Source organism: Amycolatopsis sp. lyj-109 (genome assembly GCF_046548995.1).
Lineage (GTDB): Bacteria > Actinomycetota > Actinomycetes > Mycobacteriales > Pseudonocardiaceae > Amycolatopsis.
In genome coordinates this window covers 1-57671 of record NZ_JAJPWR010000033.1, presented here as the reverse complement: position 1 = coordinate 57671, position 57671 = coordinate 1, and the positions used below count along the sequence as shown (strand labels likewise).

Annotated in this window: 43 protein-coding genes; 16 read left to right on the top strand and 27 right to left on the bottom strand. The window is 71.9% G+C overall.

Annotated features, from left to right (window positions below; translation table 11 throughout):
- Positions 1-15: 15 nt before the first annotated feature.
- Entirely contained in the window at positions 16-426 is a 411-nt protein-coding gene (locus tag ACLJQF_RS43350; RefSeq protein ID WP_410616141.1) for a histone-like nucleoid-structuring protein Lsr2, read from the bottom strand.
- 785 nt (positions 427-1211) lie between these two features.
- Positions 1212-2402 (bottom strand): DNA polymerase IV, encoded by a 1191-nt coding sequence (gene dinB / locus ACLJQF_RS43345; protein WP_410616140.1) that lies wholly within the window; start codon positions 2400-2402, stop codon positions 1212-1214.
- 155 nt (positions 2403-2557) lie between these two features.
- On the opposite strand from dinB, the gene ACLJQF_RS43340 reads away from it, so the two are divergent.
- Together ACLJQF_RS43340 and ACLJQF_RS43335 are read left to right on the top strand one after the other, a co-directional pair.
- Entirely contained in the window at positions 2558-2977 is a 420-nt protein-coding gene (locus ACLJQF_RS43340) for a hypothetical protein (protein WP_410616139.1), read from the top strand.
- A 16-nt stretch (positions 2978-2993) separates the two neighbouring features.
- Entirely contained in the window at positions 2994-3509 is a 516-nt protein-coding gene (locus tag ACLJQF_RS43335) for a 2'-5' RNA ligase family protein (protein WP_410616138.1), read from the top strand.
- A gap of 20 nt (positions 3510-3529) precedes the next feature.
- On the opposite strand, the gene ACLJQF_RS43330 is transcribed toward ACLJQF_RS43335, so the two are convergent.
- The 4 genes from ACLJQF_RS43330 to ACLJQF_RS43315 form a co-directional block, all read right to left on the bottom strand.
- Positions 3530-4609: a hypothetical protein gene (locus ACLJQF_RS43330; protein WP_410616137.1), complete on the bottom strand. Its 1080-nt coding sequence runs from the start codon at positions 4607-4609 to the stop codon at positions 3530-3532.
- 9 nt (positions 4610-4618) lie between these two features.
- Positions 4619-5209 carry a hypothetical protein gene (locus ACLJQF_RS43325; protein WP_410616136.1) on the bottom strand — a complete coding sequence of 197 codons (591 nt, stop codon included), beginning with the start codon at positions 5207-5209 and terminating at the stop codon, positions 4619-4621.
- Between the two features lie 20 nt (positions 5210-5229).
- Positions 5230-5664: an XRE family transcriptional regulator gene (locus ACLJQF_RS43320; RefSeq protein ID WP_410616135.1), complete on the bottom strand. Its 435-nt coding sequence runs from the start codon at positions 5662-5664 to the stop codon at positions 5230-5232.
- Between the two features lie 152 nt (positions 5665-5816).
- Positions 5817-6701, bottom strand: coding sequence for a helix-turn-helix transcriptional regulator (locus ACLJQF_RS43315; protein WP_410616134.1), 885 nt, complete (start codon positions 6699-6701; stop codon positions 5817-5819).
- Here ACLJQF_RS43315 and ACLJQF_RS43310 point away from each other — a divergent pair.
- Positions 6700-7776, top strand: a complete 1077-nt coding sequence (locus ACLJQF_RS43310) for a DUF4037 domain-containing protein (protein WP_410616133.1) — start codon at positions 6700-6702, stop codon at positions 7774-7776. The two genes, ACLJQF_RS43315 and ACLJQF_RS43310, sit on opposite strands and share 2 nt — an antisense overlap.
- Before the next feature lie 63 nt (positions 7777-7839).
- On the opposite strand, the gene ACLJQF_RS43305 is transcribed toward ACLJQF_RS43310, so the two are convergent.
- The 10 genes from ACLJQF_RS43305 to ACLJQF_RS43260 form a co-directional block, all read right to left on the bottom strand.
- Positions 7840-11064 (bottom strand): TIM-barrel domain-containing protein, encoded by a 3225-nt coding sequence (locus tag ACLJQF_RS43305; protein ID WP_410616132.1) that lies wholly within the window; start codon positions 11062-11064, stop codon positions 7840-7842.
- 417 nt (positions 11065-11481) lie between these two features.
- Positions 11482-12906 carry a rhamnulokinase gene (locus ACLJQF_RS43300; RefSeq protein WP_410616177.1) on the bottom strand — a complete coding sequence of 475 codons (1425 nt, stop codon included), beginning with the start codon at positions 12904-12906 and terminating at the stop codon, positions 11482-11484.
- A 5-nt stretch (positions 12907-12911) separates the two neighbouring features.
- Entirely contained in the window at positions 12912-14333 is a 1422-nt protein-coding gene (locus tag ACLJQF_RS43295) for an arabinose isomerase (RefSeq protein WP_410616131.1), read from the bottom strand.
- Positions 14334-14341: 8 nt separating this feature from the next.
- Positions 14342-16360 carry a bifunctional aldolase/short-chain dehydrogenase gene (locus tag ACLJQF_RS43290; protein WP_410616130.1) on the bottom strand — a complete coding sequence of 673 codons (2019 nt, stop codon included), beginning with the start codon at positions 16358-16360 and terminating at the stop codon, positions 14342-14344.
- A 2-nt stretch (positions 16361-16362) separates the two neighbouring features.
- A complete protein-coding gene (gene rhaI, locus ACLJQF_RS43285; RefSeq protein WP_410616129.1) occupies positions 16363-17538 on the bottom strand; it encodes an L-rhamnose isomerase in 1176 nt (391 codons plus the stop codon).
- On the bottom strand, positions 17535-17879 hold the full coding sequence (locus tag ACLJQF_RS43280) for an L-rhamnose mutarotase (protein ID WP_410616128.1): 345 nt from the start codon (positions 17877-17879) through the stop codon (positions 17535-17537). The genes rhaI and ACLJQF_RS43280 overlap by 4 nt, the downstream gene beginning before the upstream one ends.
- A gap of 55 nt (positions 17880-17934) precedes the next feature.
- Complete coding sequence (gene rhaS, locus ACLJQF_RS43275) at positions 17935-18996, bottom strand: rhamnose ABC transporter substrate-binding protein (protein ID WP_410616127.1); 1062 nt, start codon at positions 18994-18996, stop codon at positions 17935-17937.
- 5 nt (positions 18997-19001) lie between these two features.
- The gene (locus ACLJQF_RS43270; RefSeq protein WP_410616126.1) at positions 19002-20009 is read right to left on the bottom strand and encodes an ABC transporter permease; all 1008 of its coding nucleotides are present in this window, start codon (positions 20007-20009) and stop codon (positions 19002-19004) included.
- The gene (locus ACLJQF_RS43265) at positions 20002-21042 is read right to left on the bottom strand and encodes an ABC transporter permease (protein WP_410616125.1); all 1041 of its coding nucleotides are present in this window, start codon (positions 21040-21042) and stop codon (positions 20002-20004) included. The genes ACLJQF_RS43270 and ACLJQF_RS43265 overlap by 8 nt, the downstream gene beginning before the upstream one ends.
- A complete protein-coding gene (locus tag ACLJQF_RS43260; RefSeq protein WP_410616124.1) occupies positions 21039-22556 on the bottom strand; it encodes a sugar ABC transporter ATP-binding protein in 1518 nt (505 codons plus the stop codon). Before ACLJQF_RS43260 ends, ACLJQF_RS43265 begins: the two co-directional genes overlap by 4 nt.
- 206 nt (positions 22557-22762) lie before the next feature.
- On the opposite strand from ACLJQF_RS43260, the gene ACLJQF_RS43255 reads away from it, so the two are divergent.
- Together ACLJQF_RS43255 and ACLJQF_RS43250 are read left to right on the top strand one after the other, a co-directional pair.
- Positions 22763-23758: a LacI family DNA-binding transcriptional regulator gene (locus tag ACLJQF_RS43255; protein WP_410616123.1), complete on the top strand. Its 996-nt coding sequence runs from the start codon at positions 22763-22765 to the stop codon at positions 23756-23758.
- A 76-nt stretch (positions 23759-23834) separates the two neighbouring features.
- Positions 23835-26159, top strand: a complete 2325-nt coding sequence (locus ACLJQF_RS43250; RefSeq protein ID WP_410616122.1) for a glycoside hydrolase family 2 protein — start codon at positions 23835-23837, stop codon at positions 26157-26159.
- A 70-nt stretch (positions 26160-26229) separates the two neighbouring features.
- Here the strand turns inward: ACLJQF_RS43250 and ACLJQF_RS43245 are convergent, their stop codons facing one another.
- On the bottom strand, positions 26230-26592 hold the full coding sequence (locus ACLJQF_RS43245; RefSeq protein WP_410616121.1) for a DUF488 domain-containing protein: 363 nt from the start codon (positions 26590-26592) through the stop codon (positions 26230-26232).
- A gap of 392 nt (positions 26593-26984) precedes the next feature.
- On the opposite strand from ACLJQF_RS43245, the gene ACLJQF_RS43240 reads away from it, so the two are divergent.
- Entirely contained in the window at positions 26985-29975 is a 2991-nt protein-coding gene (locus ACLJQF_RS43240; RefSeq protein WP_410616120.1) for an AfsR/SARP family transcriptional regulator, read from the top strand.
- Between the two features lie 52 nt (positions 29976-30027).
- Here the strand turns inward: ACLJQF_RS43240 and ACLJQF_RS43235 are convergent, their stop codons facing one another.
- Positions 30028-31233, bottom strand: coding sequence for a phospholipase D-like domain-containing protein (locus ACLJQF_RS43235; protein WP_410616119.1), 1206 nt, complete (start codon positions 31231-31233; stop codon positions 30028-30030).
- 206 nt (positions 31234-31439) lie between these two features.
- On the opposite strand from ACLJQF_RS43235, the gene ACLJQF_RS43230 reads away from it, so the two are divergent.
- Positions 31440-33506, top strand: a complete 2067-nt coding sequence (locus tag ACLJQF_RS43230) for a putative Ig domain-containing protein (RefSeq protein ID WP_410616176.1) — start codon at positions 31440-31442, stop codon at positions 33504-33506.
- Between the two features lie 45 nt (positions 33507-33551).
- Positions 33552-34415: a GNAT family N-acetyltransferase gene (locus tag ACLJQF_RS43225; RefSeq protein ID WP_410616118.1), complete on the top strand. Its 864-nt coding sequence runs from the start codon at positions 33552-33554 to the stop codon at positions 34413-34415.
- On the opposite strand, the gene ACLJQF_RS43220 is transcribed toward ACLJQF_RS43225, so the two are convergent.
- Positions 34340-34696 (bottom strand): MmcQ/YjbR family DNA-binding protein, encoded by a 357-nt coding sequence (locus tag ACLJQF_RS43220; protein WP_410616117.1) that lies wholly within the window; start codon positions 34694-34696, stop codon positions 34340-34342. The genes ACLJQF_RS43225 and ACLJQF_RS43220 overlap by 76 nt on opposite strands.
- Before the next feature lie 54 nt (positions 34697-34750).
- Between ACLJQF_RS43220 and ACLJQF_RS43215 the strand changes: the two genes are divergently transcribed.
- Complete coding sequence (locus tag ACLJQF_RS43215) at positions 34751-35503, top strand: fructosamine kinase family protein (protein ID WP_410616116.1); 753 nt, start codon at positions 34751-34753, stop codon at positions 35501-35503.
- On the opposite strand, the gene ACLJQF_RS43210 is transcribed toward ACLJQF_RS43215, so the two are convergent.
- From ACLJQF_RS43210 to ACLJQF_RS43200, 3 genes are all read right to left on the bottom strand, one after another.
- Entirely contained in the window at positions 35500-36168 is a 669-nt protein-coding gene (locus ACLJQF_RS43210) for an HNH endonuclease family protein (RefSeq protein WP_410616115.1), read from the bottom strand. The two genes, ACLJQF_RS43215 and ACLJQF_RS43210, sit on opposite strands and share 4 nt — an antisense overlap.
- An 89-nt stretch (positions 36169-36257) precedes the next feature.
- Positions 36258-37145: a hypothetical protein gene (locus ACLJQF_RS43205; protein WP_410616114.1), complete on the bottom strand. Its 888-nt coding sequence runs from the start codon at positions 37143-37145 to the stop codon at positions 36258-36260.
- Between the two features lie 245 nt (positions 37146-37390).
- The gene (locus tag ACLJQF_RS43200; RefSeq protein WP_410616113.1) at positions 37391-39124 is read right to left on the bottom strand and encodes a pyruvate dehydrogenase; all 1734 of its coding nucleotides are present in this window, start codon (positions 39122-39124) and stop codon (positions 37391-37393) included.
- A 70-nt stretch (positions 39125-39194) separates the two neighbouring features.
- On the opposite strand from ACLJQF_RS43200, the gene ACLJQF_RS43195 reads away from it, so the two are divergent.
- Together ACLJQF_RS43195 and ACLJQF_RS43190 are read left to right on the top strand one after the other, a co-directional pair.
- Positions 39195-40169 carry a LysR family transcriptional regulator gene (locus ACLJQF_RS43195; protein WP_410616112.1) on the top strand — a complete coding sequence of 325 codons (975 nt, stop codon included), beginning with the start codon at positions 39195-39197 and terminating at the stop codon, positions 40167-40169.
- On the top strand, positions 40154-41251 hold the full coding sequence (locus tag ACLJQF_RS43190) for a calcium:proton antiporter (protein WP_410616111.1): 1098 nt from the start codon (positions 40154-40156) through the stop codon (positions 41249-41251). Before ACLJQF_RS43195 ends, ACLJQF_RS43190 begins: the two co-directional genes overlap by 16 nt.
- 51 nt (positions 41252-41302) lie before the next feature.
- Here the strand turns inward: ACLJQF_RS43190 and ACLJQF_RS43185 are convergent, their stop codons facing one another.
- The 3 genes from ACLJQF_RS43185 to ACLJQF_RS43175 all read right to left on the bottom strand — a co-directional run bounded on the left by ACLJQF_RS43185 (position 41303) and on the right by ACLJQF_RS43175 (position 49546).
- Complete coding sequence (locus ACLJQF_RS43185) at positions 41303-43705, bottom strand: SpoIIE family protein phosphatase (protein WP_410616110.1); 2403 nt, start codon at positions 43703-43705, stop codon at positions 41303-41305.
- Positions 43702-48246, bottom strand: coding sequence for a HAMP domain-containing protein (locus ACLJQF_RS43180; RefSeq protein WP_410616175.1), 4545 nt, complete (start codon positions 48244-48246; stop codon positions 43702-43704). The genes ACLJQF_RS43185 and ACLJQF_RS43180 overlap by 4 nt, the downstream gene beginning before the upstream one ends.
- A 328-nt stretch (positions 48247-48574) precedes the next feature.
- Positions 48575-49546 (bottom strand): magnesium transporter CorA family protein, encoded by a 972-nt coding sequence (locus tag ACLJQF_RS43175; protein WP_410616109.1) that lies wholly within the window; start codon positions 49544-49546, stop codon positions 48575-48577.
- Positions 49547-49635: 89 nt separating this feature from the next.
- On the opposite strand from ACLJQF_RS43175, the gene ACLJQF_RS43170 reads away from it, so the two are divergent.
- Genes ACLJQF_RS43170 through hpaD form a run of 4 tightly spaced genes read left to right on the top strand, consistent with a single transcriptional unit; the run spans position 49636 to position 54562 of the window.
- Positions 49636-51051: a fumarylacetoacetate hydrolase family protein gene (locus ACLJQF_RS43170; protein ID WP_410616108.1), complete on the top strand. Its 1416-nt coding sequence runs from the start codon at positions 49636-49638 to the stop codon at positions 51049-51051.
- A 21-nt stretch (positions 51052-51072) separates the two neighbouring features.
- On the top strand, positions 51073-52020 hold the full coding sequence (dapA, locus tag ACLJQF_RS43165; protein WP_410616107.1) for a 4-hydroxy-tetrahydrodipicolinate synthase: 948 nt from the start codon (positions 51073-51075) through the stop codon (positions 52018-52020).
- The gene (gene hpaE, locus ACLJQF_RS43160; protein ID WP_410616106.1) at positions 52017-53525 is read left to right on the top strand and encodes a 5-carboxymethyl-2-hydroxymuconate semialdehyde dehydrogenase; all 1509 of its coding nucleotides are present in this window, start codon (positions 52017-52019) and stop codon (positions 53523-53525) included. The genes dapA and hpaE overlap by 4 nt, the downstream gene beginning before the upstream one ends.
- A complete protein-coding gene (hpaD, locus tag ACLJQF_RS43155) occupies positions 53522-54562 on the top strand; it encodes a 3,4-dihydroxyphenylacetate 2,3-dioxygenase (protein ID WP_410616105.1) in 1041 nt (346 codons plus the stop codon). The genes hpaE and hpaD overlap by 4 nt, the downstream gene beginning before the upstream one ends.
- Here the strand turns inward: hpaD and ACLJQF_RS43150 are convergent.
- Both ACLJQF_RS43150 and ACLJQF_RS43145 read right to left on the bottom strand, forming a co-directional pair.
- Positions 54545-56398 carry a S9 family peptidase gene (locus ACLJQF_RS43150; RefSeq protein WP_410616104.1) on the bottom strand — a complete coding sequence of 618 codons (1854 nt, stop codon included), beginning with the start codon at positions 56396-56398 and terminating at the stop codon, positions 54545-54547. The two genes, hpaD and ACLJQF_RS43150, sit on opposite strands and share 18 nt — an antisense overlap.
- A gap of 24 nt (positions 56399-56422) precedes the next feature.
- The gene (locus tag ACLJQF_RS43145; protein ID WP_410616103.1) at positions 56423-56851 is read right to left on the bottom strand and encodes a DUF6292 family protein; all 429 of its coding nucleotides are present in this window, start codon (positions 56849-56851) and stop codon (positions 56423-56425) included.
- A gap of 187 nt (positions 56852-57038) precedes the next feature.
- On the opposite strand from ACLJQF_RS43145, the gene ACLJQF_RS43140 reads away from it, so the two are divergent.
- Complete coding sequence (locus ACLJQF_RS43140) at positions 57039-57476, top strand: DUF6292 family protein (RefSeq protein WP_410616102.1); 438 nt, start codon at positions 57039-57041, stop codon at positions 57474-57476.
- The last annotated feature ends 195 nt before the right edge of the window (positions 57477-57671 follow it).

Genomic DNA, 57671 nt, shown 5'->3' with positions numbered 1-57671 from the left:
GCCCGAGCACAGCTTTCAAGACTTCTTGCGGGTCGCTCGCTTGCGCGCCGGCTTGGCGTCGACCGGCTCGGCCGCCGCGGCCTGGTCGGCCTCGAAGCCGGCGATGATCTCGCTCGAGAGCCGGCCGCGCTCGGCGACGTCGTAGCCGTTCGCCTGGGCCCATTCGCGGATCTGCCGGTTGCGCTCGCGGTCGGTGCCCGAGGCGGCCGGGCCGCCCAGCGACTGGCCGGTCGCGAGGCGGACCTTGCGGCCGCCGATGCGTCGCGCGGCGGCGACGTACCGAGCCAGCTCGTCCCGCAGCACGGAGGCGTTCTCCTCGGACAGGTCGATCTCGTACGTCACCCCGTCGAGACTGAAGGGGACGGTCTGCGAAGCCTCGCTGCCGTCGAGGTCGTCCACCATCTGGACCTGAACCCGTTGCGCCATGATTCGTCGTTCCTCATCTTCTCCAGAACACGGTCGGACAGACCCTAACGTGTCGAATCATGCCCGGCACGCGCGACACCCTGAAGCGTCCACAATGGCCGCTCGGACGAGTGGGTCGCCCGCGTCCAGAGTGGCTGCAACGGAGCCGAAATGCTCGTCGTCTTGTACCTAATTGAATTTCGTGATATGTTCGAAATCGAATCGGTACCGTCACGGCATGAAACTTGGCCGGTTTCCCGCCAATGCTCCCCGCATCAGCCAGATCGCCTTCGCAGCCGCCGCCGCGCGAGCGGCACATTTGCTCCTCGACACCGCGCCGCCCCCCTTCTTCGACACGCTTGCGGCGCGCCCGCTCGGTGACTGCGTCGGGAACCCTGGCCTGCCACCGGCTCCACGATACCCACCCGATCCTGGCCGGCGCCCGCACCGAAGCGACGCGCCGGAGCCGGTTCACCGAAGCGCGCCCGATGCGTGGCAATTCCGGTATAGACCAGTATGCGATTCTCGGCGCCGGGCTTGATTCGTTCGCGGATCGGACCCTTCGCGACGATTCCGGCGGTTCGAGGCCGACCACCCGGTGACCCGCGTCGCCAAACGGGAACTACCGGCCTGCCGCGGCGTCGCCACCCCGGTCGGCTTCGCAGCCGAACCGCTCCGGGAACGGCGCGTCCAGAGTGGACTGGACCCGTTTCACCCCGTGTTCGCAAGCTGGCTCGGTGTCACCATGCACTGACGCGAACGGCGATTGCCTCCGCATTGCGGACGCGCGCCGGCCCGGTTTCCGCTCAGTCGGGCAGCATCGGCATTTCGAGATCGTCCGGACGGCCGAGCAGCACCGCGCGGGTGACCGCGGCCTTCCCGAACCGGTCCCGCACCGCGTCCAGGGCGGTGTCGAGCTCGGTCGCCCGCTGCCGCTCGAACGGCAGGGCCGGCTGGAACGGGTTGTCGTCGGCCAGATTCGACAGCGCCGCGCCCAGCAGCGTGATCCCGCGGTCGGCGATCAGCGGCAGCGCGGCGACGAGCAGCTCCCGCGCCGCGTCGAGCAGCACGCCGGTGCCGGCGGTCGGGTCGGTCAGCGTGTGCGAGCGGGTGACGCGGGAGAAGTCGGCGAAGCGCAGGCGGATCGTCACGGTCCGGCAGACGCGGCGGGCGGCGCGCAACCGGCGGGCGATCCGGTCGACCAGCGCCACCAGCACGACGTCGAGCTCGGCCGGGGTCCGCCTGCCGCGCCCGAGGGCCCGCTGGGCGCCGATCGAGCGCCGCCGGGTGCCGATCTCGACGCGGCGCGGGTCTTCGTTGTGCGCCAGGTGGTGCAGGTGCGCCCCGGCGGCCCGGCCGAGCAGGCCGACGAGGTCGACGTGCTCGGACGCGGCCAGCTGGCCGACGGTCGTGATCCCGCGCACCCGCAGCTTCTCGGCGGTGACCTTGCCGACGCCCCAGAGCGCCGAAACCGGCAGCGGGTGGAGGAACTCGAGCTCGCCGTCGTGCGGGACGACGAGCAGGCCGTCGGGCTTGGCGACGCGGCTGGCGACCTTGGCGAGGAACTTGGTCCGCGCCACCCCGACGGTGATCGGCAGCCCGGCCCGCTCGGCGACGGCCGCGCGCAGCCGTTCGGCGATGTGGCTCGGCCGCCCGCCGATCCTGGCCAACCCTCCGACGTCGAGGAACGCCTCGTCGATCGAGATGCCTTCGACCCACGGGGTGGTGTCGTGGAAAACCTCGAACACCGCCCGGCTGGCGGCCAGGTACGCCGACATCCGCGGGCGCACGACGACCGCGTGCGGGCACAGCCGGCGGGCCTGCGCGCCACCCATCGCGGTGCGCACGCCATAGGCCTTGGCCTCGTAACTCGCGGCGAGCACGACCCCGCCGCCGACGATCACCGGCCGTCCCTTGAGCGCCGGATCGTCGCGCTGTTCGACCGAGGCGTAGAACGAGTCGAGGTCGGCGTGCAGGATGGGACCCTCGTCGCTCATAGAACATATGTTCGCATACCCGCGCGCCGAAGTCCGCTTGTCCGCCTACCGCGGGTGACGTGCCGCCGGTCGAAAGTGCGCGTTTTTCCGGTTGTCCACGTTCTGTTGCCGCGCTCACACTCGAAGCAACGAACAGCCCGACCACTGGGGGCGACATGACCGAGAAGTGCCGATGCGGTGACCACCACGCGTGGGCCACGCCGAGTCTGGAAGACCGGCCGGCAGCACCACGACACCCGCTGCTGGCGGCGACCTTGGCGCAGGAGGACCGCGTCGAGGACGCCGGCAGCTTGGATCCGACCGACCGCGTGACGTGCCGGACGCACCGCCGCTGGCTCCACGACTGCGTGGCGTCACCGGTGCACACGAACCCGGCGATCGGGTACCGCTGGTGCCGTCGCTGCGACCACCAGGCACTGGTCGCGGTCGACGAACTGGCCGGCGAGGTGACCATCCGGTGCGAACTGTGCGGGTCGGTTCCGCACAGCCGGGCCAACCGGGAACTGGTGGAGCTGTGCCTGCGGAGCCTTGCGCTGGCCCGCTCGGGACGGTTCCCGCAGGCCGCCGCCGCCTGACTGCCATGATGCGGGGGTGCCCTCGCCCGGAACCACCGCGCTGGTGATCCTGCTGCCCGCTGCCGAGCCGGCGCTGACCGCCGCTCGGCGGGTCGACCCCGCTCTGGTCCGCCCGGGGCTGCCCGCCCATGTGACGGTGCTGTACCCGTTCCTGCCGGACGCGTCGCTGACCGACGAGGTCCTGGCGGAGGTCCGCTCCCTGGCTGCCGCCGTTTCCCCTCCGGCGGACGTGCAGCTGACGGACTTGGTTGTAACACCGCGTTTCGTGGCCCTTGCCGCTCCGGCTCTTCAGGCGGTTGCCGACGCGGTCTGTGCGCGGTGGCCGGAAGTACTGCCGTACGGGGGGCGGTTCGGTCCGCGCCCGGCCGCGCACCTGACGGTCGCGATGGGCGGTCCGGCAGAGGCGCTCGAGCGGGTCGCCGAGGAAGTGCGACCGTTGCTGCCGCTGGCCGATCGCGCGGAGACGCTGCAACTGGTGGCGCTCACGGGCCACGGCTGGGAGCCGCGGCTGAAGGCACCGTTCGGCGCTTGATCCGCCGCCGTTGCGGCCGGTTACGGACCGCCGGTCCCGGAGGCCGTCGTCCCCTCCAAGTTCCGGTACGCGCGGGCGATTGCGCGCAGCCGGGCCACGTCCGCGGCGAACGGTTCCGCAGCCGCGGTGGGCGGCTCCGTCTCGGACAGCTCGTCCGGGAGGTCGCGCACCAGCCTCGCCGCCGTCGCGGGTGGGAGGTCCGGGGTCACGCCCGCGAGGATCAAGCCGTCGTTGGTTTCGCTCATCGCCGTCAGCAGGCGCTCGCGGCGGGAGGGACCCGCGGGGTCGATGCGGGTGATTTCCGGGAACCGCCGCGTCAGGTGGGTGCGCAGGGGCCGGAGCAGGCGGAGCGTCCGGGCGTCGCGGCGCGCTGCCGCCAAGCCCGGGACCGCCGGGATCGTCAGGCCCAGGACGATCAGCAGCACCGACACCGCCGGGAAGCCGACGTCGAGGGTGCACGGCAACGTCGAGAACGGCCCGCGGCACAACGCCTTCACCAGGTGGTCGGCCTGCAGGGCGTGGATGGTCCCGACCACCTTCCCGGCCAGGTAGGCGACCGCGAACGCCGACGCCAGCAGCAACAGCACGAGCCCCACCCGCAGCGCTCCCCCGCTCGCCCGGATCGTCACCGCCGCCATGAACCCGATGTCGAGCACCGCGAAGCCCAGGTACATCGTGTAGGTGAAGACGTAAACCACCAGCGTCGGGTGCGTGCGGTACAGCTCGTCGAACACGCCGATGCCGCGCGGCAGGTCCGACGTGCTGAAGAACGTCACCACCAGCACCGTCAGCGCCACGCCGAGCGCGACCAGCCGGGTGCGGCGGCCGCGGTCGCGGGTACCGCTGATTTCCGCGACCGTCAGGCCGATGCCGTACGCGGCGACCATCGTCGCCAGGTTCGACAGCAGGCGGCCGAGGCTCGGGTAGATCTCGCTCTCGACCTGCTGCGCCCGGTTGGACAGGAAGCAGAACGCCGCGCCCAGCGCGATGAGCGAGACGGCCAGGCCCGCACCCGCGCCGGTGCGCCGCGCCCGGGCCGCGCGCCAGATTCCGGCGAACAGGGCGAAGAGCCCGACTCCGACGAAAAGTATGTCGATCACGGGACGCGACTATCCCAGGAGTGCGGCCAGCCGCCTAGCCTGGTCCGCCGCTCGGCCGGACGCGCCCGGCTGAACGGCGGGTGGCTCGCTCGTCGCCGCGCTCATCAGCAGGACGGCGATCAGCTCGGCTTCGTACTCGTCGGTCCCGGTCGTGACGCGGGTCAGCAGGTGCGACAACGCCCGCGGCGCCAGGTCCGGGGCGAGCTCGGCGGCCTCGGCGTCCGACATCAGGCAGGTCCCGGTGTGCGCGCACAGCAGGTGGGCCAGCTCGTGGGCGATGATGTGGTCCTGGTGCAGCGCCGACGTGTGCTCGGTGTAGGCGATGAGGTCGTAGTCCGGGCGGGCCTGCCACGCCCCGGACGGCTGACCGGGCCGGTAGGCGATCGGCAGGAGGTCGATCTCGCGCTCGCGCCACGCCTCGAGGCCGTCGACCCAGGCGTTCATCGACCACGGCCGCGGCAGCGGGACGGCGGCGAGCACCGTCCGCACGCGCTCGCGTGCCCGGTCGCGGAGGGCCGGCAGGCCGCGCTCGTCGATGGGTCCTCCCTGCTGACCGCGCGCCAGCCGGGTGCACCGGGGCGCGAACACGGACGAGGTCATCGTAGCCGAGCCGAACGCGGTCACTCCGGCTTCCGCCGCCGGCCGGTGCGGCGCCGGGTGTCGTCGTAGCTGCCGAGCTGATCGAGCAGTGCCGTGACGGTTTCGCGGTCGCGCGGCGAGAGCCGCATGGCTCGTTGCGCCAGGTTCCGCGCCTCGCTGTCGCGCCACGCGACGACATCTTCGACCTGCCGGTCGACCTGGCCGGCGACCTCGTCGTCGAAGAAGTACGTCACCGGCACGCCGAAGAACTGGGCGAGCGCCTGGATGTGCGAGCGCTTCGGGTCCTTGCGCGCGCCGACGGCGAGCTGCTGGACATGGGTGGCCGACATCGTGACGCCGGTCTGTTCGGCGACGCCGTGCGCGATCTCCCGGTAGGAGTACGGCTTGCGATCCGGCGGGTGCACGGTCGCGATCAGGTGCGCCAGCCGTTCGGCGAAACTGCGCTCTTCGCTCACCACACACCGCCTGCAGACATGAAACGTGACAACCGACAGCGTAGCTGTTCCGAAAACTTGACACAGCCTGTGCCGGAAAGACTACGATACCCCTATCCGGTGTTTCGGAAACGTGACACCGGCCCGGGGTGGCGCAGCGGCCCGCGGGTGACTCACGTGGCCGCTGGGGGTGGCCACGCGCCTAACCCCGGCCGCCGCGCCGCCCCTTCTCTTCTTCCGGCGCGGACGCTCACAACCCGCCTGGCCACGCGATTCGCGCGCCTTCGCCGACCGTCCCGCCGCTCAGCGTGCCAGTAGCCGGCGCACCACCCCGGCGGCGCTCCGGCGTGCTCCCGCAGCGTCCGGGTCAGATGAGCCTGATCCGCGAACCCCAGCTCGGCTGCCAGGACCGCCAGCGCCCGCTCCCCCGCCTCCAGCCGTTCGAGAGCGCGGCCGACCCGGACCCGGTTGCGGTACCGCGTCAGCGAAACACCGACCTCCCGCGGAAACGCGCGACTCAACCGGTACGGCGACACCCCCAGCGACTCCGCCGGCGGGAACAGCCCGGCCGCCACCGGATCGCCGGCCACGATCGCCTCTCTCGCCCGCGCCACCAGCGCGCGGTCGTCCGCGTGCCCCGCCGGTGACCGGGGCCGCGCCGACTGGGTGATCGCACCACCCACCAGGACCAGCAGCTCTTCCGCCAGCGCGTAGTCCGGATCGGCCGCCGAGGCCGTCACGCGCCGGTGGGCGAGCTCGAGTGCGCTGTCGACGTACACCGTCGATGCCACCACCTGCTCTCCCGTGAGGCGGCGCCACAACCGCTCGCCGAACTGCACCGACGTGCAGACGTCTCCGCCCGCCGGGTGCGCGAAGCGCTCTTCGTCGCCCGGCGCGACGAGGTAGGCCGCTGTCGGGTCGGCGTCCGCGACCACGCCGCGGACGCCCCGGCGGAACCGGCCGCGGCGCACGAGGACCATCCGGTGACCGGCCGACACCTCCGCCGCCGCGATATCCGGTCGCGGGCCTCGCCCCCGGCGCGGCACCATGCCGCTCATGGCCTCCTTGTTCATCCCCGGGCTGGAACTGTCGCGCCGCTTCTACGAAGAGGCCGTGCGGCCGATCATCGGGGACCTGCCCCACACGGCCGCACGGATCGGCACCGGCTCGGAGGTCCTCGGCTTCGACACCGCCCGATCCGCCGATCACGAATGGGGGCCGCGCCTGCAGGTGTTCCTGCGCGGCCACGATGCTGCCCGGCACGCCCTGGACCTCGTCAAAGCGCTGAGCCTGAAGCTTCCCAAGACGTTCCACGGCTACCCCACGCACTTCGCCCCCACCGGGAACGAGCACATACGCCACATGGAGGCCACCGATGGGCCGGTCTTCCACCGCGTCGACGTGACCACGCTCGACACGTGGCTCAGGTGTCACCTGGGATTCGATCCGCGCGAAGGCACGACCACCCGAGACTGGCTCGCCACCCCGACCCAGACCCTGGCCGAGATCACCGCGGGCGCGGTTTTCCACGACCCGGCGGGTGAGCTCACCGCCGTCCGTTCGCGGCTCACCTGGTACCCGGAGCCGGTCTGGCGCTACGTCCTGGCCTGCCAGTGGCAGCGGATCTCCCAGGAAGAGGCGTTCGTCGGACGATGCGGAGAAGTCGGCGACGAACTCGGCTCGGCCGTCGTCGCCGCGCGACTGGTCCGCGACCTCATGCGGCTGAGCCTGCTGATGCACCGCCGCTATCCGCCCTACGGCAAGTGGCTCGGCAGCGCTTTCGCCCGGCTGCCGTTCGCGGCGACGGTCATTCCGGTACTGACTGGCGTGCTCGCCGCCACCACGTGGCGTGCGCGGGAAGATCACCTCGCCGCTGCGTACTCGGCCGTCGCCGGGCTCCACAACCGGCTCGGGCTCACCGAACCGCTCGACCCCGGCACCCGCCCCTACCACGACCGGCCGTTCCGGGTCCTGCACGCCGAACGGTTCGGCCAGGCGCTCGTCGCCGGCATCGGTGACGCCGGACTGCGCGATCTTCCGCTCACCGGCGCCATCGACCAGTTCGCCGACAACACCGATCTGCTCGGTGACCGCGCGGCGACTCGTGCCCTGACCACAGCGCGGTTCGCATGAGGGCCGTCGAGGCCACGGCGATCCGTGGCCTCGACGGCATTTCCGGCTCCGCCCGCCGGAGGCTCAGTACGTGACCGTCAGCGGGGAGCGTCCCGGGTGGGCCGGCGCCGTCACGGTCAGCGTCTGCGTCGCCGCGTCCCACTTCCACGCCTTCGACGGCGCCCAGCCGCTGCCGACCTTCACCCGGCTCGGCGCCGCCGGCACGCCGAGGAACTTCACCGTCCACTCGCGCGGCGCCACCCGGTACGAGCCCTGCGCCGGCGCCACCGTCACCGTGTGCGCTCCGACGCGCTCGCTGTAGGTGATCTTCGTCGAAGACGATCGCGACGACGACACACCGTCGTCCTCGTACAGCGAGAACGTCCCCGAGCGACCCGGCGCCACCGTCACCGTCACCCGGTTCAGCGGGTTCTGGACGTCGTTGGTGACGTCGGCCGTGCGCGTGACGGCGATGCCGCCCGCGCGGAGGAACACCGGCATCGTCCCCAGATCGGACGTCACCTGCTGGGTCGTCCCGCCCGCGTAGGTCTTGCCGGTGAAGTAGTCCGTCCACTGCCCCGGCGGGAACCACACCGACGTCGTCGCCGAGGAGCCCGGGGACGTCACCGGCGCCACCAGCATGTCCGGCCCGTAGAAGTACTCGCTCTGGGCCGCCGCGTACGCGCCGGGCTCCTCCGGGTACTCCAGGTACGTCGGGCGCACCACCGGAACGCCCGTCGCCGCCGCTTCCTGGGCCAGCGTGTAGGTGTACGGAACCAGGTTTTCGCGCAGGTTCAGGAACTTCGTCGCCGACGCCTTCGCCGCGTCGCCGTACTGCCAGGGCAGCCGGTCGCTGTGGTTGCTGTGCAGGCGGTCGATCGGCTGGAACGTGCCCAGCTGCACCCACCGCGCGTACAGGTCGTCCGGCAGCTTGACCGTCTGGCGCTGCTGGCCGCCGGAGGTGTACGTCTCGCTGCCGCGCAGGCCGGTCGTGTCGTTGTGGCCGCCGATGTCGTGGCTGATCGCCGACATGCCGGTCGCCGCCGACTCCGCCGGCGTGATGCCGACCTCCATCCGCAGCGTCCCCCACGTCGAGGACGTGTCACCGGTGAAGTGCAGCGTGCTGCGTTTGTCCGCCCACGGGCCCGTCGCCAGCCCGGTCGGGCCGCCGTAGCCGCCCGCCTGCAGCGACCCGTACGCCCGCGAGATGACGAACCCGCGGCCGGTCGCGGGCGCCGCGAGGTCGGCGTACTGCTGGTTGATCCACGCGTCCGGGGTGACGCCGGGCAGGCTCGAACGCGAGGCGTCGCAGCACCAGTCGAGCCACCAGAAGTCGTTGCCCTGCCGCATCATCCCGGCGTGCAGGTCGAGGTAGGCCTTGAGCTGGTCGGGGTCGCCCCAGTCGAAGACGTAACAGTCGGTCCCGCAGTTCGACTTGGTCAGCTTGCCCTTCGCCGTCGCCTGGGCGCGGGCGAACTGCGGGTCCGAACCCATGATGCTGGGGTGGATGTTGAGGTTGTTGTGCAGGCCCTGCGCCTTCGACCAGGCGAAGAAGCCGGCCGGGTCGGGGAACTTCGCGGTGTCGAACTGCCAGCCGTTCCACGTGTCCGGCGCCTTGAAGTCGGTGTCGGTCACCAGGACGTCCAGCGGGACCCCTTCGCTGCGGAACCGGGGCAGGATCGTGTCGCGGTAGTCGGCCGCGGTGCGGTCGATGTACTCGGAGTACCAGACGCCGTAGGCCCAGCGCGGCAGCAGCTGCGGCGGCCCGGTCAGGGTCGCCAGATCGCGCAGCCCGGCCTTGTAGTCGTGGCCGAAGGCGAAGAGATAGCCGTCCTGGTAAGGGCTCCCGCCGTGGGACGGCCGCGGCGTCACCGCGCGGGTCCGCGTGTCGTACAGCGCGGAGGAGGTGTCGTCGAGCAGGTACCAGCCGTCCTGGTGCAGGAGGCCTTCGGTGGTCGACGGCGCGCCGTTGTCGCCGTTGACGCCGTCGAGCCCGCGCCGGTAGCCGCCGAGCGCGAGGTGCGGCGGCGGCGCCGTGCCCCCGGCCGGGGTGACGGCGACGGTGTCGACGTTGACGTGGCAGCTGGTGTCCTCGGGACAGCCGAGGACGACGTCGTTCGTGCCCGCCTTGAGGTTCACCGGCACGGACGCGCTCTTCCAGGCGTCCCAGCCGTCGGTGATCGGCAGGGTCAGCGTGCGGGTGACGCCGTTCGCGGTGACAGCGGCAGTGCGCATTTCGTGCCGGCCGTCGCCGCCGGTGCCGTTGGCGTAGCGGACGTGCAGCAGGTACGTGCCGTCGGCCGCGACGTCGGCGACGCGGTGGGTCAGCGTCGAGCCGCGGTTGAGTTCGGCGACGAACCCGCGCCCGGCGTACCCGGTGTGGTCGGTCGCCACGACGGCGGACCCCGAGCGCAGCCCGGCTTCGGCCTCGCAGCTCACCCCGGCCGGGCAGCCGGTGAACGCCCGCGCCGACGCCGGCGGGAACGGCGCCCCGGCGGTCAGGACCGCCAGTCCGTCGAGGTTGACGTTGCCGGAATCGGCGGCGGTCCGTTCGAGGCGGACGCTGTGGTGACCGGCGCCGAGGGTGACCGGGGCCGAGGCCAGGGCCCAGGCGTTCCAGTCGGCCGTCACCGGCAGGGTGAGTTTCTGCACCGCGCCGCCGTCGACGCTGACACTGAGCGTGCGCGGGACGTGCTGGCCGTCGCCGCCCTGGCCGTTGGCGTAGCGCGCGGTCAGCGAGTACGTCCCCGCGGTGGGCGCGAGGACGTCCGCCGTCACCGAGTTGCCGGTGCTCTCGAAGCCGGCGAGGAAGCCTTCGCCCGTGTAGCCGGCGTGGTCGGTGGCGACGCCGAGCCCGTCGGTCGTGAGGTCTTCGGCCTCGCACCGGGCGCCGGCCGCGCAGGTCAGGTGGCGCCAGGGGGCCGCGAGCACCGGGGTGGCGCCCGCGCTCGTGCGGAGCTCGAGGTTGCCCCCGTCGAACGGGCCGGAGTTCAGCCGGTAGGTCAGCGTCGTCGCGCTCGTCCGGATGGTGAGGACGCCGCCGGACACGGTGCTGGTGTACGGCGTCGGCGTGAACGCGCCGCGGCCGACGGCGTTGAAGGTGGCGGCGTCGGTGAAGCGGCCGTCGCCCGCGTATTCGGTGCGGATCAGGGTCGGGGAAAGCACCTGGAACCGGGCGTTCCCGGCGGTGACGGTCTGGCGCGCGGGCCCGGCCACGGCGGGCGTCGCGACGGTCACCGCGGCGACGGCGCTCCCGGCGACGGCGAGCACGCAGGCCCGCCGGATCGTTCTCGCTGTTCTGGTCCGCACGGCGGAACTCCGTTCCGGTGAAGGGGACTCGGCGGCGTTACAACGTTGGAAATCTGAGCACAGCGATACGGCTGATGTCCAGACCACTGAGCGGAACTTGTCCCGGACAGATCAGCGGCCGGTCACGCCTGCCAGGCCCCATCCTGGCCGCCGGTCCGGCGGTCTGCCGCGGCTTGTCGTGAGTGGTAATGAGGGTTCTGGCGATCGGTCTCTTGCCGGCCCACGTTGTCAGTAGGGCCAACTCACCGCCCGGAACGGCCAATTCACGCACCGGAACGGCCAACTCGCCGGCGGTGTGGGTGAGTTGGCCGTTCCTGCGGGTGAGTTGGCCGCCGGGGGCCTGCCTGGGTGCGTTCCCGGCCGGCGCAGACGCCCCCGCGCCGTAGGTAGTCAAGTGACCGTCGGCTCTAACCCTCATTACCACTCACGACCGCCGGCCACGGCAGACGTCAGCCGGGCCTCCGCCGCCGCCCAGTCCGCGGTTCCCGACGGCTCGTAGCGCCGGATCTCCTGCGTCTCCCGCACCAACGCGCGCATCGCCGCCAAGTCCGGCAGGTCCTCGCCCAGCGCCCGGGCCTGGACCAGCACGTTCCCCAGCGCCGCCGCCTCGACCGGGCCCGCCAGGACCGGGACGCCGCACGCGTCCGCCGTCGACTGGCACAGCAGCTCGTTGCGGGCTCCGCCGCCCACCAGGTGGATCACGTCGACCGCGCGGCCCGTCAACCGAGCCGCGGCGTGGATCGTGCGACGGTGGGCCAGGGCCAGGCTGTCCACGATGCACCGGACCACCGCCGCCCGGCCCTGCGGCGGACGCTGGCCCGTCGCTCGGCAAGCCGACTCGAGCCGGGCAGGCATGTCGCCCGGGGGGAGGAACACCGGGGCGTCGATGTCCACCACCGCGGCCAGCGCGGGCGACTCAGCCGCGGCCGCCAGCAACGTCGGCAGGTCTTCCGGGCACGACCACGTGCGCAGCGTTTCCGACAGCACCCACAGGCCCATCACGTTGCGCAGGAAGCGGATGGTGCCGTCGACGCCGCCCTCGTTCGTGAAGTTCGCCGCCAGTGCCTCGTCGCTCAGCTCCGGTGCCGGCAGCTCCAGACCGGCCAGGGACCAGGTGCCCGACGAGATGTAGGCGAAGTTCGTGCCCGGGGACGCCGGGACCGCGACCACCGCCGAGGCCGTGTCGTGCGATCCCACCGCCACCACCGGCAAGCCCGACAGCTCGTCCGCCGTGCCTACCACCGTGCCAGGGTCGCGCAGCGGCGGCAGCAGCCGCGGTGGGATGCCGACCCGCGTGGCGAGCGCAGTGGCCCAGGTCCGCGCGCGGACGTCGTAGAGCTGCGTGGTCGACGCGTTCGTCCGCTCCGCACCGATCGATCCCGTGAGCCAGTAGTTCAGCAGGTCCGGGATGAGCAGCATCGCCGACGCCGCGTCGAGCCGGTCGCCTTCGGAAACCAGCTGGTACAGCGTGTTGAACGGCAGCTGCTGCAGCCCGGTCACGTCGTAGAGCTCGCGCGCGGAGATTGAAGCGGCGACCTTCGCCGCCACGCCGTCGGTGCGCGAGTCGCGGTAGCAGACCGGGTTGCCGAGCAGCGCGCCGCGATCGTCCAGGAGCCCGTAGTCGACGGCCCAGGAGTCGATGCCGACGCCGTCCAGGCGCCCGGCTTCGCGGATCCCGGCCAGCGTTTCGCGGTACAGGCCCAGGATGTCCCAGTACAGCGCCGGTCCCGCGCGGACGCCGCCGTTCGGGAAGCGCCGCACCTCCTCGACGGTCAGCCGGGACGGCCCGACCGTTCCGGCCATCACCCGGCCGCTGGACGCGCCGAGGTCGACGGCCGCCACTCGCTTCACGGACGGACCACCGTCAGCTCCAGGCCGAGCAGGTCGGCAACGGCGGTCAGCTCGGCGACGCGGTGGCCGGTGCCGAGCGCCCAGTGGTGCGCGATGCCGCCGGCGGACCAGGCGTCGGTCCACTCCCCCGGGTCGCAGCCGAAGTCGACGCGGGAGGTCGTGTTGCCGATCCGCAGCAGCGGCCCGGGCACCACCGTGCCTTCGGACGCGATCAGCGTGAACGTGCCGTCGCGGCGCTGGCCGAGCCCGCACAGCGTCACCGGCCCGTGCTTGACGTCGAACTCCACCGACACGCCCCAGCCGCGCTTACCGTGGTAGACGCCGAGGCCGCGCAGCAGCGGCTTGCGGGCGCTGATCCCCAGGTGGGCCGGGCCGTCGTGGCCCATCTCGACCACGCCGTCGCGGAAGTTCAGCGCCTGTAGCTCGGTGAAGGAGCCGCCGGCGCCGAGGCGGTCCATGACCAGCATCGCCAGTGACGTCCGCAGCTCGTACTCGCCGACCGCCGGGATGCCGCGTGCGGTGAGCAGGGACGCGCCGAGGATGAACCCGGCGCCGACGCGTTCGTGCGTCTCGCCGTCGAGGCCGCGGTGGTAGTAGGCCAGCGAGTCGAGCGAGAAGTCGTCGACGAGCCGGTCGAGGGCCACCGAAACCCGGGCGCCCCAGGCGAAGTCTTCGTCCACAACGGACTCGTCCACAGTGAACACTTCGCGGGCGAGCGCGACCCGCTCGGCAGTCTCGTCGTCGGTGACCTTCTCCACCCGCACTCGCAGGTCGTCGACCTCCAGGATCTCGACGTGCCCGCCGAGCTGGGCCGATACCAGCGTCGGGTCGGTGGAGACGTCCATCATGCCCGGGTAGAGGTGCCCGAGCAGGCCGTGGCGGCCGTTCCGCAGCGCCGCCCGGACGCCCGCGGCCTTGATCCACCGTTCGATCCGCGTCCACGCCCGCGGATCCTCCAGGTACCCGGACACCGAGCGGAACTCGACGCCGAGGCGCCGGAACGCGTTGGCCATCTCCGGCAGCGGGCAGGCGCCGCAGTAGGCCAGCCACGCACCGGTGTCGAAGGACTCGTGGTCCATCGCCTCGGTGGGCTGCAGGTTCAGCAGCAGCACCGGCGCGCCCGAGCGCTGCGCGACCGGTGCCAGCATGCTGGACGTCAGGTACGTCGTGAGGAAGCCGACGATCAGGTCGCACCCGGCCACCCGCAGTTTTTCCGCCGCGGCCGCGCCTTCCTGCGCGTCCGAGACGAAGCCGGCGTCGATCACCTCGCAGTCCATGGTGGACAGCCGCTCGGTGACGCGCCGGGCCGAGGCCTGCAGCTGGGGCAGCAGCGCCGGGAACTGCGGCCAGTACGCGCCGAGCCCGCCGGAGACGAGGCCGACACGGGTGCGGCGCGGGGTGATGCGGTCGAGTGTCATCGGATCTCCTACCGAAGGAACGCGGCGGCCACCCCGGCGTCCACCGGCACGTGCAGGCCGGTGGTGTGGGTGAGCTCGCCGCCGGTCAGCGCGAACACCGCGGCGGCGACGTGCTCGGGCAGGACTTCGCGCTTGAGGATGGTGCGCTGGGCGTAGAACTCGCCGAGCTTTTCCTCCTCGACGCCGTAGACCGCGGCCCGCTGGGCACCCCAGCCGCCGGCGAAGATGCCGGAGCCCTGGACGACGCCGTCGGGGTTGACGCCGTTGACGCGGATGCCGTGTGCGCCGAGTTCGGCGGCCAGCAGCCGGACCTGGTGGGCCTGGTCGGCCTTCGCGGCGCCGTAGGCGACGTTGTTCGGGCCCGCGAACACGGAGTTCTTGGACGAGATGTAGACGATGTCGCCGCCGATGCCCTGATCGATCATCGCCTTCGCGGCCGCGCGGGCGACCAGGAACGAGCCCTTGGCCATCACGTCGTGCTGGAGGTCCCAGTCGCGTTCGGTGGTTTCCAGCAGCGGCTTCGAGATGGACAGCCCGGCGTTGTTGACGACCAGGTCGATCCCGCCGAAGGCGAGCACGGTGGCGTCGACCGCCGCCTGCACCGCCGCGGCGTCGGTGACATCGGCGGTGACGGCCGTGCCGCCGATCTCCGCCGCGACCTCCGCGGCCGCGTCGCCGTTGAGGTCGGCGATCGTCACGCACGCACCCTCGGCCGCGAGCCGCTGGGCGATGGCCTTGCCGATGCCCGAACCCGCGCCCGTGACCAGGGCGATCCGCCCGGCCAGGGGCTTGGGCTTCGGCATCCGCTGCAGCTTGGCCTCTTCCAGGGCCCAGTATTCGATCCGGAACTTTTCGCTCTCCGGAATCGGCGCGTAGGTCGAGACGGATTCGGCGCCGCGCATGACGTTGATGGCGTTGACGTAGAACTCGCCCGCCACCCGCGCGGTCTGCTTGTCCTTGCCGAAGGAGAACATCCCGACGCCGGGGACGAGCACGATCGCCGGGTCGGCGCCCCGCATCGCGGGCGAGTCCGGAGTCGCATGCCGGTCGTAGTAGGCGGCATACTCCGCACGGTATTCGGTATGCAGTTCCTTGAGCCGCGCCAGGATTTCGTCGACCGGGGCCGTCGCGGGCAGGTCGACGACCAGCGGCCGGACCTTGGTGCGCAGGAAGTGATCCGGGCACGACGTCCCCAGCGCGGCCAGCGGCTGCAGCTTCTCCCGCGAGAGGAACTCCAGCACGACCTCGCTGTCGGTGTAGTGCCCGATCTGGCGCTGGTCGGTCGAGGCCAGGCCGCGGATCACCGGCGCCAAAGCCGCCGCCCGCGCGTGCCGTTCCTCCGTGGGGAGGGCTTCGAAGCCGGGAACGACCGGCCCGAACGGCTCCGGAGCGCCCCGGGAAGCGATGAACTCCTCGGCGGTCCGGATGATGTCGAGGGAGTTCCGCTCGCACTCCTCGGAGGTCGCACCCCACGCGGTGATGCCGTGGCCGCCGAGGATCACGCCGATGGCCTGCGGGTTCGCCGCCTTCACCGCGGCGATGTCCAGGCCCAGCTGGAACCCGGGCCGCCGCCAGTCCACCCACGCGACCCGGTCGCCGAAGCACTCCTTGGTCAGTGCCGGGCCGTCGGCCGCCGTGGCCAGCGCGATCCCCGAGTCCGGGTGCAGGTGATCGACGTGCGCGGCCTCGACGAGGCCGTGCATGGCGGTGTCGATCGACGGCGCCGCCCCGCCCCGCCCGTGCAGGCAGTAGTCGAACGCGGCCACCATCTCGTCCTCGCGCTCCACACCCGGGTAGACGTCGACCAGGGCGCGCAGCCGGTCGAGCCGCAGCACTGCCAGCCCGGCCCCGGTCAGCGTCCCGAGGTCGCCGCCGGAACCCTTGACCCACAGCACCTCTGTCGGCGCGCCGGTCACCGGGTCGGTGACGTCGCCCTTGGCGGAGGTGTTGCCGCCGGCGTAGTTGGTGTTGCGCGGGTCGGCCCCGAGCGCGTTGCTGCGCGCGATGAGCTGCTCCGGCACGGTCATCGTCATGCTCCCCATCCGGCCTGCGTGCCGCCGGCGCGCTCGGCCACGATCTTCTCCTGGTACCCGCTGCGGTGATACGCCGCGATCGGGTCCGGGTCGAGCCCGGTCTCCGTGCGCAGCTCGGCCAGCAGCGGCCGGACGTCGGTGTTGTAGGCGTCCATCAGCACGGCGTTCGACTCCAGCACGTTGCCCGCCTGCTGGGCGGCCCGCAACGCGGTCCGGTCGACCAGCAGGGCCTTCGCGGTGGCTTCCTGGACGTTCATCACCGACCGGATGATCGCCGGGATCTTCGCCTCGATGTTGTGGCACTGATCCAGCATGAACGCGATCCCATACGACGGGTCGAGGGCGTCCGCGCGGACGATCTCGTACATGATCCGGAACAGCTGGAACGGGTCCGCCGCCCCGACCATCAGGTCGTCGTCGGCGTAGAACCGCGAGTTGAAGTCGAACGCGCCGAGCTTCCCGGCCCTTAGCAGGAACGCCACGATGAACTCGATGTTCGTCCCGGGGGCGTGGTGGCCGGTGTCGATGCACACCGTGGCCCGCTCCCCCAGCTCGATGCAGTGGGCGTAGGAGGTACCCCAGTCCGGGACGTCGGTGGCGTAGAACGCGGGCTCGAACAGCTTGTACTCCAGCAGCATCCGCTGGTCCGGGCCGAGCCGGTCGTACGTTTCCTTCAGCGCCGCCGCCAGCCGGTCCTGCCGGTCGCGGATGTCGTCCTGGCCGGGGTAGTTGATCCCGTCGGAGAACCACAGCTTCAGGTCCCGCGACCCCGTCGCGTCCATGATGTCGATGGCTTCCAGGAGGTGATCGGTCGCCTTGCGGCGGATCCCGGCGTCGGGGTTGGTCACCGAACCGAGCTTGTAGTCCTCGTCCTGGAAGACGTTGGTGTTGATCGCACCGATCTCGACGCCGAGGTCACGCGCGTACGCGGTCAGGGCGGCGTAGTCGCCGACCTTGTCCCACGGGATGTGCAACGCCACACTCGGCGCCACCCCGGTCAACCGGTGCACCACCGCGGCGTCGGCGATCTTCTCCTCGGGCGTGCGCGGCACGCCCGGTTGCGGGAACACCTTGAACCGGGTGCCCGAGTTCGCGTACGCCCACGACGGCGTCTCGATGCGCTGCGCCCGCAAGGCCTGCTTCACGGCCGTCAAGTCGCCCACGGCGATCACTGTCCTTCCGCGACGGTTGGGGGTTCGAGGTGGAAGACCTCGGGTACGAGCTGGAAGCCCTCGTCGGGCGCACGGGAGTCGAGGCCGGTGAAGAACTCCGCCATCTCCGCCTGCCAGCGGGTGTTGACCTCGGTTTTCGCCATCGCCGCCTGCGCGGCGTCGAGGTCGTCGGCCTCGACGTAACCGATCAGGAGGCCGTCCTCGCGCAGGAAGAGCGAGTAGTTGCGCCAGCCGGTGTCGTGCAGGGCTTGGCGCATCTCCGGCCAGACGGCACGGTGACGCTCGGCGTACTCGGCCGTCCGGTCGGGTCTGACCTGCAGGCAGAAGCAGTATCGGGGCACAGTCCGTCCTTGGTGGAACCCGGCCGGGCCGCCCGTCGCGACCCGGCCGGGAGAATCAGAAGTTGAACTTGTCGATGTTGTTCGCGTCGAACGTCGTCGGCGGGCCGAGGACGATCTCGCCGTTCTCGCCGATCGTGTAGTCGCCGAGTTTGCCCGCCTTGAACTTCTCACCCTGCTTGCCGGTGATCTGGCCGGACTTGAGCGCGACGCCGGCGTAGGCGGCGAGGTAGCCGATGTCGGCCGGGTTCCACAGCGCGAACTGCTTGACCGTGCCGTCCTTGACGAAGGCGCGCATCTGGTTCGGCGTGCCCAGCCCGGTCACCGCGACCTTGCCCTTGTAGCTCGACGAGCTGACGTACCGCGCGGCCGCCGCGATGCCCACGGTGGTCGGCGAGACGATCACCTTGAGGTTCGGGAACGACTGCAGCAGGCCCTGGGCCTCCTGGAACGACTTCTGGTCGTCGTCGTTGCCGTAGGCGATCTTGTCCAGCTTGATGTTCGCGTACTCCGGCTTGGCCAGTTCCTTCTTGAGCACCTCGATCCAGGCGTTCTGGTTGGTGGCGTTCGGCGTCGCGGACAGGACCGCGATCTCGCCGGACCCGCCGGAGAGGTCCTTGGCCTGCTTGGCCAGCGCCTCGCCGATGCCCTGGGTGGTGGCCTGGTTGATGAAGACGTCGCGGCAGTCCTTGGCGGCGTCGGAGTCGAAGGCGACGACCTTGATGCCGGCGCCGCGGGCCTGGTTGAGCGACGGGCACACCGCGTTCGGGTCGTTCGCGGCGATGCCGATGACGTCCTGCTGCTGCTGGATCAGCGTGTTGATGTAGCTGACCTGCGACGACGCGCTGGCGTCGTTCGGCCCGACCAGCTTGTACTCGCCCTTCAGCTCACCGAGGGCCTCCTTGCCGCCGCTGACCTCGATGTCGCTGTAGGGGTTGTTCAGCTGCTTGGGCAGGAACGCCATCTTGACGCCCTCCTTCGCCGCGGCGTTCGGGTTCGCCGCGGCGGTGGACTGCTGGGCGCCCGATCCGGCGTTGTCGTTCTTGGTCGTGCCGCTGCACGCGGCCAGGACCAGCACCAGCCCGGCCGACACTGCGCCGATGAGGAACCGTCGGGACATCTTTGTCACCTTTCTGGGGAAACCGCGCTGGCGGCTCGATGGCGGCGCCGGAGCGCCGTTCGGGCCGAGGACACGATGTTGGGGAGCAGGACCGACACGATCAGGAGCACGCCGGTCACGATGTTGAGCGCCTCGTTCGAGACGTCCTGCAGGCGCAGGGCGTTCTGCAGCGAGGCCAGCAGGACCACCCCGGCGAGCACGCCGGGCAGCGTGCCCTTGCCGCCGAAGATGGACACGCCGCCGAGCAGCACGGCGGCCACGACGGCCAGTTCGATGCCGAAGCCGTTGTCGGCACGGGCGCTGGAGTACCGCAGCGTCCACAGCACCCCGGCGAGACCGGCGACCGCGCCGCTCACGACGTACAGCCAGAACTTGAGCTGTCCGGTGCGGATGCCGGCGAACCGGGCCGCCTGCTCCCCCGCGCCGGCGGCGAAGACACCGCGGCCGATCGGGGTCGCGTGCAGCACGACGCCGAAGATCAGCGCGACGACGACCAGCGGGATCAGCACGTTCGGGATCGGGCCGTCGCCGATCGTGCCGGTGACCCAGGTCGTGTAGTCGCGGGGGAAGTCGGCGACCGCGCCGTCACCCAGCACCACGAACGCGAGCCCGCGGTAGAGCGCCAGAGTGCCGATGGTGACCGCGAGGGACGGCAGTTTCAGCACGGTGACGAAGAAGCCGTTCAGGGCACCGAGGATCCCGCCGAGCACGATGCAGAGCGGGATGATCGCCTCGATCGTCAGGCCGGCGTCCCACAGCGAGCCCATCACCGCCGACGTCAGGCCGAGCGTGCTCGCCACCGAGAGGTCGATTTCGCCGGTGACGATGATGAACGTCATCGGCAGCGCGACCAGCGCGATCGGGAGCAGGTCGAGCAGCAGGAAGGTGAAGTTGCGGCTGGTGCCGAAGTTGTCGACGGCACCGGAGGCGACGATCAGGACGATCACCGTGACGAGCACGACGGCGGCGTCCCAGCTGAGCAACCTGCCGAGCCGGTTCCCCTGGTCAGACATGGGAATCCCTCTTCTTCAGTGCCTTCGCGACCCGCACGGCGACCAGCCGGTCGGCGCCGATCGCCAGCAGGATCAGCGCGCCGACGATCGCCTGCTGCCAGAACTGGTTGATGTCGAGCACGGCCAGCGCGCTGCCGATGACGGTCAGCAGCAGCGCGCCGAGGCCCGCGCCCCAGACCGAGCCGCTGCCGCCGAACACCGCCACCCCGCCGACCACGGCCGCGGCGACGACGTTGAGCTCGTAGCCGGTCCCGGCGGCCGCGTCCACGGTCCCGAACCGGGCGGCGAACAGCACCCCGGCGAGCCCCGCGAGCGCGCCGCTGACCAGGAACGCCGCGCTGGTGTTGCGGCCGACCCGGATCCCGGCCAGCTGCGCGGCCTGGGGACTCGACCCCATCGCGTACAGCTCGCGCCCGGCGCGGTAGCTGCGCAGCACGATCCCGGCGGCGAGCAGGACCAGCACCGCGATGAGGACCAGCCACGGCACGCCGAGCACCGAGGCGGTGCCGAAGTCGAGGAAGGACGCCGGCAGCTTGTCGGCGTTGATCTGCTGGCCGCCCGCCCAGAAGTAGCTGACGCCACGGTAGGCGTAGAGCGTGCCGAGCGTGACGACCAGCGCCGGCACCTGGCCGAAGCGCACCAGGGCGCCGTTGACCAGCCCGCAGGCCGCGCCGACGGCGAGCCCGACCAGGATGGCGGCGATCACCGGCAGGCCCGGGTTGTCCTTCATCAGCGTGCCCACGGCGAACGCCGACAGCCCGAGCACCGAACCGACCGAGAGGTCGATGTTGCGGGTGATCATCACGATCGCCTGCCCGACGGCGAGCACCGCCAGGATCGCGGTCCCCAGCAGGATGTCGCGGATGCTCTGCCCGGACAGGAACCGGGAGTTCTGGGTCGCGGTGAACGCGATCAGCACGATCAGGGCGAGCACGATGCCGGATTCGCGGGCCTTCAGCACGTTCGCGGTCCACGAGCGTCCGGAGTGGACGGTCGGCTGCGAGGTCACGCGGGCCTCCTTCGTCGCGGTCATGCGGCGGCCCCCTGCCCCATCGCGGCGAACATGACCGAGTCCTCGGTCGCCTCGGCGCGCGGGAGCTCGGCGACGATCCGGCCCTCCCGCATCACCAGCACGCGGTCGGCCATGCCCAGCACCTCCGGCAGTTCCGACGAAACCATGACGATCGCGACGCCCTCGGCGGCCAGCGACGACATCAGCCGGTGGACCTCGGCCTTCGTGCCGACGTCGATGCCGCGCGTCGGCTCGTCCACGATCAGCACCTTCGGTGCCATCGCCAGCCACTTGGCCAGCACGACCTTCTGCTGGTTCCCGCCGGAGAGCGTGCCGACGGGATCACCGAGCCGGCGGTACTTGGTGCGCAGGCGCTCGGTCCAGTGCCGCGCTTCCCGGCGTTCGCTCGCGCCGGTCAGGAAGCCGAGCTTCGAGAGCGCGCGCGACCGCGGCAGCGTCACGTTCCGTTCGATCGAGAGGTCCATGATCAGGCCCTGCTGGCGCCGGTCCTCGGGCACGAGAGCCATCCCGGCGGCCATCGCGGCCCGCGAGGAGTGCGGCTTGAGCTTCTTGCCGCTCACCTTGACGGTCCCGGCGTCCCGCTCGTCGACGCCGAAGACGGCCTGGACGACCTCCGAGCGGCCGGAGCCGACCAGTCCGGCGAACGCGACGATTTCCCCGGCGCGCACGGAGAAGGAGATGTCGCGGAACACGCCCTCCCGGGCGAGCCCCTCGACCTCCAGCACGACCGCGCCGGGCTCGATGTCCTGCTTGGGGAACAGCGCGTCGAGGTCACGGCCGACCATGCGCTTCACCATCTCCTCGACGGTGACGTCTTCGAGCGCGTCGGTGGAGACGTGCTTGCCGTCGCGCATGATCGTCACGCGCTGGCAGAGCTCGGTGATCTCTTCGAAGCGGTGGGAGATGAACATGATCGCGGCGCCTTCCTGGCGCAGCGTCCGGGCGACGGTGAACAGCCGCTCGACCTCGATCTGGGTGAGTGCGGCGGTCGGCTCGTCCATCACCAGCACCCGGGCGTCGGCGCTGAGCGCCTTGGCTATCTCGACGATCTGCTGGTCGGCGATGGACAACCCCCTGGCGGGCCGGGCGGGGTCGATCCGGACGCCGAGGCGGGCGAAGAGCCGCTCGGCCTCGGCGCGGATCGCCGCCCGGTCGATCCGGCCGAGGCTCTTGCGCGGGTGGCGGCCCATCACGATGTTCTCCGCGACGCTCAGGTCCGGGAACAGCGTGGGCTCCTGGTAGATGACCGCGATGCCGGCCGCCTTCGCGGCAGCGGGCGAGCCGAACTCGACCGGCTCGCCGTCCAGCAGCAGCGTGCCGTCGTCGGGCTTGTGCACCCCGGCCAGCATCTTGACGATCGTGGACTTGCCGGCGCCGTTCTCCCCGACCAGCGCGTGGGCCTCCCCGGCGTGCAGCCCGAAGCTCACGCCGGCGACGGCCGCGACCGCGCCGAACGACTTGGTCACGCCGCGCACCTCCAGCAGAGGGGCCCCGGCGGGGTCCTGCCGCGTCATCGCGACCTCCGGATTGAAAGGTTTCACAAATCTGGTGCGGTGAAGCTACTATGCGGCGGAACGAGAAGTCAATGCATCGGCGAAGGCGTGGCCAAACGGCATCTTCACCAGGTCATTCCGACTGATGTTACGTTTCAACAGCGCTCATCAAAGAGGGGGTTTCGATGGTCGTCCGAGAACCCGGTGCCGAACCGAGGGCTGCGGGCATGAAGGAGGTCGCGGCGGCCGCCGGCGTCTCGCTCGGCACGGTGTCCAACGTGCTCAACCGGCCCGACCGGGTCAGCCCGGCGACCCGGGCCAGGGTCGAGGCCGCGATGGCCGAACTCCGCTTCGTGCGCAACGAATCCGCGCGCCAGCTGCGGGCCGGGCGCAGCCGGGTGCTGGCCTACGTGATGCTCGACGGCAGCAACCCGTTCTTCACCGACGTCGCGGCCGGGATGGAAGACGCCGCCGACGCGGGCGACCTGTCGCTGTTCCTCTGCAACAGCGCGCACCAGCCGTCCCGGGAGGCGGCCTACCTCGGGCGCCTCGAACAGCAGCGCGTCCAGGGTGTCCTCATCACGCCGGTCGACCCGGACGCCCCGCTGCTGGGCGAGATCGCGCGCCGCGGCACCCCGGTGGTCGTCGTCGACCGCACACCCGAAGGCACCACGCACTGCTCGGTCGCGGTCGACGACGTCCACGGCGGCGAGATCGCCGTCCGCCACCTGGTCGAGCAGGGCCACGAGCGGATCGCCTTCATCGGCAACCACACGACGGTCGGCCAGGTCCGCGACCGCCGCCTCGGCGCGTTGCGCGCCCTGGAAGCGGCCGGGCTCGGCCCGGACCACCTGGTCGACCTGACGACGACGGCGCTGACGGTGGCCGACGGTCGCGGCGCGGGCCAGCGCCTGGCCGGCCTGCCGGCGCCGGTCCGCCCCACCGCGGCGTTCTGCGCGAACGACCTGGTCGCCCTCGGCCTGCTGCAGACGTGCGCGAACCTCCGCATGAGCGTCCCGGAGGACCTGGCGATCGTGGGCTACGACGACATCGAGTTCGCCGCGGCGGCCGCGGTCCCGCTGACATCGGTCCGCCAGCCGCGTCGGCGCCTGGGCCGCACGGCGGTGGAGCTGCTGCTGGCGGAGGTGTCCGAAACCGGCCACGAACACCGGAAGGTCGTGTTCACCCCGGAGCTGGTGGTGCGCGCTTCGACCCTGCGCTGAGCAACCCGCTGATCGTTTGTGACGTCTAACCGGCCACAAGCGATAACCCGGTGGAGCCCGAGCACGGAGGTCACCGATGGCCGACCCGCACCCGCGACTGTCCCGGCGCGGGTTCCTGGCCGCCGGTGGAGCCGCGTTGCTCGGCGTCGCCGCCGGGTCGGCAGGGCACGCCGCGCCCGGGCCGGATGCGGTGCGGCTGGGCGATTTCTGGCTCTTCGGGCGGTACGACGACGGCTGCACCGAGCTCGGCTTCGACGAGATCGACCTCTCGCCGGTGCAACTGCCCCACTGCGTCACCCCGCTTTCGTGGACCGGGTGGGATCCGGCGTCCTGGCAGGACCGGTGGATCTACCGCAAGCACTTCACCGCGTCGGCCGCCGATCGCCACACCGCGCGCTTCGACGGCGTCATGACCAACGCCGAGGTGCACCTCAACGGCCGGCTCGTCGCCACCCACGAAGGCGGCTACCTGCCCTTCGAGGTGGCGCTGCCGGACGTCGTCGCGGGCGACAACGTGCTCGCCGTGGTCGTCGACGGGCGGTGGGCGCTGGACGTCCCGCCCAATCTGCCGCGCGGCGGGCCGTCGGTGATCGACTTCTACCAGCCCGCCGGGATCTACCGCCCGGCCACGGTCGGCGCGGTGCCCCGGATCCGGCTGACCGACGTCTTCGCGCGGCCCGTCGACGTCCTCTCCCCCGAACGATCGCTGCACCTGACCTGCACGCTCGACGCACCCGTCGCGGGCCAGGTGACCGCGTCGGTGCGGCAAGGCGGCCGCGAACTCGGCCGCGGCGCCGCGGCGGTGCGCGGCACGACCGTCGAATTCGACGTCGGCGGGCTCGGCGGGGTGCGGCTCTGGGACGTCGAGGATCCTGCCCTGTGCGAGGTCGTGGTGACGGTCGAGTCCGGCAAGCGCGCCCTCGACCAGCGGGTGGTGCGGACCGGGTTCCGCGACGCGCGGTTCACCACCGACGGCTTCTTCCTCAACGGGCGGCGGCTCAAGCTGTTCGGCCTCAACCGCCACCAGTGGTACCCGTTCTCCGGAGGCGCGCTGCCGGATCGCGTCCAGCGGCGCGACGCCGAGATCCTGCGTCGCGAACTGAACTGCACCATGGTCCGCTGTTCGCACTACCCGCAATCGAGCGCGTTCCTCGACGCCTGCGACGAGCTGGGCCTGCTCGTGTGGGAGGAGATCCCGGGCTGGGGCCACGTCGGGGACGACGCCTGGCAGCGGCGGAACCTGGCCGACGTCGAAGGCATGGTCGTGCGCGACCGCAACCACCCGAGCATCGTCGTCTGGGGCACCCGGGTGAACGAGGCCAACGGCACGACGGCGATGTACCAGCGGACCGGCCGGCTCGCCCGGCGGCTCGACCCGTCCCGGCCGACCAGCGGCGCGCTGGCCAGCACCACGCTCGGGCGGTTCGCCGGCAGCGACGTCGAGGTGCTGGCCTACAACGACTACACCGCCCGCCGCGGCGCGCCCTTCCGGCTGCGCCCGCCGCGGCCGGGGGTGCCGTACCTGGTGACGGAGACGATCGGCACGCTCGCGGGGCCCCACGCGTACCGCCGCACGGATGTCCCGGGCGTCCGGCAGCAGGCGGAACTGCACGCGAAGGCCCACGACCTGGCCGCCGCCGACGACCGCTACTGCGGGCTGCTCGCCTGGTGCGCGTTCGACTACCCGTCGGGCTGGCAGCGGTCGGTCGGCGGGTCGAAGTACGCCGGGGTGTCGGACATCTTCCGGATCCCCAAGCCGGCCGCGGCCTTCTACGCCTCGCAGGGCGACCCGCGGGTGCGGGCGGTCGTGGAGCCCGGCTTCGCCTGGGACTTCACGGAGCGGCCGTCCGGGCCCGGGCCAGGGGCGACGATCTGGTCCAACTGCGACCGCCTGCTGCTGTTCCTCGACGACCGCCCGGCAGGCGAGGCCCGCAGCCGGCGCGCGGACTTCCCGCACCTGCGTCACCCGCCGTTCGCGGCCGATCTGGTGGTGCCCAGGGGGCGGCGGCCGCAGCTGCGCATCGACGGCTACGCGGACGGGCGGCTGGTCGTCAGCCGCCGGTTCGGCGGGGACCGGGGTTCGGACGTGCTCAGCTGCGTGCCCGACGATCCGGAGCTGCGCGCGGACGGGAGCGACGCGACCCGCGTGGTGGTGGCGGCGGTGGACCGGTTCGGGACGCTGCGCGCGGGCACGCCGGGAGAGGTGCGGCTGACGCTGACCGGCCCGGGCGAGCTGGTCGGCGATCCGGTGCTGGACTTCGGAGCGACAGGCGGTGCGGCCGCGGTGTGGCTGCGGCCGTTCGCGGGACCGCCGGGGACGCTGGTGCTGACGGCCCGCCACGAGACGCTCGGCTCGGCCACGGCGACCGTGCGGGCGACGGCGAACGCGACGCGCTCCTGAGCCCGGCCTCGGGATGGACGACACGCGTACCTGGACGGACGACACGCGTACTCAGGGGGACGACACGGGCTCACTCCCCGGCGAGCACCGCCGCCAGCACGGCAGCCTGGCTGATCGACGGGGATCTGCTCGCCGTCAGGAGGGTCACCGGGCCGTCCCCGGCCAGCTCCCGCAACCGCGCGAGCGCGGCCACACGCTCCGGCTCGCGCAGTTCCGCTCGGTAGCGCTCGGCGAACTCCGCGAACCGCTCCGGGTCGTGGCCGTACCAGGTGCGAAGCTCGTCGGACGGGGCCAGGCCGCGGTACCAGCCGTCGAGGACCACCGCCGTCCGGGCCGTGCCGCGGGGCCAGAGCCGTTCCACGAGCACGCGGACGCCGTCGGCGGGCCCGGCCGGGTCGGCCAGGCGCGCCACCCGGACGACCGTCGGCTGCATGCGCGCATTCTGCGTCGGGGGGAGGCGTGCCGCCACCGGAACGCCGCACTCGCGCGAGTGTCTTGAATGACTCATTCAGGACCTCCGACGCCCTGAATGAGTCATTCAAGACACCGTCGGCGAAGCTGCCCCGGGCAGGAACCGGCACGGGCACATCGAAAAAAGGGCCACCACGGCGACCGTGGAGGGGTCGCCGTGGTGGTCCTACCCCCAGCTCGTGCCGCCCGTGGAACAACGACAGCCGAATCCGCCGGTTTCCTGGCGGCCGAGCCGGCCGTGGACATCGTCGGGAGCATGTCCTGCAGCCCCGCCAGGATGGCGGACCGGGCCTGCACCACGCTTGCAGTACGCTTGCACGCCACGATCGGGTGAACGTGAGGGGAGGTGGCCGGGTGGAGTTCCGCGTCCTCGGCGCCGTCGAGGCGACGGCGGACGGCGACCCGGTCGATCTCGGCTCCCGCAAGCAGCGCCTGGTCCTCGCCGTCCTGCTCCTCGATGCACCCCGTCCGGTCGCCCTCGACAACCTCGTCGACCTGCTCTGGCCCGACGATCCCCCGGCCAGCGCGCGCAACACCGTCCAAGCGCTGGTCTCGCGGCTGCGTGCGGTGTTCCGCGCCGCCGGCGGCCCCGAACTCGTCACCGAGGGGCACGGGTACGTCCTGCGCGCGGACCCGGACACCATCGACGCCCACCGGTTCACCGCGCTGGCCCGCCGAGCCCGGGCAGCCCGCGACGAGGCCGCCGTCGAACTGTTCGACGAGGCCCTCGCGCTCTGGCGGGGCGACGCCCTCGCCGGCGCCGCGTCCGGCGAAGTCGCCGAGCTGCTCCTCGCCGGGCTGAACGAAGCCCGCTGGAGCGCACTCGAAGACCGCATCGACGCGCAGCTGCGGCTCGGCCGGGGCCGCGACGTGCTCGCCGAACTGACGACGCTGGTCGCCGCGCACCCGCTCCGGCAGCGGTTCGTCGGCCAGCTCATGCTCGCCCTGCACCGCGAGGGTCGCACCGACGACGCCCTCGCCGCCTTCCGCGGCCTGCGCGCCCGGCTCGGCACCGAGCTCGGGCTCGACCCCTCACCGGAGCTGACCCGGCTGGAAACCGCGATCCTCGCCGCCGACCCGGCGCTCGACGCCGCCCCGGAGCCGCCGCCCGAACCGGTGCGCCCGGCCCAGCTGCCCCACGACGTCCGCGGCTTCACCGGCCGCGCGGCCGAGCTGGCCCGGCTCGACGAACCGGCGGACCCCGGGCCCGGGGCGGACATCCGCGTGGTCACCGGCACCGCCGGCGTCGGCAAGACCGCGCTCGCCGTCCGCTGGGCGCACCGCGTCCGCGACCGGTTCGGTGACGGCCAGCTCTACCTCGACCTGCGCGGGTTCGACCCGGACCACGAGCCGCTCACCCCGGCCGTCGCGGCCGCGCAGCTGTTGCGGGCGCTGGGCACCGAGCCGCGCGCCATCCCGCCGGACCCGGACGGCCGCACCGCGCTCTGGCGCTCGCTGCTGGCCGACCGGCAGGTGCTCGTCCTGCTCGACAACGCCCGCGACAGCGCCCAGGTGACGCCGCTGCTGCCGCCGTCGGGCACGGTGCTGGTCACCAGCCGCCAGCGGCTCGGCGACCTCATCGCCCGCACCGGTGCGCGGGCGGTGCCGCTGTCCGTGCTGCCGGCCGAGGATTCCCGGCAGCTGCTGGAAACCGTGCTCGGGCCGCCCGCGGTCGCCGCCGAGCCGGCCGCGGCGGCGGAGCTGGCCCGGCTGTGCGGGCACCTCCCCCTCGCCCTGCGGCTGGCCGCGGCGAACCTCGGCGCCGGCGAGGTGTCGGGCATCGCCGAACTGACCCGGGAGCTCGCCGACGGCGACCCGCTCGCCGGGCTGAGCGTCGACGGTGCCGAAGAAAGCGCCGTCACGACGGCGTTCTCCGTGTCGTACCGGGCTTTGCCCGCCGAGCACCGCCTGCTGTTCCGGCGGCTCGCGCTGGTGCCGGGCCAGACGTTCACCGCACCCGTCGCCGCGCGGCTCGCCGCGGTCGCCGACGGCCGCGCGGGCCAGCAGCTCAAGGCCCTCGCCGCGGCCAACCTCGTCGAACGGCACCTGCCCGGCCGCTACCGCTTCCACGACCTGCTGCGCAGCTACGCGGGCGGGCGGGTCGCGGCCGACGACACCGCCGCCGACGGGGACGCGGCCCGGCGGCGGCTGTTCGACCACTACCTGGCGACGGCCGACGCGGCGGGACGCCTGCTGATCCCCCACTTCCTCCGGCTCCCCCGGCCCGAACCGGAACCGGCGTTCGAGGGCACCGAAGACGCGCTGGCCTGGCTGGACACGGAGTGGCCGAACCTCGCCGCCGCCGTCGAACACGCGGCGGCGCACGGCCCGCGCGAGTACGCGTGGCACCTGGCCGACGCGCTGCGGGCGTTCTTCCACCACCGCGGCCACCACACGGAGTGGATCGACACGGCCACGACGGCGCTGACCGCCGCCCAGGCCGACGGCGACCGGCAGGCGCAGGCGGCGATGCGGCTGTCCATCGCACTCGCCGGCGTCAACAGCGGCCGCTACGCCGACGCCCGCGCCCACCTGACGACGGTCCTGTCCGACGGGCTGGCGGCGGACTGGCCGGCCGGGCGCGCCGCGGCGCTCAACAACCTCAGCGCCGTGCTCCAGCGCCTCGGCGACGCGCACGAGGCGATCGCGTGCGGCCTGGAAGCGTTGCGGCTGTGCGAAGAGACGGCCATGCCGGGCATCACCATGGCGCTGGCCAACCTCGGGTTCGCCTGCGGCCAGGTCGGCGACTTCGACGCCGCGCTCGGCCACTTCGGCCGCGCCCTGGACATCGCCGAACGCGACGGCGCGCGGTTCAGCGTGGCCGTGCTGCTGGTCGACCTCGGGCACGTCCACCGCGATCTCGGCAACGCCGTCGCGGCCGGGTTCTACGAGCGGGCCCTGACCGCCAACCGGGAACTCGGCTACCAGTACGGCGAAGCGGCGGCGCTGTCCGGCCGCGCGCTCATGGAGGCCCGGGCGGGCGACGCCACCCGGGCCCTGACCGACGCGGCCGACGCCGTCGAGCTGACCCGCCGCATCGGCGACCGCGGCACCGAGGCGTCGGCGCTGGCCGCGCTCGGCGAGACCTGCCTCCGGCTGGACCGCCCGGCGGAAGCTGTCCAGCACTTGACGGCCGCGCTGGACATCGCCCGCGAAACCAGCTTCACGTGGTGCGAAGCCGCGGCGTTGACCGGTCTCGCCGAAGCGGCCCTCGCCGAGGGTGACGCCGAACAGGCGCGCACCCACGGCGAAGCCGCGATCAAACTCGCCGCCCAGGCGGGCTACCGGCCCCTCGAAACCCGCGCCGCCCGCACCCTCGGCGTTCCGGACGGCGAAAGTTCGTGAAGGCCACCTTGAGGAAGATAAAGTTCCTCAAGGTGGCCTTCACGAACTTGGCTCAGCAGGTGGCCGGCGCCGAGCACTTGGCACGGGCCAGGATGGTGCTGAAGTTGTCCTGGTAGGCCGCGCTGATCCCGGCGTTCTCGACCTTGATCAGGATTTCGTCGTTGTCGCGAAGGGCCGCGCCGGAGATGTTGTGCGAGCCGGTGAACACGAGCGCCCGGCCGGCCTTCTCGCTGTAGTTGCCCGTGTAGAGCATGTACTTCGAGTGCACGGTGATCTCGCGGTCGTTCGCGGTCGTGTTGAACTTCTTGAGGGTCACGTTCGCCTTGCCCTTGAGGGCGGCCAACGCCGCGGTACCCATGTCGTCGTAGACGATCCGGACCTTGCAGCCCAGCTTCGCGATGCGGACCAGCTCGGTGACGACCGGCGTGCGCGAGTCGGCGATGTTGGCCTGCACGACGTTGAGCGAGCAGCCCGCTTCGTACTTGGTGATGTACTTCAGCAGCTGCGCCCACGTGTCGGTGGCGAACTCCTCCGAGGCGCCGCCCTTGGCGTCGGCGCGCGGCGAGAGGTAGCTGGTGACCATCGTGGTCAGCGTCTTGTGGTAGCCGGCGTCGTCGAAATAGTTGTTGTTCTTCTTCTGCGCCAGCATCTTCTGCACGTGCCCGCGGTAGAAGCCGTACAGGTCGGCGTCGCCGTAGGTGAGCAGGGCGTTGTTGAACATGGTGCCTTGCACCGTGGTCAGGTTGTACGAGCCGATGACGACGACGTCCTTCTTGCCCTCGGTCTCGGAGAACATCCACAGCTTGTCGTGGTTGATCGAGTGCGGGCTGCCGTCGTGGGCGATGCACCCGGTGTTGTCACCGCCGGTGCCGCAGAAGACCAGCTGGGTGAGCCCGGCGGACTTGAGGATCGGCATCGCGGTGTTGGCGGGGTCGTCGTCGGCGGCACCGTCGAGGGCGATCCGCACCTTGACGCCACGGGCCTGCGCCGCCTTGATCGCCTCGGCGAGCGCCGGCCGCGTCCAGCTGAAGAGGGAGATGTGGATCTCGGCACCGGCCGGGGTCCCGTTGGTCAGCTCGACCAGCCGCGTTTCGATGGAGTGGTCGCGGTCGCCGTTCTCGGGCGGGTTGTTGAAGATCGCTTCCATGCCGGTGGCCTCGGCGGTCACCGGTGTCGACGCGGCGTGCGCGACGCCGCTGCCGGCCAGCGCGAGCAGCGCACCGACGGCCACGGTGAGCGCCTTGAACTTGGGGGCCATGACTTCCTCCTGTCGGAAGGACCCAAGCTCGCAAGGAGCCGTACAAGATCCGTACACCCGGACGTTGCCGCGCATACACGACGAAAGGGGCGCCCGGGCAGCAGGAACCCGACTCTTGGCGGGTTCCGCCCATCCGGACCGAAGGGGACGCTTCTCCTGGCTCCCACGGGCGGAGCCGGGAAAGGACGACCTCCATGAGATCGAGGGTGCTTCCTGCCGTGCTCGGCGTGGCCATCGGCCTGCTGGGCACTGTCGCCGTCGCCACGCCGGCCGAGGCCGCCGCGGTGTGCGGTGACCAGATCGTCGGCAACGGCGGGTTCGAGAGCGGCACCACGCCGTGGACCCAGACCACCGGCGTCATCACCGCCGCCACCACGGCGCAACCCGCGCACGGCGGGACGATGCTCGCCCGCCTGGACGGCACCGGCAGCACGCACACCGACACCCTGTCCCAATCCCTGACACTCCCCGCCGGCTGCGCGTCGGCGACGCTCTCGTGGTGGCAGCACATCGACACCAAGGAGACGACCACCAGCACGAAGTACGACAAGCTGGTGGTGCAGGCGGGTTCCGACACTCTCGCCAGCTACTCCAACTTGGACAAGAACACCGGCTACGTCCAGCGCACCGTGGACGTCTCCCGCTACCTCGGCCAGACCGTGACGCTGAAGCTCACCGGAACCGAGGATTCCAGCCTGGCCACCAACTTCGTCCTCGACGACTTCGCGCTGACCACCGCCGGGACCTCGCAGTCGCCGGTCGTCACCTCGCCCGGCGCCCAGACCGGCGCCGTCGGCCAAGCCGCGTCGCTGCAGATCCAGGCGAGTGACCCGCAGGGCGACGCGCTCACCTACAGCGCCACCGGCCTGCCCGCGGGCCTCGCGATCGGCGCGAGCACGGGCAAGATCACCGGCACGCCGACCACCGCGGGCACGTCCTCGGTGACCGTGACGGCGCAGGACCCGGCCGGCAACAGCGGCAGCGCCACGTTCACCTGGACGATCTCGGCCGCCCCCGCCGACTCGACGCGCACGCCGATCAACCCCGCGTACACGGTGAACCTGACGTCGAACACCGCGGGCGACACGTGGACCGGTCACCAGAGCGTCAGCTTCACCAACGGCTCGGCGACCGCACTGCCCGAGGTGAACCTGCGGCTCTGGGACAACTACCACGGCGCCTGTCCGACGACGCCGATCACGGTCACGAACGTCACCGGCGGCACGGCGTCCGCGCTGAGCGTGAACTGCACGGCCATGAAGATCACGCTGCCCGCCCCCCTGGCACAGGGTCAGTCGGCGACCATCGGCTTCGACCTGAAGATCGTCGTGCCCAGCGGCGCCGACCGGTTCGGCCACGACGGCGCGTACAACATGATCGGCAACGCCCTGCCGGTGCTCGCCGTCCGCGACGGCGCGGGCTGGCACCTCGACCCGTACACGAACAACGGCGAGTCGTTCTACACGGTGATCAGCGACTTCGACGTCACGCTGGTGCACCCGACATCGCTGCTGACCCCGGCCACCGGCAGCTCGACCGAGACGACCAGCGGCACCACGACCACCACGCACGCGGTGGCGGCCAAGGTGCGCGACTTCGCGTGGGCCGCCGGGCCGTTCGCGAAGATCGCCACGACGTCCGGCAAGGGCGTGCGGGTCAACGTCTACTCCGTCAGCGGGATCTCCACCAGCAGTGCCAACCAGATGCTGACGCTGGCCGCCGACTCCATCGACGTCCACTCGGGCCGCTTCGGCGACTACCCGTACGGTGAGGTGGACGTGGTGCTGGACAACAACTTCTGGTTCGGCGGCATGGAGTACCCGGGCTTCGTGCTCGACCTCGTCTCGACCACGGCACTCCCCCACGAGCTGGCGCACCAGTGGTTCTACGGGATCGTCGGCGACGACGAGTACACCTCGCCGTGGCTCGACGAGAGCTTCACCGACTACGCCACCGACCTCTACCGCGGGATCACCGGCAGCGGCTGCGGCATCACGTGGCAGTCGAGCGCGGAGAAGCTGACCAACTCGATGGCCTACTGGGACGCGCATTCGTCCCGGTACTCCACGGTGGTCTACAACTACGGCAAGTGCACCCTGCACGACCTGCGGCGGCTGATCGGCGACACGGCGATGGCGAACCTGCTGAAGTCCTACGCCCAGTCGCACTGGTACGGCGTGTCGACCACGGCCGAGTTCAAGGCCGCGGCACAGGCGGCGGCCGGGTCGACCGACCTGACGTCGTTCTGGGCTTCGCACCGCGTGGAGGGCTGAGAAAACCGGTTGGAGTTCCCCGTCCACGTCCGCCACTGTGGGGACGTGGACGGGGAACGGCTCTTTTGCGACACAGCTCTGGCCGAGCGCATCGAACGCGCGGAGGCACGGTTCGTCGTCGAGTGCAGTGCTGCCGCCCGCGTGCGGCTCGGGGATGCGCTCGGCTTCACCCGCCCGCTCGCCGGGGGTGTCGCCGCCTTCGCCGAGGCGGACTCGCCGTTCAACAAGGTCGCGGGCCTCGGCTTCGCCGGCGTGCCCGAAGGCCTCGACGAGGTCGAAGCGGCCTTCGCCGAGCTGGGCGCGCCGGTGCAGGTCGAGCTGTGCCACCTGGCCGATCCCGCCGTCGGGACGTTCCTGACCGCGCGCGGCTACCGGCTGGAGTCGTACGAGAACGTGCTCGGCCGGCGCCTCGGCGGCCCGGTGGAAGCCGCCGACGGCGAGGTCCGGCCGTGCCGGGAGGACGAGCTGGAAACCTGGCTGGCCGCCATCGCCGGCGCCTCCATGGTCACCGATACCGAAGGCCTGCCTTCGCACGAAGACTTCACCCCGGAGATCATCGTGAACGCGCTGCGGGACATGGCCGGGGTCCGGCGGTACACCGCGGAACGGGACGGCGAGTTCGCCGGCGGCGCGAGCTTCCGGGTCACCGACGGGATCGCGCAGTTCGCCGGCGCCGCGACCATGCCCGCCCACCGCCGCCGCGGCGTCCAGACGGCCCTGCTGCGCACCCGGCTCGCCGCGGCCACCGCGGCGGGGTGCGACGTCGCCATCGTCACCACGCTACCGGGGTCGAAGTCACAGCAGAACGCCCAGCGGCAGGGTTTCGACCTGCTCTACGCGCGGGCGATCCTGGTGAAGGGCACCTCGGCGACGAGCTCCTCCGGCGCCGACAGCCGCCAGGCCTCGTAGAGGAGCTCCGCGAGTTCGTCGGCGGCGATGCCGTCGAGGTACACGACCACCCAGCCGAAGCCGCCGGCGGTGAACTGCACCTCGAACACGTCCGGCCGTTCCGAGACCAGGGCCAGCTGCTCGGACACGGTCTGCTTGAGGCCGACGGTCCGCGTCCGCGGCCAGAAGTACCCGAACCGCTTGCCGCGCACGCTGAACGACGAGTAGTCGCGCGCCTCCGAGCGCTGGACCTCCGCCAGCTTGCCGAGCAGCTGTTCGAGTTCCCGGACCTGGACCGTCACCGTCGTCCCCCTGTTCTCCGGCGCCCACCGTAGCGCGCCGGTACCGTGCGGAACATGACCGAGTCCGGAGCCGGCCGCGAGGTGGTGGTCAAGCGGGGCCACGCTCCCGGCGCGACGGCGGCCGAAGTGGCAGGCCTGCGCTGGCTGGCCGCGGCGGGCACGGTGCCGGTGCCGGTCGTCCGCAGCCACGACCGGGACCGGCTGGTCATCGACCGCGTCCCGGCCGGACGACCGTCGGCCTCGGCGGCGGAGCGCTTCGGCCGCGGGCTGGCCGGATTGCACGCCGCAGGCGCGCCGGCGTTCGGCGCACCGCCGCCGGACGGACCCTCCGACGCGTGGATCGGCCGGGCGCCGATGGCCAACGTCCCGGCGGACGACTGGGCGTCCTGGTACGCCTCCGCCCGGGTGCTGCCCTACGTCCGGCCGGCGGTGGACGCGGGGACGTTCGGCCCGGCCGAGGCGGCGTTGTTCGAGCGGGCGTGCGCCCGCATCCCGGCTTCGGCCGAGCCGCCCGCGCGGCTGCACGGCGACCTCTGGAACGGCAACGTCCTGTGGGACGGGCGCGAGGCGTGGCTGATCGACCCGGCCGCCCACGGCGGGCACCGCGAGACGGACCTGGCGATGCTGCACCTGTTCGGCTGCCCGCACCTCGACCGCGTCGTCGCCGCCTACGAAGAGGCGACACCCCTGGCCGACGGCTGGCGCGACCGGATCGGGCTGCACCAACTGTTCCCGCTGCTGGTGCACACCGTCCTGTTCGGACGGTCCTACGCCGAACAGGCGGTGGCCGCGGCCCGCTCGTTCTAGCAGCGCTGCAACATCGATTCCAGTGCCGTCTTCTCCGGCACCGTGATCGTCAGGCCGTAGTTGCGCTTCACGATGATCCAGTCGGTGGCGTAGGCGCACCAGTACGACACCAGCGGCGGCTTCCACGCGTCGGGGGCCTTGTCGCTCTTCTGCTCGTTGACGTTGTCGGTGACCGCCCTCAGCTGCGGGCGGACGAGGTCGTTCGCGAACTGCTCACGCCGTTCCCGCGTCCAGCTCTTCGCGCCGCTGATCCAGGCCTGCCCGAGCGGGACCATGTGGTCGATGTCCACATCGGACGCCTTGTGCCAGGTCTCGCCGTCGTAGGGGCTGACCCAGGTGCCGGACTTCGCGGCGCACTGCGCGTCGGTCTTGACGTCCTTGCCGTCGCGCTTGAGGACCTGCTCGCGGACGTCGCAGTTCGCGTCGACCTTGTCCCAGTGCGGGAACTCGTCGCGGCTGTAGCCGTCCATGGTGCCGCGCACGGCGATCTTCAGCGCCGCGAGCTCGCTGCGCGCCTCCGCGGGCGCGACCCGCGGCGCGGCGACCGTCCCGGGCGCCTGGGTCGAGGGGCCGGCCCCGGACGCCAGTTCGTCGGCGAGCTTGCAGCCGGTCAGCGACGAACCCGCGAGGACGGCGAGAAGGACAAGCGCTTGGGTGCGCGGCATCGTGAACCCCTTTCACATCCACCGGGAGGTGCCCAGCGAACGCGTCCGGGAAACGGTGCAGATGGCGTAGTTGACGCGATCCAAACGGGTCAAGAGCCGTGAAAGACCTGCGCGACGAAGACCGCGGCCACGACGCCCACGGTGACGAGCACGATGAGCACGAAGAGCAGGGCCCAGGGGATCTGCCGGATCGGCCGCTGCCGCGGGAAGACGGCCCCTCGCGCCGACGGAGTCCACGGGACGGGATCGTCTTCGGCCACCGGCGGCGGTTCCGGGAGCACGGGGATGACGGCGGGCAGTTCGGGCAGCCGGTCGAGCACCGGAAGCTGCGCCGGAAACCCCTCGGCGATGAGCGCGGCCCGGGGCGGGGCGAGGTGCGCGAGGGAGAGAGCGTAGCAAGCGTCGAGGACATCATCGGCCGACCAGACGGTCCGCCACCGGTTGTGCTGGGCGATGATCCGCCGCAGGCCGCGCGGATCGGCGAGGACGACCGCAACACCGGGTACCGGATGCGGGTCGGGCCACCGGAGGGCCGACGGGGCGAACTCACGGCCGGCCGGCGCCTGCTCGGCTCCTGCCCTGTTCACCAGCAGGTCGAGCTCGGCTTCGGGGACCACCTCCGGTTCGCCCGTCTGCGCAACCGCCGCCCACTCGCTCAACCGCAGCTCCTGCTCGCCCGCGCCCGTCCCGTTCCCCCGGGACGGCGGGACCACCGCGACCAGGCCCGTCACGTGCCGGCCGCCTTCGTGGCCGGCCAGCGCGCCCCGTGCCGCCGCCACCGCCGCTCCCGTCCGGTCGCCCGGGCCCGGCCACTCCGCCGGGCCGGGTTCGTGAGCCGCGATCACCACCACTCCGGACCTGGTGAACACCAGCGCGTCCACCAGCCGGGGACCCAGCCGGCTTTGCAGCGTGATGCCCGCGAGCGCCAGCCCCGGCAGGTGCTGCGGGCCCGGGCCCCACGATCGCAGCAACGCCACCACATGCTCCGCCGCCGGTCGAAGCGGCCGGTCTGCGCCGGTTCGCTGGAGGGCCACGAGCACGCCGGTCACACCTCCCACGACGCCTACGGCGAGCACTCCCTCGACGGTAAGAGGCAACCCCGCCCCTCCCCCAGCAGCCGAACGAGTGGTCGATCACCACCGTGCGTAGCCGGGGCGGCGGCTCCGGCGCGCCAAAAGCGGGTGCGGTCCACAATGGACCGCACCCGCTTCCGGACCGGAGACTACGGCCGTGGGGTGTTGCGCAGGTTGGCCCGCGCCAGGTCGATCATCTTGCCGACGCCGCCGTTGAGCACCGTCTTCGTCGCCCCCAGCGCGAACCCGCGCACCATTTCGCCGGTGATCCGGGGCGGGATCGACAGTGCGTTCGGGTCCGTCACCACCTCGACCACGGCCGGGCCGGGGTGGGCGAACGCCTTCTCCAGCGCGCCGCGCACGTCGTCCGGGTCCTCGACGCGCTCGGAGAACACGTCGCAGGCCGCCGCGATCGCCGCGAAGTTCACCGGGGGGTGGTCGGTGCCGAAGTCCGGGAGGCCGTCGACCAGCATCTCCAGCTTCACCATGCCCAGCGTGGCGTTGTTGAACACCACGACCTTCACCGGGACGTCGTACGCCGGCAGCGTCAGCAGGTCGCCCATCAGCATCGCGAGCCCGCCGTCGCCCGACAGCGACACCACCTGGCGGCCCGGCTGGGCCAGCTGGGCGCCGATCGCGTGCGGCAGCGCGTTCGCCATGCTGCCGTGCCGGAACGAACCCAGCACGCGGCGGCGGCCGTTCGGCGTCAGGTAGCGGGCGGCCCAGACGTTGCCCATGCCGGTGTCGACGGTGAACACCGCGTCGTCCGCGGCGACTTCGTCGAGCAGCGAAGCGACGTACTCCGGGTGGATCGGGCGGCGGTGCTCGATCTTCGTCGTGTACGCGCCGACGACCGTCTCCAGCTTCCGCACGTGCTCACGCAGCATCCGGTCGAGGAACGCCCGGTCGGTGCGCGGGCGCAGCAGCGGCAGCAGCGCGCGCAGCGTCTCCTTGACGTCGCCGTGCACGGCCAGGTCCAGCGGCGTGCGGCGGCCGAGGCGCGAGGCGTCGTGGTCGAGCTGGATCGTGTGCGCCTGCGGGAGGAAGTTGTCGTACGGGAAGTCCGTACCCAGCAGCACGATCCGGTCGGCCTCGTGCATCGCGTCGTAGCAGGCGCCGTAGCCGAGCAGGCCGCTCATGCCGACGTCGAAGGGGTTGTCGTATTGGATCCACTCCTTGCCGCCGAGCGAGTGCCCGACCGGCGCGGCGAGCCGGTCCGCCAGCGCCAACACCTCGTCGTGCGAGCCGCGGACACCCGCGCCCGCGAAGAGCATCACCTTCTCACCGGAGTTCAGCAGGTCGGCGAGTTCCCGGACGGTCTCCGGAGAAGGCACCGCGGGCGACGGCGTCACCAGCGGGAGGCGTTGGGTCAGCGGGCCGGTGGCCTTGCGGTCGGCGAGGTCGCCGGGGATGGTCAGCACCGCGACGCCGCCCTTGCCGACGGCGGCCTGCGTGGCGATCCGGAGCAGGCGCGGCAGCTGGGCCGCGTCCGCTACGACCTCGCTGAAGTGGCTGCATTCGGCGAAGAGCCGATCCGGGTGCGTTTCCTGGAAGAAGCCGGTGCCGATCTGGTTCGACGGGATGTGCGACGCGATCGCCAGCACCGGCGCGCCCGACCGATGCGCGTCGAACAGGCCGTTGATCAGGTGCAGGTTGCCCGGCCCGCAGCTGCCCGCGCAGACGGCGAGCTTCCCGGTGACCTGCGCTTCGGCCGCGGCGGCGAAGGCGGCCGTCTCTTCGTGGCGGACGTGGACCCAATCGATGCCGTCGGTGCGGCGGACCGCGTCGACGATCGGGTTCAGGCTGTCCCCGACGATGCCGTAGATGCGTTCGACCCCGGCATCGCGCAGGATCCGGACCAATTGTTCTGCCACGGTAGCCATACCTCCACCTTGGCCTCGGATGATCGATGCGTCCAATGCCTGATTGGCTGAAAATCCATACACTGGGGGCATGGACGTGCAGACGTTGCGGCTCTTCCGCGAGGTCGCGGCCGGCGCCACCGTCACCGAGACGGCCGCTCGGGCGCACCTCACCCAGCCCGCGCTGTCGCGAGCACTCCGGCGCCTCGAGCACGACGCCGGCGCCGAGCTGTTCCGCCGGTCCGGGCGGGTGCTGCGGCTGACGCCGGCCGGGCACGCCTTCAAGCGGCACGTCGACCTCGTGCTCGACCGGCTCGACCAGGGCCTGCGCGAAGTCGGCGAGCTGGTCGCACCGGACAGCGGGGTCGTCCCGCTGGCGTTCCTGCACACGTTCGGCACCTGGCTCGTCCCCGCCATCCTGCGCGGCTTCCTCGCCGAGCACCCCGCCGCCCGCTTCGAACTGCGGCAGCACGGCGAGGAGGGGCTCGAGGCGGAGCTCCTCGACGGCACCGCGGACGTCGTCGTCACCAGCGGCGACCCCGGGCACCCGCAATTGCACTGGTCCCGGCTGCTCGTCGAGCCCCTGCGGCTGGCCGTGCCCCCGCACCACCGGCTCGCCGGGCGCCGGCGGGTGCGCCTCGCCGACGTCGCGGACGAAACGTTCATCCTGCTGCGCCCGGGATACACGCTGCGCGCGACGACCGAGCAGCTGTGCGCCGAGGCCGGGTTCACCCCGCGGATCGGGTTCGAAGGCGACGAGGTGGAGACGCTGCGCGGCCTCGTCACCGCCGGGCTCGGCGTGTCCGTGGTGCCGCTGCCGCACCCGGCGGCGTTCCCGGCACCGCACCTCGAACTGACCGATGTGGACGCTGCGCGCGACATCGGTCTCGCCTGGGCAGCGGGCCGGAACCTCCCGCCCCTGAGCGAAACCTTCCGCCGCCACGTCGTCGCCACGGCTGGTCCCGTTCGACCTCGACCGTCCACAAGGGACGATGTGAGAAGGGCCGTACGGGCCCGCGACATCGCCCGTGGTGTGACAGGGTGGCGGGCATGGTCGCCGCGCTGAGATCCTTCCTGCTGTCCTGGACCTCCGTCACCCCGGTGCTCGGCGTGCTCGTGCTGGCGCTCGCCTGGGGCCGCGACCTCGGCCCGGTCTTCGTCGCCGTCGTCGCCGTTGCCCTGGGGGCGACCGTGCTCGCCGCGGTGCACCACGCGGAGGTCGTCGCCCACCGCGTCGGGGAACCGTTCGGCTCACTGGTGCTGGCGGTCGCGGTCACCGTCATCGAGGTCGCGCTGATCGTCACGATGATGGTGTCCGGCGGCCCGGAGACGGGCTCGCTCGCGCGGGACACGGTGTTCGCCGCCGTGATGATCACGACCAACGGCATCGTCGGCATCTCACTGCTCGTCGGCGCCCGGCGCTACGGCACGACGCTGTTCAACTCCGAGGGCAGTGGCGCCGCGCTGGCGACGGTTGCGACGCTGGCCACGCTGAGCCTGGTGCTGCCGGCGTTCACCTCCAGCACGCCCGGCCCGGAGTTCTCCACCGCGCAGCTGACCTTCGCCGCGCTCGCGTCACTGGCGCTGTACGGGACGTTCGTGCTGACGCAGACGAAGCGGCACCGCGACTTCTTCCTCCCGGTGGCGGCGGACGGCGCGGTCAAGGAGGACGACCACGCCGACCCGCCGTCGAACCGCGAGGCACTGGGCAGCCTGGCCCTGCTGCTCGTGGCGCTGGTCGCGGTGGTCGGGCTGGCGAAGGTGGAATCGCCGGCGATCGAGGCCGGGGTGCGCGCCGCCGGGTTCCCGCAGTCGTTCGTCGGGGTGGTGATCGCGCTGCTGGTCCTGCTGCCGGAGACCCTGGCGGCGGTCCGCGCGGCGCAGCGCGACCGGATGCAGATCAGCCTCAACCTGGCGTACGGCTCGGCGATCGCGAGCATCGGCCTGACGATCCCGGCGATCGCGCTGGCGTCGGTCTGGCTGCCGGGCCGGCTCCTGCTCGGCCTGGGCTCGACCCAGATCGTTCTGCTGGCCCTGACGGTGGTGGTCAGCGTCCTGACGGTGGTCCCCGGCCGGGCAACCCGCCTCCAGGGCGGCGTGCACCTGGTCCTGCTGGCAGGCTTCCTCGTCCTGGCCATCAACCCCTGACAAACTTCGTGAAGGCCACCTTCACGAACTACAAGTTCCTCAAGGTGGCCTTCACGAAGTTTCCGGGGAGGTGGTGACCTCGATGCCGACTACGCACGTGTCGTCGTCCGTGTCGGCCGTGCTGTAGGTCAGCAGCCTGTCGAGCTGGTGCTCGAGGCCGCCGTCGTGGCCGTCCACCAGGGTGACCAGGCGGGACACCGAATCCTGGACCGGGCGGTCGCGGCGCTCGATCAGGCCGTCGGTGTAGATCAGCAGGATGTCGCCCTCGGCGAGCTGCAGCTCGTCCTCCTCGTATTCCACGTCGCGGACCGCGCCGAGCAGGGAACCGCGGATCAGGGGCAACGTCGTCGCCGTGCCGTCGCGGTGGCGGACGATCGGGGGCAGGTGCCCCGCCCGCGCCCAGCGCAGCTTCCGGTTCGCCGGGTCGTAGACGGCGGCCACCGCGGTCGCCGTGACGTGGTCGGTCAGGTGGTAGGCCACCAGGTTCAGCCACGTGAGCAGCTGGGCCGGCCCGGCTCCGGTCGCCGCGAGGCCGCGCAGGGCGTTGCGGAGGCTCACCATGCCCGTCGCCGCGTCGATGCCGTGGCCCGCGACGTCGCCGACGCACAGCAGGACCTCGCCCGTCGGCAACGCGACCGCGTCGTACCAGTCGCCGCCGACCAGGTGCTCCTTCTCCGCCGGGCGGTAGCGGACCGCCGCGCGCAGGCCCGGCATGTCGATCGGGCCCTTGGCCGGCGGCATGATCGCGTGCTGCAGCTGCAGCGCGAGCCGGTTGCGCTCGATCGACTCCTGTTCGGTCTCGGCCAGCCTGTCCCGCGTCGCGGCCAGCGCCACCTCGGTCCAGTGCTGCGACGAAACGTCCTGGTAGGCACCGCGGACCGCGACCAGTTCACCGCGGCCGTCGACGACCGGCTCGGCGACCACCCGGATGTACCGGGCGACGCCGTCGGAGCGCTGCAGCCGGAACGCCGTCGACGACGGGCGCTTGTGGTGCAGCACCGCCCGCAGGAACCGGCCGATCGCCGGGGCGTCGTCGGGGTGCGCGTGCACGGCCAGGTCGTGCAGCGACAGCGGTGCCGCGTTCGGCGGCAGGCCGTACAACGCGAACAGCTCGATGTTCCAGGTGATCGCCCCGGTGACGACGTTCTCCTCGAAGCCGCCGATGCGCCCGAGCCGCTGGGCGTGCTGCAACAGCACGGCGAGCTTCGCCGCGTCGTCCTGGATGCGCAGGATCAGCAGCACGTTCCCGGCGAAGCGCGTGACGCTGACGTCGGCGAGCACGGTCAGCGGCACCTGGTCGACCAGGGTGGTGATCGCCATGCTGTCGGCCCGGAACGGCTCTCCGGTGGCGTAGACGCGCTGGATCTTGTCGAGCAGGCCGCTTTCCTCGGCGGCGAGCGGGTACGCCTCCAGCAGCCGGGTGCCGACGATCCGGCTACGCGGCCGCCCACCCGGGTCGGCGAACCGGACGTTGGCGTGGTGGATCCGGAAGTCGCTGAGCCGGTTGCCGCCGTCGACGCACGGCGACAGCAGGACGGCCGGGTCGTGCAGGCCGTCGATGAAGTCGACCAGCTCGCCGAGGAAGTCGCCGGAGCTGCCCGCGGCCACCGGCGCGACCACGCCGTCCCAGGTGTCGAGGGTGTGCGCGCACAGTTCGGCCAGGGCCTCCAGCTGACGGCGCCGCCGGTCCGGTTCCGCGGGCAGCGGCTCCGGCCAGCACATCTCGACGACGCCGATGATCCGCCCGCCGGTGCCGGTCGGGACGGTCACCCGGCCGCCCCCGGAGAGCGTGTGCTGCCCGATCGACGGCAGACCGGCCCCCGCGAGCGTGGGGAGCCAGACGGTGTCGCGCTCGATCAGCGCGCGGCGGGCCGGCGTCGCCACGCCGGGCGGGACGTAGCACCAGCGCGCCGCCTCCTCGGCGGAGAACCCGGCCGAACCGGCCAGCGTCAGCGACCCGTCCGGCCCGGCGAGCCACACCGCGACGGCGGTCGCGCCGAGCGGGCGCAGCGCGTGCTCCAAAATGGATTCCGCGACGCGCTGGGTGTCCCCCGCCGCGAGCACGCCGCTCTCGGCCGTCCGCAGCCGCACCGCGACCGACTCCTCGTCGTCCGCGCGGGCCAGGAACTCCTGCGTCACCTCGGTGATGCGGTCCTCGGCCGCCTCGCCGACGACGTCCGCGGCGAACTCCAGCGGCGTCATCCCGGAGCGCTCGGCGAGCGACTCCAGCTGCTTCGCCGCGTCCGACGGCGTGCAGTGCAGCCGTTCCATCAGGACGCCCTTGGCCAGCTCGATCAGCCCGCGGCCGTCGGCGACGGCGTGCGCGTGCTCGACCTCGCCGCGCAGCCGGGCGACGGTGTCGGCGAGCCGGGCGAGGTTGGCCGACACCTCGGCCGGCGCGGGCAGCACGGGGACGCTCCGGTCTTCGGCGGGCAACCGCTCGTCGCCGATCACGCCGTCACGTGCCGCTTGATGCGGGCGATCAGGTCGTCCGCATCGACCGGTTTGGTGACGTAGTCGGTCGCGCCCGAGGCGAGGCTCTTCTCCCGGTCGCCCGGCATCGCCTTCGCCGTCACCGCGACGATCGGGATCCGGGCGTGCTCGGGCATCGCGCGGATCTTCGCGGTCGCGGTGTAGCCGTCCATCTCCGGCATCATCACGTCCATCAGGATCAGGTCGATGCCCGCGTGCGACGCGACCGTCTCGACGCCCTTGCGGCCGTCCTCGGCGTGCAGCACGTGCATGCCGTGCAACTCCAGGATCCCGGTCAGCGCGTAGACGTTGCGCGGGTCGTCGTCGACGATCAGCACCGTCCGGCCGGCCAGCGTGGTGTCGACGTCGGCCGCGCGCACCGGCGCGGCCGGCTCGTCCGGGCGGACCAGCGGCAGCACCGCGCCGGGCTCCTCCGCCGAAAGGTGCAGGGCGATCCGCTCGCGCAGCTCGTCCAGCCCGGACAGCACCTCCAGGGACGGGACGTCCGCGCGGGACTGCACCAGCTGTTCGAGTTCGCTGTCGAGCCGGCGGCTGTTGTGCGCGAGCACCGGGACCAGCCGCAGCGCGCTGTCACCCTGCATCGCGTCGAGGAAGTCGAACGCGGTCCGGTCCGGCAGGTCCAGGTCGAGCACCACGCAGTGGTAGGCGTCGGTGGCGAGCGCGGCGGCCGCCTCCTGCGTGCCGACCGCGGTCACCACCTCGACGTCGGCGGGCGACAGGCCGATGTCCCGGCTGTCGGACAGGTCCGCCGCCGCGCTCTCGGCGACGAGCGTCAGCAGCCCGTGCTGGCGCTCCTCGACGACCAGCAGCCGCCGGTACGCCCGCGGCCCCGACGCCGCGACGGCGGCACCGGGATCGGTGGTCGCGACCGCGGTGCCGGGGTGCTCCCCCGCCGGCAGCGTCGCGAAGTCCGGGCGCGCGACCGGCAGTGCGAAGATGAAGGTGCTGCCCTCGCCCAAGGTGCTTTCGGCGGTGATCACCCCGCCGAGCAGCTGCGCGATCTCGCGGCTGATCGACAGGCCGAGCCCGGTGCCGCCGTACTTGCGGCTGGTCGTGCCGTCGGCCTGCTGGAACGCGCCGAAGATCGATTCGAGCTGGTGCTCGGCGATCCCGATGCCGGTGTCGGTGACCCGGAACGCGACCGCGGGCCCGTGCACCCGCAGCGGCCGGGGCAGCCGCTCGGGGTCCACCGGCTCGATGTGCAGCTCGATCCCGCCGACCTCGGTGAACTTGACGGCGTTGGACAGCAGGTTGCGCAGCACCTGCCGCAGCCGCGAGTCGTCGGTCAGCAGCTCGGTGGGCGAACCGGGCGCGACGGTGATCCGGAAGTCCAGGTTGCGCTGCGAGGTCATCGGCCGGAACGTCGCCTCGACGTAGTCGATGAGCTGGCGCAGCGACACCTGCTCCGGGGTGACGTCCATCTTCCCGGCCTCGACCTTCGACAGGTCGAGGATGTCGTTGATCAGCTGCAGCAGGTCGGAACCGGCGGAGTGGATGATGCCCGCGTACTCGACCTGCTTCGCGGTGAGGTTGCGGGTCGGGTTCTGCGCGAGCAGCTGGGCGAGGATCAGCAGGCTGTTGAGCGGGGTGCGCAGCTCGTGGCTCATGTTGGCCAGGAACTCCGACTTGTACTTCGACGCCAGCGTCAGCTGCTGGGCGCGGGCCTCCAGCTCCTGGCGGGCCTGCTCGATCTCGAGGTTCTTCGTCTCGATGTCGCGGTTCTGCGTGACCAGCAGCGCCGCCTTCTCCTCCAGCTCGGCGTTGGACGACTGGAGTTCTTCCTGCCGCGCCTGGAGTTCCTCCGAGCGGGCCTGCAGCTCCGCGGTCAGCCGCTGCGACTCGCCGAGCAGCTCGTCGGTGCGGGCGTTGGCGACGATGCTGTTGACGTTGACGCCGATCTGCTCCATCAGCAGCTCGAGGAACGCCCGGTGCACCAGCGTGAAGCCGTGCACCGACGCCAGCTCGAGCACGCCCAGGACCTGGTCCTCGACCACGATCGGCAGCACGATCAGGCTGGCCGGGGTGGTGCTGCCGAGGCCGGAGGAGATGGTGGCGTAGCCGGGCGGGACGTCGTCGACGGCGATCGCGCGGCGGCTGCGGGCGGCCTGGCCGACCAGTGACTGGCCGACCCGGAACCGCACGGCCGGCCCGTCTCCGTCGTCAGGGTGGCCGTACGCGCCGACCAGCCGCAGTTCGGGGACCTCGGCGTTGTCGTCGGCCAGGTAGAACGCGCCGTACTGGGCGTTGACCAGCGGGACCAGCTCGTCCATCACCGCGGCCGCGACGACGGCGAGGTCCCGGCGGCCCTGCATCAGCCCGGTGATGGTGGCCAGGTTCGACTTCAGCCAGTCCTGCTCCTGGTTCGCCCGCGTCGTCTCGCGCAGCGACTCCACCATCGAGTTGATGTTGTCCTTCAGCTCGGCGACCTCGCCGGAGGCGTCGACGGTGATCGACCGGGTCAGGTCGCCCTCGGCGACCGCGCTGGTCACCTCGGCGATCGCCCGCACCTGCCGGGTGAGGTTCCCGGCCAGCTCGTTGACGTTCTCCGTCAGCCGCTTCCAGGTGCCCGACACGCCTTCGACTTCGGCCTGGCCGCCGAGGCGGCCCTCGCTGCCGACCTCGCGCGCCACACGCGTGACCTCCGCCGCGAACGCCGAGAGCTGGTCGACCATCGTGTTGATCGTGGTCTTGAGCTCGAGGATCTCGCCGCGGGCGTCGACGTCGATCTTGCGGGTCAGGTCGCCCTGGGCGACGGCGGTGGTCACCTGGGCGATGTTGCGGACCTGGCCGGTGAGGTTGTTCGCCATCGAGTTGACGTTGTCGGTGAGGTCCTTCCAGGTGCCGGCGACGTTCGGCACCCGCGCCTGGCCGCCCAGCATGCCCTCGGTGCCGACCTCGCGGGCCACGCGGGTGACCTCGTCCGCGAACGCCGACAGCGTGTCCACCATCGTGTTGATGACGTCGGCCAGGGCCGCGACCTCGCCCTTGGCCTCGACGGTGATCTTGCCCGACAGGTCGCCGCGCGCGACGGCCGTGGCGACCTGCGCGATCGAGCGGACCTGGCCGGTCAGGTTGGACGCCATGACGTTGACGTTGTCGGTGAGGTTCTTCCAGGTCCCGGACACGCCGCGGACGGTGGCCTGGCCGCCGAGGTTGCCCTCGGTGCCGACCTCACGCGCCACCCGGGTGACCTCGTCCGCGAACGCCGACAGCTGATCCACCATCGTGTTGATGGTGTCCTTCAGTTCGAGGATCTCGCCGCGGGCGTCGACCCGGATCTTCTGCGACAGGTCGCCGCGGGCGACCGCGGTGGTGACCTGGGCGATCGAGCGGACCTGCGCGGTGAGGTTGTCGGCCATGACGTTGACCGACTCGGTGAGGTCCTTCCAGGTGCCGGAGACGCCCTTGACATCCGCCTGGCCGCCCAGCCGGCCCTCCGTGCCTACCTCGCGCGCCACCCGGGTGACCTCGTCCGCGAACGCGGACAGCTGATCCACCATCGTGTTCAGCGTGTCCTTGAGCTCCAGGACCTCGCCGCGGGCGGTGACGTTGATCTTCTGCGAGAGGTCGCCGCTCGCCACCGCGGTGGCGACCTGGGCGATGTTGCGGACCTGGTCGGTCAGGTTCCCGGCCATGAAGTTCACCGAGTCGGTGAGGTCCCGCCAGGTGCCGGAGACGCCCTTGACGTCGGCCTGGCCCCCCAGCCGCCCTTCGGTGCCGACTTCGCGGGCCACTCTCGTGACTTCGTCGGCGAACGACGACAGCTGATCCACCATCGTGTTGATCGTGTTCTTGAGTTCGAGGATCTCGCCGCGGGCGTCGACGGTGATCTTCTGGGACAGGTCGCCCTTGGCGACCGCCGTCGTCACCTGGGCGATGTTGCGGACCTGGTCGGTCAGGTTGCCCGCCATGAAGTTCACCGAGTCGGTGAGGTCGCGCCACACCCCGCCGACGCCGGGCACCTGGGCCTGGCCGCCGAGGCGGCCTTCGCTGCCCACCTCGCGCGCCACCCGGGTGACCTCGTCCGCGAACGACGACAGCTGATCCACCATCGTGTTGACGGTGTCCTTCAGCTCGAGGATTTCGCCGCGGGCGTCGACGTCGATCTTCTGCGACAGGTCGCCCTTCGCGACCGCGGTCGCGACCTGGGCGATGTCACGGACCTGGGTGGTGAGGTTGCCGGCCATGGCGTTCACCGAGTCGGTGAGGTCCTTCCACGTGCCGGACACGCCGGGGACCTTCGCCTGGCCGCCGAGCTGCCCCTCGCTGCCGACCTCCCGCGCGACGCGGGTGACCTCGGAGGTGAACAGCGAGAGCTGGTCGGCCATGCCGTTGAACACCGTGGCGATCTCGCCGAGCAGGCCGTCGGCCCCGCCCGGCAGCCGGATGCCGAAGTCGCCGTCGCGGACGGCGGTCAGGCCGGCCAGCAGCCGGCGCAGCTCCTGCTCCCCGGCCTCGCCCACGCCCGAGGCGTCCGCACCCGGGCGCACACCGTCGACCATTGCCCCGCTCATCCGTCACCCGTTTCTTCGCTTGTCGGCACCGTGCGCCGTCCCGCCGTCTGCACACCGGGTGGCTCAGCATAGTGCAGCTGCACTAGAGTGGGCGGCAACGGTTGAGCAACCAGCCGCGCCCGTGTCCACGCGCGCTCCCCAGGCGGTGCTCGAAAGCCTTTCCTTCTCTCCCAGGCCATCCGGCCACATTGCCCCGTTCGGCTGAACGCCGTCCCGGGGTCCGGTTGCGTGCGCGCGTGCGCCGTCGCCGCGCTTCGCCATGCCCGGCTTCAGCATCCGATGTGGACACTCCACTGTGGAATCGCCGGGGTCCGGCTCAGAGCCAGTCCTTGCGTTTGAACAATGCGTACAGGCCCACCGAAAGCGCCAGCACGGCGACCGTCGAAGCCCAGAACCCGCTCGGCGCACCGTAGCCCGGGTACGGCACGTTCTGACCGTAGAACCCGGTCACCGCCGTGGGCACCGCGATCACGGCCGCCCAGCCGGTGACCTTCTTCATGACCAGGTTCAGCCGGTTGCCCTGCAGGTTCAGCTGCGTCTCCCGGACCGTGGCGATCAGCTCCCGCATTGCCTCGGTCTGCTCCGCGGCCTGACGGGCGTGGTCGTGGACGTCCTCGAAGTACGGGCGGGTCAGCTCGTCGGCCAGCCGCAGGTCCGGCCGCATCAGGGAACTGATCACCTCCCGCATCGGCAGCACCACGCGGCGCAGCGCGGTCAGGCTCTTGCGGAGCCGGAACGAGCGGCGCTGCAGTTCCGAGGAGTCCGGACGCTCTTCGAAGACCAGGTCTTCCAAGGCTTCGACCTCGTCGTCGAGCGCCTGCACGGCTTCGAAGTGCCCGTCGACGACGTGGTCGAGCAGGCCGTGCACCAGGAAGGCCACGCCGGACTTCGCCAGTTCCCCAGACTGGTCCCAGCGGTGCACGACCGGCTCGATGGCGAAGCCCTCGTCCTTGCGCACGGTCACCAGCGCCCGCGGCGTGACGAACGCGCCGAACTCGGCGGTGGTGAGGCGTCCTGTCCTCGCGTCGAACTGCACGGCGTAAGCCGACAGGAAAGCGTGCCCTTCGTAGCGGTCCAGCTTGGGCCGCTGATGGTCGGAGACGGCGTCCTCCACGGCGAGCCGGTGCAGGCCGAGTTCGCCGGCGAGCTCGGCCAGATCGGCCTCGGTCGGCGCACAGAGGTCCACCCACACCGCGGTCCCCGGTTCGGCCAGGAACTCGGAGACGTCATCGACGGGGAAGTCCTCCTTCTGCAGGACGCCGTCGCGGTACACGCGGGTTCTCGTCATCCAGGGTGACTACCCGGCGCGGCGCCGGCTCACACGAGGCCGAACGTCAAGGGCTTTCCCTGCGCCGCAGATCGTATATCATTTGACATATGTTCCTCGAGCGACCGGGCAAGATCATCGCGCTGCACCTCAACTACCGGTCGCGGGCCGCGCAGCGCGGCCGGGTCCCGCAGCAGCCCTCGTACTTCCTCAAGCCACCGACGTCGGTGGCCGCGAGCGGGGACGTCCTCGAACGCCCGGCGGGAACCGAACTCCTGGGCTTCGAAGGGGAGATCGCGCTGGTCATCGGCCAGACGGCCCGCCGGGTCACCCCGGAAGCCGGCTGGTCGCACGTCGCCGGGGTCACCGCCGCCAACGACTTCGGCGTGCACGACCTGCGCTACGCCGACCAGGGCAGCAACCTGCGGTCGAAGGGCGGCGACGGGTTCTGCCCGCTCGGCCCGGCGGTGCTGCCCGCCGCGGACGTCGACCCGGCCGCGCTGCGGTTGCGCACCTGGCTCAACGGCGAACTCGTCCAGGAGGACACGACGGCCGGGATGCTGTTCGGCTTCGGCCGGCTGATCGCGGACCTCTCCCAGCTGATCACCCTCGAACCCGGAGACGTCGTGCTCACCGGCACTCCGGCGGGCGCATCGGTCGCGGTTCCGGGTGACGTCGTCGAGGTCGAAGTCGACACCGCCGGGCACACCACCGGCCGCCTGGTCACCCCGATCGCCGCGGGAACCGTCCCGTTCGGACCGTACGGGGCGCTCCCCCGCGCCGACGACCGGCAGCGAGCCGACGCGTACGGGTCGGTCACGCCGGCGTTCGCGCTGTCCCCGGCGATCCGGGACCGGATCGAATCCGTCGGTACCGCAACGCTTTCCGCTCAGCTGCGCAAGCGGGGCCACGATGCGGTCTCGATCGACGGGCTCACGCCGACCCGGCCCGGCACCCGGCTGACCGGCCGCGCCAGGACCCTGCGGTACCTGCCCTACCGCGAAGACCTCTTCCGCACCCACGGCGGCGGGTACAACGCGCAGAAACGCGCGATCGACGCCCTCGGCCCCGGCGACGTCCTCGTCGTCGAAGCGCGCGGGGAACGCGGCGCCGGCACTGTCGGCGACATCCTCGCGTTGCGGGCCCAGGTACGCGGCGCCACCGGGATCGTCACCGACGGCGGCCTCCGCGACCTCGCCGCGGTGTCCGCTTTGGACATTCCGGTGCACCACGCCGGCCCGCACCCGTCCGTGCTCGGCCGACGGCACGTGCCGTGGGACGCCGGCGGCGCGATCGCCTGCGGTGGCGCGGCGGTCTGCCCCGGCGACGTGATCGTGGGCGACGACGACGGCATCCTGGTCATCCCGCCGGACCTCGTCGAAGAGGTCGTCGACGCGGCCATCGAGCAGGAGCGGCAGGAGCGGTTCATCGCCGAGCAGGTCGCCGCGGGCGAGCGCGTCGAAGGGCTCTACCCGATGAACGAGCACTGGCGTGCGAGGTACGCCGCCTGGCTCGAAAAGCGGTGACCGACCGAGGAAGGGAAACCCATGCGCTTCCGCTCCGATCCCCAGGCCGTCCGCGGGTCGATCGCGCCGCTGATGACGCCGTTCACCGCCGACGGCGCGGTCGACCACCGCGGCCTCGAGAACCTCGTGCGCTGGCAGCTCGCCTCGGGCTCGCACGGCATCTCGATCGGCGGGTCCACCGGTGAACCCGGCTCGCAGACCGTCGCCGAGCGAGCCGAGGCGATCCGGACGGTGGCCGCGGCGGTCGGCGACCGCGTCCCCTTCGTCCCGGGCACGGGTTCGGCGAAGCTGGACGAGACCCTGGAGCTGACGGCGCTCGCCCGCGACGCCGGGGTCGACGCCGCGCTCGTCATCACGCCGTACTACGCCCGGCCCACCCAGGACGCGCTGTTCGTCTGGTACCGCACGGTCTGCCGGGAGTTCCCCGACCTGCCGATCGTCGCCTACAACGTGCCGAGCCGGACCGCGGTCGACCTCGCCCCCGAGACGGTCGCCCGGCTGTACCGCTCGTGCGACAACTTCGTGGGGATCAAGGAGACGACGAAGGACTTCGAGCACTTCTCCCGCGTCCTGCACCAGTGCGGACGGGAGCTGCTGGTCTGGTCCGGGATCGAACTGCTGTGCCTGCCGCTGCTGGCCCTCGGCGGCGCCGGGTTCGTCAGCGCCACGGCCAACATCGCCCCCGCCGCGTGCGCCGAACTGTACGAGGCCTGGCAGGCCGGCGACCACGAACGCGCCCGCGAACTCCACTACGGCCTGCACCCCCTGGTCGACCTGCTGTTCGTCGAGACCAACCCGGCCCCCGGGAAGTGGGTGCTCGAACACCGCGGGCTCATCGCGTCCGGGCACGTGCGGCCACCGCTGATCCCGCCGACCCGGACCGGTCTCGCCCGGATCAAGGAACTCATGAGCGAAGGCGAGCAGTACCTGTCGCCCGTCGAAGGCTTCACCGTGCAGGGGCGAGCATGAGTCACCACGTCCCGGAGGGCCTGCCGGGCCGGCTCCGGCACTACATCGGCGGCGAACTCGTCGACAGCGTCTCCGGCAAGACCTTCGACGTGCTCGACCCGGTGTCCAACACCCCGTACGTCACCGCAGCGGCGGGCCAGGCCGAAGACGTCGACCGGGCAGTCGCGGCGGCGCGGAAAGCCTTCACTCAGGGACCGTGGCCGCGGATGCTCCCGCGGGCCCGGGCGCGGATCCTGAACAAGATCGCCGACGCCGTCGAGGCCCAGGACCGGCAGCTGGCCGAACTGGAAACCTTCGACACCGGCCTGCCGATCACGCAGGCGCTCGGGCAGGCGCAGCGCGCGGCCGAGAACTTCCGGTTCTTCGCCGACCTCGTCGTCGCCCAGGCCGACGACACCTACCAGGTCCCTGGCCGCCAGGTGAACTACGTCCACCGCAAACCCGTCGGCGTCGCCGGGCTGATCACGCCGTGGAACACCCCGTTCATGCTGGAGAGCTGGAAGCTCGCCCCCGCACTCGCCTCGGGCTGCACCGTGGTGCTCAAGCCGGCCGAGTTCACGCCGCTCTCGGCGAGCCTCTGGGCCGGGATCTTCGCCGGCGCCGGGCTCCCCGACGGCGTGTTCAACCTGGTCAACGGCTTCGGCGAGGAGGCGGGCGACGCGCTGGTCAAGCACCCGGACGTGCCGCTCATCTCGTTCACCGGCGAGACCACGACCGGGCAGACGATCTACCGCAATTGCGCGACGCACCTCAAAGGCATGTCGATGGAGCTGGGCGGCAAGTCCCCGGCGATCGTCTTCGCCGATGCCGACCTCGACGCCGCCCTCGACTCGACGCTCTTCGGCGTTTTCTCCCTCAACGGCGAACGCTGCACCGCGGGCAGCCGGATCCTCCTCGAACGGCCGATCTACGACGAGTTCTGCGCGCGATTCGCGGCTCGCGCGGCGAACATCATCGTCGGCGATCCGCACGACCCGGCCACCGAAATCGGCGCGCTCGTCCATCCCGAGCACTACGCCAAGGTGATGCGGTACGTCGAGCTGGGCAAGACCGAAGGCCGGCTGCTCGCCGGCGGCGGCCGTCCGCCCGGCCTGGACAGCGGGAACTACGTGGCGCCGACGGTGTTCGCCGATGTCCCGTCCACCGCGCGGATCTTCCAGGAGGAGATCTTCGGCCCGGTCGTCGCGCTGACGCCGTTCGACACCGAAGCCGAGGCCCTCGCGCTGGCCAACGACGTCAAGTACGGGCTCGCCGCATACCTGTGGACGGCCGATCTGACGCGGGCGCACACCTTCGCGCAGTCGGTCGAAGCCGGGATGGTCTGGCTGAACTCGCACAACGTCCGCGACCTGCGCACCCCGTTCGGCGGGGTCAAGGCCTCCGGCCTCGGCCACGAAGGCGGCTACCGCTCCCTCGGCTTCTACACCGACCAGCAGGCCATCCACGTCTCGCTCGGGCCGGTGCACCCGGTCCGGTTCGGCACCGTCCGGAAAGGACAGTCATGACCGTTACCCCGCCGGACGTCCTCCGCTGCGCGTACGCCGAACTCGTCGTCACCGATCTCGCCGCGTCGCGGGCGTTCTACGTCGATGTGCTCGGGCTCGTCGTCACCCACGAGGATGCCGACGCGGTGTACCTGCGGGCGTTCGAGGAGTACCTGCACCACTCACTGGTGCTGCGCACGGGGGCCACGCCGGCGCTGGGCGTGCTGGCCTACCGGGTGCGGAGCCCGGCCGATCTCGGCTTGGCCGAGGCGTACCACCGCGCGCTCGGGTGCCGGGCCGAGCGTCGTCCGGCCGGTGCCACGCGGGGGATCGGCGAGGCGGTGCGGGTCATCGACCCGCTCGGCTTCCCGGTGGAGTTCTTCCACGAGGCCGAGCACGTCGAGCGGTTCACCCAGCGCTACGACGTCCACGGGCCCGGCGCGCTGTCGCGGCTGGACCACTTCAACCTGGACACCCCGGACGTCCCGGCGGCCCGGACGTACTACGAGGGCCTGGGTTTCCGCGTCTCGGAGGACATCCAGGACGCCGAGGGCACGGTGTACGCGGCCTGGATGTTCCGCAAGCCGACCGTCCACGACGTCGCCCTGACCGGCGGCGACGGCCCCCGGCTGCACCACATCGCGTTCGCCGCGCACGAGCGGCACCAGATCCTGCACATCTGCGACCACCTCGGCGCCCTGCGCAAACCCGGCACGATCGAACGCGGGCCGGGCCGCCACGGCGTGTCGAACGCCTTCTACCTCTACCTGCGCGACCCCGACGGGCACCGCATCGAGATCTACACCCACGACTACTACACCGGTGACCCGGACAACCCGGTGATCACCTGGGACGTCCACGACAACCAGCGCCGCGACTGGTGGGGCAACCCGGTGGTGCAGAGCTGGTACACCGACGCGTCGGTCGTGCTGGACCTGTCCGGTCAGGTCCAGCCGGTGGTCGCCCGGGCCGAGCCGCGCGAAGCCGACGTCACCGTCGGCGCGGACGGGTTCTCGTTCACCGGCTCGGCGGAGTACAAGCTAGGCCAGCAGGTCTGAGAACCAGGCGCGGGCGCGGTGCAGGTAGTCGAGCTGGTGGCCGCGTTCGCGGAGGGAATGGCCCTCCCGGGGGTAGACGACGAACTCGTGCGGCCGGTCCCCGAGGGCGTCGTGCAGGAGTTCGGCCTGCGAGAGCGGGACGTTCGTGTCGTCCTCGCCGTGCACGATGAGAACAGGGGTCGCGATCCGGCCGGCGTGGGCGATCGGGCTGTTCTCCCGGCCGCCGAGGGCGCGGTCGTACCGGCCGCACTCCCCGGTCGCGGCGAGCAGCGGCCAGTCGATGACGCCAGCGTTGACGACGGCCGCCTTGAAGCGATCCGTCTGCGTGACGGCCCAGGCCGCCATGAACCCGCCGTGGCTCCCGCCGCCGATCCCGAGCCGGTCTTCGTCGGCGACGCCCGCCTCGACGAGCAGGTCGATCCCGGTGAGGAGGTCGGTGAACTCCGCACCCCCGACGTCGCCGGCGACGCTCGCCGCGAAGGCGTGACCGTGGCCGAGGCCGCCGCGGGGATTCGGGAGGAACACCGCGAACCCGGCCGCGGCCAGCCACTGGCCGTGGCGGAACCACCCGAGCTGGAACCGGTCGGCGAAGCGGTCGTACGGTCCGCCGTGGACCAGGGTGACGAGCGGGAAAGGCCCGTCCGCGCGGGTCCGGCCGGGTGGGAGGACGAGGAGGCCGTCGAGTTCCAGGCCGTCTTCGGCGCGGTAGGACAGGCGTTCCTGGGTGCCCCACCGGATCCCGCGCAGCTGCGGTTCGCCGAGGCGGGTGCGCGGACCGCCGGGTGGACCGCAGTGGACGGCGTCGGGCTCGGTGGCGCTGCTCCCGACGACGGCGATGCCGCCCCCGCTCGCACTCAGGTCCTGCAGGCTGCCGGGCACGCGGTCCAGCTCGGTGAAGGTGCCGGCGGCGGGGTCGAGGCGCCGGATCGTGGTGTCGAGGCCTTCGGCGAACAGGGCCAGCAGCCGTCCGTCACCGGCCCTGGCCAGTTCGATCGGGCAGACGCTCATCCCGGCGGTGAGGTTCCGTTGGCCGTCGGCGTCGAAGATCGCGCGGCCGCTGATCAGGCCGGGCGGGGTGAGGCCGAGGTAGGCCAGGCGCCAGCCGGCCTCGTCGCGCCACCAGGTGAGCGACTCGGCCTCCAGCGCCGGGGCGCCGAGCTCCTGCCGGGCACCGGTGGCGGGGTCGACGAGGTGGAGGCCGGGCTCGTAGAGCCCGGGCTCCCGGTCGGCGACGGACCAGGTGAGCACGGCGAGGGTGTGGCCATCCGGCCGCGCGGCGGCTTCGGCGACGTGCCGCGAGCCGAAGTCGCCGAGCGCGCGGACGGCGCGCGTCGACGGGTCGAGGAGCCAGAGCCGATCGGGCCGGGCGGCGGTGTCCCAGGTGGGTGCCTCGGCAGCACCCGGCCGCACCACGCGCACCCGGGGGTCGGCCGGCGCTGCCTTCTCCTCCGGCGCGACGAGCACCACCGCACCGCTGTCCGGCAGCAGCACGTAATCGCCGATCCCCGAACGCCAGTCCGTCAGCTGCTCCGGATCACCACCGTCCCGGCGCACCCGGTGCAGCTGCGCGGTCCCGCGATCGGCGCGGTCGGAGAGGAAGTACACCCACCCGGAATCCGCCGACCACCGTGGCTCCTGGTCCTCCGCCGTCGCGGCGGCGAGCTCCCGAGGCGGTGCACTCCCGTCCGCGGCCCCCACCCACAGCCCGCTGTCCGGGTACTCCCCGGCACGTCCCACCGGTGCGCGGACGAACACCACCCACCGCCCGTCCGGTGACATCCGCGGTGTCTGCGGCACCAACCGGTCGACCACGGCCTCCGCCGTCAGCTTCCCCATGGACCCCAGTCTGCCCGAACCTGATCAACTCCGGCCCGTGGCCAGCACGGCCAGCAGCCGCTCGTGGTCGCCCGCTTCGCGCAGAACCGGGGCGTCCAGGGTGCCCGCGTCCGGGTCGCCCGCGCGGATCGCCGCCAGGAACCGGACCACCGCGCGGGGGTCCGGGAAGACTTCGCCGCCCAGGTAGGCCAGGACCGTCGCCGCCTCGCCCGTCGCGTCTTCGATCGCCGCCGCCCAGCCGTGGACTTCGTCCCAGACCAGGGCCAGGTCGTGGCCCGGGAAGCGGGCCAAGCGCCAGTCGAGGGCGATGTAGGCCGCCGCGGGGGTGCCCTCGTCGAGCGTGCAGGACTCCAGTCCCACCCCCACGGCCCGGGCCACCGCACCCACGTAACCCCGCAACCGCCGCTCGAACGAGAACTCCGTGTCGCGCTCGAAGTCGATCAGAATGCTCAACGCCGCCTCGCTTTCCCGGTTTCGCCGCGGGATCCTCCGCGGTCGCCCGATCGGGTACCCCGGCGCCCCGGCGCTCAATCCCGGCGAATCGGACAGTAAATGTCGTCTATTCGGCGACATCTCACTTGTCATCGAAAAGATGACATGTTAGAACCGGAGCATCCGAAGAGAAAGGTGACAGACCCCCGTGACCGCATCGCTCGAACTCCCGACCGGTTACCAGCACCCCGCCGTCACCGCACTGCTCGGCTACCTCCACGACGTCACCGCCGAGCTCGGGATCGGCCTCGAGTCCTGCACCCTCGACCACGACAGCCCGGTTTCGGCCTACGTCGCCCTCGACATCCGGCTGCCGCACTATCCCGGCCGCGACGTGGCCCTCCTCTGGGACGAAGTCCACGGCTGGGCGGCGGCGATCGAGACGCACTCCGGCGAGGACCTGATCGTCCTGCGTTACCTGGGCGGCCCCACGGTGGCCCCGGCCCCACGCCGGGTCGCGCGGTTCGTCACCGCCCTGCGCGAAGACGACCACTCAGTGGGACGGCAAGACCCGGTGCAGCTCCGGACCGCGGGCGACCCCGGCGCCCTCGCCGCACTGCTGCGCCGACCGGCCGTGGCCCGATGACGGCGCCGCTGCCCCTGCCCGAGAGCTTCGCTGACGTTCCGTGGCCACGACCGCGAGCAGGTCGACGTGTCTTGAATGACTCATTCAGTTGTCGGTGTCCCTGGCGGGACGTCCGTGCTGGGGTGAAAATCGTGTCTGGTCGCTTGCGTGACGTCGTGTGTCCTTGGCGCTGGGTCGAGGCCGTCATTCAGTCTG

Excerpts from the sequence above, each read along its gene's own strand:
- ACLJQF_RS43255 (WP_410616123.1), top strand. The coding sequence starts at position 22,763 with ATGAAGGAGGTCGCGGCGGCCGCCGGCGTCTCGCTCGGCACGGTGTCC.
- rhaS (WP_410616127.1), bottom strand. The coding sequence starts at position 18,996 with ATGTCCCGACGGTTCCTCATCGGCGCAGTGTCGGCCGGGCTGGTGCTG.
- dapA (WP_410616107.1), top strand. The coding sequence starts at position 51,073 with ATGCGCTTCCGCTCCGATCCCCAGGCCGTCCGCGGGTCGATCGCGCCG.
- ACLJQF_RS43150 (WP_410616104.1), bottom strand. The coding sequence starts at position 56,398 with ATGGGGAAGCTGACGGCGGAGGCCGTGGTCGACCGGTTGGTGCCGCAG.
- ACLJQF_RS43175 (WP_410616109.1), bottom strand. The coding sequence starts at position 49,546 with ATGACGAGAACCCGCGTGTACCGCGACGGCGTCCTGCAGAAGGAGGAC.
- ACLJQF_RS43265 (WP_410616125.1), bottom strand. The coding sequence starts at position 21,042 with ATGACCGCGACGAAGGAGGCCCGCGTGACCTCGCAGCCGACCGTCCAC.
- ACLJQF_RS43245 (WP_410616121.1), bottom strand. The coding sequence starts at position 26,592 with ATGCAGCCGACGGTCGTCCGGGTGGCGCGCCTGGCCGACCCGGCCGGG.
- ACLJQF_RS43325 (WP_410616136.1), bottom strand. The coding sequence starts at position 5,209 with ATGACCTCGTCCGTGTTCGCGCCCCGGTGCACCCGGCTGGCGCGCGGT.
- hpaE (WP_410616106.1), top strand. The coding sequence starts at position 52,017 with ATGAGTCACCACGTCCCGGAGGGCCTGCCGGGCCGGCTCCGGCACTAC.
- ACLJQF_RS43350 (WP_410616141.1), bottom strand. The coding sequence starts at position 426 with ATGGCGCAACGGGTTCAGGTCCAGATGGTGGACGACCTCGACGGCAGC.
- ACLJQF_RS43235 (WP_410616119.1), bottom strand. The coding sequence starts at position 31,233 with ATGGCCCCCAAGTTCAAGGCGCTCACCGTGGCCGTCGGTGCGCTGCTC.
- ACLJQF_RS43250 (WP_410616122.1), top strand. The coding sequence starts at position 23,835 with ATGGCCGACCCGCACCCGCGACTGTCCCGGCGCGGGTTCCTGGCCGCC.
- ACLJQF_RS43215 (WP_410616116.1), top strand. The coding sequence starts at position 34,751 with ATGACCGAGTCCGGAGCCGGCCGCGAGGTGGTGGTCAAGCGGGGCCAC.
- hpaD (WP_410616105.1), top strand. The coding sequence starts at position 53,522 with ATGACCGTTACCCCGCCGGACGTCCTCCGCTGCGCGTACGCCGAACTC.
- dinB (WP_410616140.1), bottom strand. The coding sequence starts at position 2,402 with ATGAGCGACGAGGGTCCCATCCTGCACGCCGACCTCGACTCGTTCTAC.
- ACLJQF_RS43180 (WP_410616175.1), bottom strand. The coding sequence starts at position 48,246 with ATGGTCGACGGTGTGCGCCCGGGTGCGGACGCCTCGGGCGTGGGCGAG.
- ACLJQF_RS43210 (WP_410616115.1), bottom strand. The coding sequence starts at position 36,168 with ATGCCGCGCACCCAAGCGCTTGTCCTTCTCGCCGTCCTCGCGGGTTCG.
- ACLJQF_RS43295 (WP_410616131.1), bottom strand. The coding sequence starts at position 14,333 with ATGACACTCGACCGCATCACCCCGCGCCGCACCCGTGTCGGCCTCGTC.
- ACLJQF_RS43290 (WP_410616130.1), bottom strand. The coding sequence starts at position 16,360 with ATGACCGTGCCGGAGCAGCTCATCGCGCGCAGCAACGCGCTCGGGGCC.
- ACLJQF_RS43340 (WP_410616139.1), top strand. The coding sequence starts at position 2,558 with ATGACCGAGAAGTGCCGATGCGGTGACCACCACGCGTGGGCCACGCCG.
- ACLJQF_RS43195 (WP_410616112.1), top strand. The coding sequence starts at position 39,195 with ATGGACGTGCAGACGTTGCGGCTCTTCCGCGAGGTCGCGGCCGGCGCC.
- ACLJQF_RS43310 (WP_410616133.1), top strand. The coding sequence starts at position 6,700 with ATGGCCTCCTTGTTCATCCCCGGGCTGGAACTGTCGCGCCGCTTCTAC.
- ACLJQF_RS43260 (WP_410616124.1), bottom strand. The coding sequence starts at position 22,556 with ATGACGCGGCAGGACCCCGCCGGGGCCCCTCTGCTGGAGGTGCGCGGC.
- ACLJQF_RS43315 (WP_410616134.1), bottom strand. The coding sequence starts at position 6,701 with ATGAGCGGCATGGTGCCGCGCCGGGGGCGAGGCCCGCGACCGGATATC.
- ACLJQF_RS43270 (WP_410616126.1), bottom strand. The coding sequence starts at position 20,009 with ATGTCTGACCAGGGGAACCGGCTCGGCAGGTTGCTCAGCTGGGACGCC.
- ACLJQF_RS43190 (WP_410616111.1), top strand. The coding sequence starts at position 40,154 with ATGGTCGCCGCGCTGAGATCCTTCCTGCTGTCCTGGACCTCCGTCACC.
- ACLJQF_RS43170 (WP_410616108.1), top strand. The coding sequence starts at position 49,636 with ATGTTCCTCGAGCGACCGGGCAAGATCATCGCGCTGCACCTCAACTAC.
- ACLJQF_RS43200 (WP_410616113.1), bottom strand. The coding sequence starts at position 39,124 with ATGGCTACCGTGGCAGAACAATTGGTCCGGATCCTGCGCGATGCCGGG.